This is a genomic window from Parascardovia denticolens DSM 10105 = JCM 12538 (assembly GCF_001042675.1).
Classification (GTDB): Bacteria; Actinomycetota; Actinomycetes; order Actinomycetales; family Bifidobacteriaceae; genus Scardovia; species Scardovia denticolens.
Map to the genome: position 1 here is coordinate 1,554,250 of NZ_AP012333.1, position 57,671 is coordinate 1,611,920.

42 protein-coding genes (1 of these 42 running past the window's edge) are annotated in these 57,671 nt (G+C 58.7%); 7 read left to right on the forward strand and 35 right to left on the reverse strand.

What is annotated here, in order from left to right:
* From PSDT_RS06405 to PSDT_RS06425, 5 genes are all read right to left on the reverse strand, one after another.
* Window positions 1–2,447, reverse strand: partial view of an FtsK/SpoIIIE domain-containing protein gene (locus PSDT_RS06405; RefSeq protein WP_006290150.1) — the beginning only. 2,656 nt of this gene lie to the left of the window's left edge; only the first 2,447 of its 5,103 coding nucleotides appear in the window; its start codon is at window positions 2,445–2,447; the stop codon falls past the left edge of the window.
* Between the two features lie 262 nt (window positions 2,448–2,709).
* Window positions 2,710–3,483 (reverse strand): 5'-methylthioadenosine/S-adenosylhomocysteine nucleosidase, encoded by a 774-nt coding sequence (gene mtnN / locus PSDT_RS06410; protein WP_231859825.1) that lies wholly within the window; start codon window positions 3,481–3,483, stop codon window positions 2,710–2,712.
* 179 nt (window positions 3,484–3,662) lie between these two features.
* The gene (locus PSDT_RS06415; protein ID WP_006288750.1) at window positions 3,663–4,994 is read right to left on the reverse strand and encodes a C1 family peptidase; all 1,332 of its coding nucleotides are present in this window, start codon (window positions 4,992–4,994) and stop codon (window positions 3,663–3,665) included.
* A 249-nt stretch (window positions 4,995–5,243) separates the two neighbouring features.
* Entirely contained in the window at window positions 5,244–6,599 is a 1,356-nt protein-coding gene (locus PSDT_RS06420) for a hypothetical protein (RefSeq protein WP_006288749.1), read from the reverse strand.
* A 226-nt stretch (window positions 6,600–6,825) separates the two neighbouring features.
* Window positions 6,826–8,073: a zinc ribbon domain-containing protein gene (locus PSDT_RS06425; protein WP_006288748.1), complete on the reverse strand. Its 1,248-nt coding sequence runs from the start codon at window positions 8,071–8,073 to the stop codon at window positions 6,826–6,828.
* A gap of 1,064 nt (window positions 8,074–9,137) precedes the next feature.
* Here PSDT_RS06425 and PSDT_RS06430 point away from each other — a divergent pair.
* Both PSDT_RS06430 and PSDT_RS06435 read left to right on the forward strand, forming a co-directional pair.
* Window positions 9,138–9,992, forward strand: coding sequence for a PcfB family protein (locus PSDT_RS06430; protein ID WP_006288747.1), 855 nt, complete (start codon window positions 9,138–9,140; stop codon window positions 9,990–9,992).
* A gap of 130 nt (window positions 9,993–10,122) precedes the next feature.
* The gene (locus PSDT_RS06435; RefSeq protein WP_006288745.1) at window positions 10,123–11,817 is read left to right on the forward strand and encodes a VirD4-like conjugal transfer protein, CD1115 family; all 1,695 of its coding nucleotides are present in this window, start codon (window positions 10,123–10,125) and stop codon (window positions 11,815–11,817) included.
* Between the two features lie 94 nt (window positions 11,818–11,911).
* Here PSDT_RS06435 and PSDT_RS06440 read toward each other — a convergent pair whose 3' ends face one another.
* The 20 genes from PSDT_RS06440 to PSDT_RS06535 all read right to left on the reverse strand — a co-directional run bounded on the left by PSDT_RS06440 (window position 11,912) and on the right by PSDT_RS06535 (window position 29,185).
* Window positions 11,912–12,532: a hypothetical protein gene (locus PSDT_RS06440; RefSeq protein ID WP_006288743.1), complete on the reverse strand. Its 621-nt coding sequence runs from the start codon at window positions 12,530–12,532 to the stop codon at window positions 11,912–11,914.
* A gap of 55 nt (window positions 12,533–12,587) precedes the next feature.
* Window positions 12,588–14,270 carry a CHAP domain-containing protein gene (locus PSDT_RS06445; protein WP_006290142.1) on the reverse strand — a complete coding sequence of 561 codons (1,683 nt, stop codon included), beginning with the start codon at window positions 14,268–14,270 and terminating at the stop codon, window positions 12,588–12,590.
* A gap of 6 nt (window positions 14,271–14,276) precedes the next feature.
* The gene (locus PSDT_RS06450) at window positions 14,277–16,703 is read right to left on the reverse strand and encodes a VirB4-like conjugal transfer ATPase, CD1110 family (protein ID WP_407668721.1); all 2,427 of its coding nucleotides are present in this window, start codon (window positions 16,701–16,703) and stop codon (window positions 14,277–14,279) included.
* A gap of 149 nt (window positions 16,704–16,852) precedes the next feature.
* A complete protein-coding gene (locus tag PSDT_RS06455; RefSeq protein WP_006288738.1) occupies window positions 16,853–17,314 on the reverse strand; it encodes a PrgI family protein in 462 nt (153 codons plus the stop codon).
* 20 nt (window positions 17,315–17,334) lie between these two features.
* Window positions 17,335–18,219, reverse strand: a complete 885-nt coding sequence (locus PSDT_RS06460; protein WP_006288737.1) for a type IV secretion system protein — start codon at window positions 18,217–18,219, stop codon at window positions 17,335–17,337.
* 90 nt (window positions 18,220–18,309) lie between these two features.
* Window positions 18,310–18,888, reverse strand: coding sequence for a hypothetical protein (locus PSDT_RS06465; RefSeq protein WP_006288736.1), 579 nt, complete (start codon window positions 18,886–18,888; stop codon window positions 18,310–18,312).
* Window positions 18,889–18,976: 88 nt separating this feature from the next.
* A complete protein-coding gene (locus tag PSDT_RS06470; RefSeq protein WP_006288735.1) occupies window positions 18,977–19,435 on the reverse strand; it encodes a hypothetical protein in 459 nt (152 codons plus the stop codon).
* A gap of 91 nt (window positions 19,436–19,526) precedes the next feature.
* Window positions 19,527–20,150 (reverse strand): hypothetical protein, encoded by a 624-nt coding sequence (locus tag PSDT_RS06475; protein WP_006288734.1) that lies wholly within the window; start codon window positions 20,148–20,150, stop codon window positions 19,527–19,529.
* Between the two features lie 180 nt (window positions 20,151–20,330).
* Window positions 20,331–20,912 carry a hypothetical protein gene (locus tag PSDT_RS06480; RefSeq protein ID WP_006288733.1) on the reverse strand — a complete coding sequence of 194 codons (582 nt, stop codon included), beginning with the start codon at window positions 20,910–20,912 and terminating at the stop codon, window positions 20,331–20,333.
* A 75-nt stretch (window positions 20,913–20,987) separates the two neighbouring features.
* Window positions 20,988–21,605 (reverse strand): hypothetical protein, encoded by a 618-nt coding sequence (locus tag PSDT_RS06485; protein WP_006288732.1) that lies wholly within the window; start codon window positions 21,603–21,605, stop codon window positions 20,988–20,990.
* A gap of 117 nt (window positions 21,606–21,722) precedes the next feature.
* Complete coding sequence (locus tag PSDT_RS06490) at window positions 21,723–21,974, reverse strand: hypothetical protein (protein WP_006288731.1); 252 nt, start codon at window positions 21,972–21,974, stop codon at window positions 21,723–21,725.
* A 440-nt stretch (window positions 21,975–22,414) separates the two neighbouring features.
* A complete protein-coding gene (locus PSDT_RS06495; RefSeq protein WP_006288730.1) occupies window positions 22,415–23,083 on the reverse strand; it encodes a pyroglutamyl-peptidase I in 669 nt (222 codons plus the stop codon).
* A gap of 9 nt (window positions 23,084–23,092) precedes the next feature.
* Entirely contained in the window at window positions 23,093–24,082 is a 990-nt protein-coding gene (locus PSDT_RS06500; RefSeq protein WP_006288729.1) for a polyphenol oxidase family protein, read from the reverse strand.
* 16 nt (window positions 24,083–24,098) lie between these two features.
* Window positions 24,099–24,968 carry an aldo/keto reductase gene (locus PSDT_RS06505; protein WP_006288728.1) on the reverse strand — a complete coding sequence of 290 codons (870 nt, stop codon included), beginning with the start codon at window positions 24,966–24,968 and terminating at the stop codon, window positions 24,099–24,101.
* Window positions 24,969–25,104: 136 nt separating this feature from the next.
* Window positions 25,105–25,437 (reverse strand): hypothetical protein, encoded by a 333-nt coding sequence (locus PSDT_RS06510; protein WP_006288727.1) that lies wholly within the window; start codon window positions 25,435–25,437, stop codon window positions 25,105–25,107.
* A gap of 142 nt (window positions 25,438–25,579) precedes the next feature.
* Entirely contained in the window at window positions 25,580–25,996 is a 417-nt protein-coding gene (locus tag PSDT_RS06515) for a hypothetical protein (protein ID WP_006288726.1), read from the reverse strand.
* Window positions 25,993–27,213: a hypothetical protein gene (locus tag PSDT_RS06520; protein ID WP_006288725.1), complete on the reverse strand. Its 1,221-nt coding sequence runs from the start codon at window positions 27,211–27,213 to the stop codon at window positions 25,993–25,995. Before PSDT_RS06520 ends, PSDT_RS06515 begins: the two co-directional genes overlap by 4 nt.
* A gap of 142 nt (window positions 27,214–27,355) precedes the next feature.
* On the reverse strand, window positions 27,356–27,865 hold the full coding sequence (locus PSDT_RS06525) for a DUF1310 family protein (protein WP_006288724.1): 510 nt from the start codon (window positions 27,863–27,865) through the stop codon (window positions 27,356–27,358).
* Window positions 27,866–27,895: 30 nt separating this feature from the next.
* The gene (locus PSDT_RS06530; protein ID WP_223293536.1) at window positions 27,896–28,459 is read right to left on the reverse strand and encodes a DUF1310 domain-containing protein; all 564 of its coding nucleotides are present in this window, start codon (window positions 28,457–28,459) and stop codon (window positions 27,896–27,898) included.
* A gap of 33 nt (window positions 28,460–28,492) precedes the next feature.
* Window positions 28,493–29,185 (reverse strand): DUF1310 domain-containing protein, encoded by a 693-nt coding sequence (locus tag PSDT_RS06535; protein WP_223293535.1) that lies wholly within the window; start codon window positions 29,183–29,185, stop codon window positions 28,493–28,495.
* A gap of 225 nt (window positions 29,186–29,410) precedes the next feature.
* Here PSDT_RS06535 and PSDT_RS06540 point away from each other — a divergent pair, with 225 nt between their 5' ends.
* From PSDT_RS06540 to PSDT_RS06555, 4 genes are read left to right on the forward strand one after another with little or no spacing between them, the layout of a single operon-like run.
* Window positions 29,411–30,418 carry a zinc-binding dehydrogenase gene (locus PSDT_RS06540; protein WP_006290135.1) on the forward strand — a complete coding sequence of 336 codons (1,008 nt, stop codon included), beginning with the start codon at window positions 29,411–29,413 and terminating at the stop codon, window positions 30,416–30,418.
* The gene (locus PSDT_RS06545) at window positions 30,418–30,987 is read left to right on the forward strand and encodes a MarR family winged helix-turn-helix transcriptional regulator (protein ID WP_006288720.1); all 570 of its coding nucleotides are present in this window, start codon (window positions 30,418–30,420) and stop codon (window positions 30,985–30,987) included. Before PSDT_RS06540 ends, PSDT_RS06545 begins: the two co-directional genes overlap by 1 nt.
* Window positions 30,984–31,724: an ABC transporter ATP-binding protein gene (locus PSDT_RS06550; RefSeq protein WP_006288719.1), complete on the forward strand. Its 741-nt coding sequence runs from the start codon at window positions 30,984–30,986 to the stop codon at window positions 31,722–31,724. Before PSDT_RS06545 ends, PSDT_RS06550 begins: the two co-directional genes overlap by 4 nt.
* A gap of 22 nt (window positions 31,725–31,746) precedes the next feature.
* Window positions 31,747–33,384, forward strand: coding sequence for an ABC transporter permease/substrate-binding protein (locus PSDT_RS06555; RefSeq protein WP_006288718.1), 1,638 nt, complete (start codon window positions 31,747–31,749; stop codon window positions 33,382–33,384).
* A 156-nt stretch (window positions 33,385–33,540) separates the two neighbouring features.
* Here PSDT_RS06555 and pulA read toward each other — a convergent pair whose 3' ends face one another.
* The gene (pulA, locus tag PSDT_RS06560; RefSeq protein ID WP_223293533.1) at window positions 33,541–39,171 is read right to left on the reverse strand and encodes a type I pullulanase; all 5,631 of its coding nucleotides are present in this window, start codon (window positions 39,169–39,171) and stop codon (window positions 33,541–33,543) included.
* A 641-nt stretch (window positions 39,172–39,812) separates the two neighbouring features.
* Between pulA and PSDT_RS08140 the strand changes: the two genes are divergently transcribed.
* Entirely contained in the window at window positions 39,813–40,619 is an 807-nt protein-coding gene (locus tag PSDT_RS08140) for an endonuclease III domain-containing protein (protein ID WP_223293532.1), read from the forward strand.
* On the opposite strand, the gene PSDT_RS06565 is transcribed toward PSDT_RS08140, so the two are convergent.
* From PSDT_RS06565 to PSDT_RS06605, 9 genes are all read right to left on the reverse strand, one after another.
* Window positions 40,505–42,127, reverse strand: a complete 1,623-nt coding sequence (locus tag PSDT_RS06565) for an RsmB/NOP family class I SAM-dependent RNA methyltransferase (RefSeq protein ID WP_006288715.1) — start codon at window positions 42,125–42,127, stop codon at window positions 40,505–40,507. The two genes, PSDT_RS08140 and PSDT_RS06565, sit on opposite strands and share 115 nt — an antisense overlap.
* A complete protein-coding gene (gene fmt / locus PSDT_RS06570; protein WP_006288714.1) occupies window positions 42,120–43,097 on the reverse strand; it encodes a methionyl-tRNA formyltransferase in 978 nt (325 codons plus the stop codon). The genes PSDT_RS06565 and fmt overlap by 8 nt, the downstream gene beginning before the upstream one ends.
* 45 nt (window positions 43,098–43,142) lie before the next feature.
* Window positions 43,143–45,401, reverse strand: coding sequence for a primosomal protein N' family DNA-binding protein (locus tag PSDT_RS06575; RefSeq protein WP_006288713.1), 2,259 nt, complete (start codon window positions 45,399–45,401; stop codon window positions 43,143–43,145).
* A 95-nt stretch (window positions 45,402–45,496) separates the two neighbouring features.
* Window positions 45,497–46,768: a methionine adenosyltransferase gene (metK, locus tag PSDT_RS06580; protein WP_006290133.1), complete on the reverse strand. Its 1,272-nt coding sequence runs from the start codon at window positions 46,766–46,768 to the stop codon at window positions 45,497–45,499.
* Between the two features lie 157 nt (window positions 46,769–46,925).
* Window positions 46,926–47,216 carry a DNA-directed RNA polymerase subunit omega gene (gene rpoZ, locus PSDT_RS06585; RefSeq protein ID WP_006288711.1) on the reverse strand — a complete coding sequence of 97 codons (291 nt, stop codon included), beginning with the start codon at window positions 47,214–47,216 and terminating at the stop codon, window positions 46,926–46,928.
* A gap of 200 nt (window positions 47,217–47,416) precedes the next feature.
* On the reverse strand, window positions 47,417–48,277 hold the full coding sequence (locus PSDT_RS06590) for an aldo/keto reductase (RefSeq protein ID WP_006288710.1): 861 nt from the start codon (window positions 48,275–48,277) through the stop codon (window positions 47,417–47,419).
* Between the two features lie 704 nt (window positions 48,278–48,981).
* Window positions 48,982–53,124 carry a DNA-directed RNA polymerase subunit beta' gene (locus PSDT_RS06595; RefSeq protein ID WP_006288709.1) on the reverse strand — a complete coding sequence of 1,381 codons (4,143 nt, stop codon included), beginning with the start codon at window positions 53,122–53,124 and terminating at the stop codon, window positions 48,982–48,984.
* Window positions 53,125–53,215: 91 nt separating this feature from the next.
* Complete coding sequence (gene rpoB / locus PSDT_RS06600) at window positions 53,216–56,767, reverse strand: DNA-directed RNA polymerase subunit beta (RefSeq protein ID WP_169309818.1); 3,552 nt, start codon at window positions 56,765–56,767, stop codon at window positions 53,216–53,218.
* Window positions 56,768–57,022: 255 nt separating this feature from the next.
* Window positions 57,023–57,562 (reverse strand): ATP-binding cassette domain-containing protein, encoded by a 540-nt coding sequence (locus PSDT_RS06605; RefSeq protein ID WP_143828278.1) that lies wholly within the window; start codon window positions 57,560–57,562, stop codon window positions 57,023–57,025.
* Between the last annotated feature and the right edge of the window lie 109 nt (window positions 57,563–57,671).

A 57,671-nucleotide genomic window follows, 5' to 3' on the forward strand; every position in this document is an offset into this window, starting at 1 on the left:
CCGCCGACCAGACCGTGCGGGCCGTCTTTGGCGATGTCCACATGGAATTCGCCGTCCACGCTTTCCCCGATCACGCAATCGGTCGAACGTGGGTTCGAGGCCCAGCCGGCCTCGATCTGCTTGGCCGTGGGTGTCAGGTGGAGGACGTCCAGGAGGCGGGAGGAGTTGGGGATTCCGGAAGCGGATTCATCCGGGGTCCCGTCTTTGAGAGGGGCCAGGGCGAAGCAGACGGCGTCCACCCATTCGGGGGTGACCAGGTCGGGCATGATGCCGGTGAGGTCGCCGTGCCCCGTGGAACGGATGGTCAGGCCAGCGGGCCGAGCCAGGATGACGCTCCTGCACTCCTCCGGCAGGAGCCGCTCGTCGGCGCCGACGCAGATGGTGTACACCCCGACGGATGGCCCGTCCTGCAGGATCCGGATGGCCCCGGGCATGGTGCGGATGATATGGGCGTTCTCCATGACGACGACGATGGCGTCCCCGTTCCAGGCTTTCATGGACGAATGCCGCATATCCTCCATGCGGTCGTTGACCAAGGCCGACAGCCAGGCCAGGTGGTTGGCTATGTGCTCCGCGTCCAGGCCGATGTTACGCAGGACACGAGGGTTCTCATTGCTCTTGAAATGCGGTATCCATTGGGCGAAATCCCAGGAGACGTAAGAGGAATCCCGGAAGCCATCCAGGGGGAAGCTTTCCAGGCCGCCACGCAGGGCTTCCTCGAAAGAGGGCGCCGAGTCGGAATTCTTGTCTTTCCGTTTACGTCGGGGGGAAAGCAGGACCATCTTCAGGTCATCGGTGGAATGCAGGGCGGCCATCTGGGTCACCAGCCACTGGCTGACCGGGCTGACGACGTCCATCAGACCGGCGATCCCGATGCAGCCCTGCGTTTTCAAGGACAGGGTGATTGGATGATTATGCAGGACCCAGGATTGGGTCCGTTCGAAATCAAGCTTGGAAGGATCATCCATGCTGATGGAAGAGGTGACGTCCCCGGTTCCCACGCGCAGACGCAGCCAGGAGGCGTCCGTGCTCCTGCGGTTCCACAGGCTGGAATCATGCCGGCTGACGCTGTCCAAAACGGAGGTCGGGTCGGGGAATTCCTGCCTGTCGATGGCCGCCTCCTCCCGGACCAGCTGGTAGGCCTTTCTTTTCAAGGCTTTATAGGTATCCCTGTATTTGATGACCTGGTTCCGGTAGCGGCGTTGAGCGCTCCTGTTGCCTGTCAGATAGGAGGAGATCATCATCACCGGGCTCATGACGCCAAAGGTAAGATAGATCCAATTCCGCAGGATGGCCGCCATCCCGATGGCCATGGCGAGCGGAAGCAGCATGGAGACGAAAGGAACCGGCGCTTTTTCCGGCTTTTCAGGACGGGTCGGCAGCTCGATCTTGCTCTTCTTGATCTCCTTGCTGATTTTGGGCGGCCTGGCGTACATCAGGTGGCCGTCTCCGCTGTCTTCCACCGGTATGGGGACGGCGCTGCTGGCCGTGACTTCGATGATGCTTTCCGGCAGAACGACTTTCGTCCCCAGAGGCAGGAAGATCGGGTCCAGGACTTCGGCCCCTTCGACGAAGATCCGGGAATGGGCCGTCCCCTCCCGCCAGCCTTCCTGGTCGTGGAGTTCATCGGAGTATTCAGGGGTGAGCTCGTACTCGCTCCCCGCGCCGGTCGCGCCGGCCACGGCCTTGGAAGCGTCCAACTTGTAGGCGTCATAGGAGTCGTAGGCGTAGGCATAGGCGCTGGAGAGCTCATCGTACTCCTGCGGATCCTTCGGCTGGTTGGGACCTCCCTTGCGCCTCCGTTTGTCATAGCGACGGCGCTCTTTGCGGTTCTTGCGTTCCAGCTTCGCCCGGGCCCGGGCCGCCTTGCGCTTGCGCTTCACCGTTCCCCGGGGGTCCGGATCCGTCACGGAAGGGATCAGCCTGATGGCGGGGCCCCCTTCCCTATCAGCCCCTTCGGGAATCTCCAAAGTGAAGGTGGCGTCCCGGGAATTCCTCTCCTGGTCAAGCAGGGTGGCGATGGCCAGCGTCCCGCTGGTGAGGTCATAGATGCTTCCGGCGTTGACCCCGCTCACGAACCGCAACTGGACTTGCGTAGCGGAACCATCGTGGGTGAGCCTCTGCCGCCTGTTCGAATCCTGGGTCAAGGGCTGGGGGTTGATCAGACCATCCTGGTGGCAGGAGACGCAAAGCCAGGAGCCTTCCACTAAGCCCGCTTCGCGGACGCTTTGGGATAGGTCGGCCAGATGATCGTCAACGCTGACGTAAACGCGGTCCCCCTTGCTATGGGAGGCGGCCAGCCAGGCCTTCTCGTCCATCGCGCGGCCACGGGTGATGCGGGAGATGAGCGGCAGGGCGTCTCGCAGGGGGAGATCTTGGGCGATATCCACATAGGCCGTGAACCGCTTGTGTTCATCGGCGTCATAGATGGCAATCAGGCCTCTCATATCATTCCTCCCGTATCAGCATCATGAAGGCCTTCCGATTAAGCGGAAGGGCGCCCATGGCTTCCGGCCGTCCCCGCCTCTTGTACGACCGTCCGCGAATCAGCCTGGAATCGATGCCCTTCGCCGCTCTCTCTCACGGATGCCAACAGCAGGATACCACGGACCGCAGATGGGTCGGCCGTCTTTCGGGCCTCTTAAAGGCCTCTCAAAGGCTTCTTAAGGGCCTCTTCCGACCGCCCATCCCTGGCCTTCCGCCTTGCCCTTACAGCTTCCTGACCAGTTCGACCACGATCTGGGCCGCCGTGTCTGCATAGGCGGAGATGTCGAACTCCTTGAAAGTCTCGTACTCCGTATCGGCGTTATCGCTCAAGGCCCGGATGATGAGGGCGGGGATGTCGTTCTTGGCGGCGATGTGGAGCACGGCTGCCCCTTCCATCTCGGCCGCGTTGGCCCCGGTCTGGGACTTCACGTCCTCCACCTTCTGGTCGCCTTCGATGAAACGGTTGCCGGAGGCGATGACGCCTTGGATGTACCTGATCCCCCTGCGGTCCAGGACCTGGGAGGCCAGGTCCAGCAGGCGCGGGTCGGAGTGGAATTCCTCCAAAGCCGGGTAGGACTCGCTGATCAGTTTCATGTCGGAATCCAGATAGCGTACGGTCTTGCCCAGGACGACGTCATTGATGTGCAAGTCCGGGGTCAGGTTTCCGGCTATGCCGGAGAAGATGATGGCTTCGGGACGGCCGTAATCGATCAGGAACTGGGTGGTGGCGGCCGCGTTCACCAGACCCATGCCGGCCACGGTCGCCACGAGACGGATCCGCCCCTGCTCTTCCCCCTGCCCGGCCGTCGGCAGAGGGATGAGGCCGTCGACCACGTCCAGCCCGCTTTGGTGGAAACGCCGCACGTCTTCCAAAGACCGGGCGATCAGGTCGACCTCTTCCGCCAAAGCGCCGATGACGGCCACGATCTTGGTCCTCTGGTCTGCCTGTGTCTGCTGGGATTCGTTCACGGTGTCTCCTTCGTTGTCTATTGTCATGGGCCTTGTAATCGATTTCATGGGTCTTCGTCGACGATCATCGACTGGGCCCTCTCATAGTGACGAAACCATGATAACGGAGCCATAGTAACGCAGTTATAGTAACGAGGGGGCGAGAAAACGAAGAAACCCCCGCCGACGGAGAGCCAAAGCGGGGGCTGAATCAGGAGTCGGGAAAGCTAAGCGAGAGCTCCCATGGGGTCCCAAGCGGGGAGCATGAGGGCCGGCTTGGTCAGGGCGTCCTGATACTCGGCCGGCAGCATGGACTTGGGCACGGCCACTTCGTAGACGTACTCATCGAACCAAGGATCATCCATGGTGAAATAGCCCTTGTCGGCGATGTCGGAGCCCCAGGAGTTCTCCACCCGCCAGCGCCGGGTGTGGCCTTCTTCATCCACATCCACCCCGGTGAAGGCCATGGCGTGGCTCATGGCGGATTCGCCGAAGCGCACCCGCTCTTCTTTGTCCAGGTTGAAGTCATAGTCGTAGACGCGGCCGTATTCGAAGAGGTCCGTGGCCCAAGCGCCATCGGTCCGGTCCATCATAGGATGGCAGTCGGCCCCGAACCAGACAGGGATCCCCTGTTCGACCATGATCTTCCTGGCGCAGTCCTTCATGAAAGCGGTATCCACGTTCAAATAAGCGGTGGGAGTGCCGCCGACCACGTTGCCCAGATGCTCGATGCCGATCATCTGCCCCTTGGGGTGTTCCTTGCGGGGGTCATCCACCAGGCAGACGTAGTCTTCCAGGCCAGCATCCACGTACTTCTTCCAGAACTCCTGAGGTGTCATGGCCCCATCGCGGTGGAAGTTGCCTTCGTCATCGGTCCATTCCCAGTCGAACTCGGTGGGAGGGGTTCCCAGGTGGATGGTCAGGATCCGGTGTCCGGCGGCCAAGGTCTCTTTGACGATCCGCTCGCTCTGGGAGGGATCTTCGAACATGCGGGCGACGGCCTGATGCAGGACGCTGCGCAGCTGGTGGTTCATCTCTCCGGTGTTGGAGGAGGATTCGGTCTCAGGGAAGAGGTCCTTGGGAACGGCTCCGTATTTCTTGTAGACGTTCATGGCCATGGTCCACTGACCGCCGTCTCCCATCACGTCCGCCAGCATGAACTGGATCAGGCGGGAATCATTCGCTTCGCCCGCGGCGACCAAGGCGGCCGCGTCCTGCAGGAAGTAATTGATTCGCTCCAGCTTGTCGAAGTACATGGCGTAATTCTGGGAGAACTCGAACTCCTTGATCCCCAGGTTCTTCTTGGCCACGAAACGGGCCACGTTCAAGGAGCTGAACAGCCAGCAACGGCCGGAACGCTTCTGGTTGGTGACGGTCCCGTTGTCGATGACGGTGGAGAAGCGCCGCTGCAGGAGGCGGGCCCGGTCGTAGTTATGGGCCACCTTGCTGATTCCGGAGGAGGTCACAGCGTTCATGCTCAAGCGGTTCTGGGGCCGCGCGTCGAATTCTTCGCGCAGGGCGCCCAGACGGGAATCATCCAAAGGATTGAAGTCAGTCATGTGTCCCTTTCATTTTTCACGTGCCGTTTCCCATGCCCTTCGGCAAGTTCCATCAATCGGTTCGGCACTTTTCGTTTATCGGCCCTGCCCAGTCTACCTGCACGCTTTCCCCGTCGGATGGCGGTTTCGCTCACATAGTGAATGCCGCCAACCGCCTTCCGGCACGTTGACGGGGAAAATCAGGCCAGTTTCCGGGTTTCAGGCGGAGGCCAGGGCAGGTCAAGCCGCTGGGGCATCGGCGGTTTTGGTTCAGTTGGCGGTCCGGGCATCGGTCTTGGCGCCATTAACGGCCTGGTCCTCCGAGGATTGGCCCTCCATGGCTTGACCCTCATCGGCCTCTTGGCCGGCCTTCCCCGCGAAAGGTCCAACAGCCCCGAAAGCCTGGGAGAAGATGGCCCGTAGCTCATCCACTCGGGAAGTGATGGCCGCCTCGCGTTCTTGCAGGTTGTGGATTTGCGCCTGTAGTCCATCAATCTCTTTCTGGGCCGCGGCCCTGCGCTCCGCGACCAGGCGGGTGGCTTTCTGATCGGCCTCCTGCACGGTCTTGGCCGCGGCCTCATCGGCCTGGGACCGCTTCTGTTCCGCGTAAATGTCCGCATCGGCCCGGGTCTTCTGGGCGTCGTCCAGAATCTTCTTGGACTCGGCCTCCACCTCTTGCCGCCTTTGTTTCAGCTGGTCGAGGAGGCTCTTGACCTGGGCCGAGGCCTCTTCCTGCTGTTTCTGGATGTTCTCTCGGACGGATTGGGCCTCATCCGCGACGGCCTTCTGCGACTTGGCCTTGTCGATGTTGGACTGGTCGGCGATCCTTTGGGCCTGGGCCTGGGCTTCATCCATGATCTCGTCAGCCTTGCGCCGGGCGTCGGAAAGCATCTTGCTCACCTGCGCCCCCGCCTGGGTCAGCTTCTTGTTGGCGCTTTCCAAGGCCTGCTGAATCTGATCGTTCGCCTCGCTCTTCTTGGCGGCGATGCCGTCATCGGCGTCGCGACGGGCTTTGGCTATGTCTTCGCTGGCTGTTTGACGCAGGTCGGCGATCTCTTTCTCCTGCCGGGCCTTCTCGTTCTCCAGCTTTTTCTTGTGCTCATTCTCGCGGTTGGTCAGCTCGATCTCCAAAGCATGCAGGCGGCTCTGGCTCTCCCGCTGCGAAGTGGTCGTCAGCTGGTTCGCCTTCTCCTGGGCGTCCCTCTGCAGGGATCCGGCCTTCTCCTGAGCCTTGCCCAGAATGGACTGGGCTTGGGCCTTGGCGGCCTCCACCGTTTTTTGCGCATCCAACTTTGCGTTGTTGACCAAGGTATCGGCTTGGGATTTGGCGTTGGCCCGGGTCGCGGCCGCATCCTGCTGGGCCCGGCTGATCAGCTCCTTGCTGGTTTGCTCGGCGGAAGCCAGAAGCTGCTGGGCGTTCGCCCCCAAAGAGGCGAAGGAATTGCCCGACTCTTGGGCGGCTTTCTTCTTCTCCTCCTGCAGTTGCGCGTCCAATTGCAGGATGCGCGCGTCATAAGCCTTGATCTGTTCGCGCAAGCGGGAAATGTTTTCATTCTGACGAGCGAAGGCTTCGTCCACCTGGTCCTTATCGTAGCCGCGCAATACGATGGCAAAATTTTCAGGCATGTCTACTCCAATTATCTTTTCAACGCCGTCGCCTGCCTTCGTCCCCGTATGCTCTCAGGAACCGGTGGCGACCAAGCGGTGCATACTCTCATCACCATAGTCGATTCCCCCTGCCGGGGGAAGGAAATGAAAAGTCCTTGGCCGAACTCTCACACACAGGAAAACATCGGCGTGGCGACGTTTGATTTCCGTGCAGACAAGATGGCTTTAATTCTTGTTCCTGCCGTTATTCAAGCTCAACATTGAATGATCCATCCTTTTCCATCGACCACGTGCCTCGGACGAATTTCTTCATTGTGATGGTGCGCTCAATGGTATCTCCTTTTTTCGCGAATTCGTAGGAAGCGGTTGTATTGATGAAGTCCGTGGTGAATTTCCGGGACTCCATATCAATCGCGTAGATTCTTATATCTCCCAGAAGCTTTCGATTCAGCCCGGTCGGTTTCGGATCCAACCCTGAAACATCAGGATTGGCGAAACTACAATTTGGAACAGTCACTTGCTTTTTTGCGATGCATCCGTTGATCCGATCTTTGATGGCTTGAGTCAGTCTTGCAGACAGACTATGCGGTATCAGAGTCTTGCTCACTTCCCAATCCGTCGCATTTCCCCCCGGACCCGTCGCGAATCGAGACGCGGTCGCTTCATACCAATGAGTCGACGCAGCCTTCACGTCATAGACTCCAGGGACAAGCTTGACGTTGAGCGTATAGAGCTTTATCGCATACCCTTTCACCACATCATCCGCTTGAACGAAAGCGGTCTCATGATTCCCCGTCTTCCTGACGGTCTGCTCGCTACCCCCAACGGTTACAAGACCTGCCGGCGCTTGAAGATTTATCGGCTCCTCAAGACCTTTCGAGATTCTCCACGCTGAAAAAACATTCCTCCTTTCCGCTTCGACGGTTTGCCGCATTTTTTTACCGCTTAATTCGTACGTGATAGTTGCGTGGTCACGCGAATCCATCGTGATGTTGACTTTGGCTATTCGCTTGGCTGGCCTTGCGGAAAGCGTACGGTTTCCCACGCTTACATACGAGTTTGCGAGTGTAGCATCTCCGCGGGCGACGGCTTCCACATAACTTCTGATTGTTCCTTCCGCTGAATTTTTGATGAAAAGAAAGAAAAAAGAGGAAGCGAGGATGAAGAAAAGCACGATTGCCGCTGTGGCGATCATAAAGGCGAAACTCCGCTGTGCGGGCTTTTCCCGAGCTGGTTGTCTCCCCCAGGTTTGTGAAATCTTCGGCGAAGAAGCAAACGAATTTGGCGGGTTCAAAGGAGGAAGCTGGCTTGGCATTGGCTGTTGATCCGCTACCTGTTGCCTGGCAGTCGGAACAGGCATACGAAACGGCTCAGCCGTATCAGTGCCAGGCGAAAGGAAAAGCCCGCAATTCGGACAAAACTCCTCATTTTGCGTTATCGGAGCCTTACAGCGTGGGCACAAAGCTCCACCATTCTCTTTCCCATCGTACATTCTGTTAACCTTCCTTACGAATAAACCCTTCAACTTTGCTTAGCAAAAGCCATATTCCCAAGAAGACGATTTAATCATGATGGATTCAACCATTTTGTATACATAAATTTTTGTATACATAAATTGGAGACCTCCTGTTTGAAGTCTCCAATTTACCTATTGTTTTTGCGATTCCACGGTGAGTGACAGGAAATCAAATCACTGCCTGTCTCAACCGCTATTTTACTTTGTAACTACGGCGAATTCGGGATAGAATCGCAGCACCTGCGGCAAACGCCACAGACATAACTATGATCAAGTTGATTGACACACCCGTGTTAGCAAGCTGATTTGATTGCTTATACGCACCGTTGGATCCCGTAGATCCAGCATATGTTTTCTGAGGAGCCTTCGCAGTTCTCCATGACCTCCAAGCAGGAGCGTTATTCGACTTTCGCGGGACAGGAGGAACGAATTTTTGCGGAGCCCAGGGAAGGAAATGTCGCGGTGTCGAGGAGGAAGGATTCCGTGGAGCTTCAGACGAGGGAGCACTCGGCGCAGGTTTCGGCACCTGCGGTTTATCTTCAACGGTCTGCTGCCTGGTACCGCTGTTTCCTGAACTGGCTGAGCCACTTCCAGCTCCATTGCTTCCACCGGATGAAGATCCGCCGGCGTTCCCTGAGGGGTCATCGCCTGGAGTGCCTGGCGTGGGGACATCCGTGCCATGATTCTCCTCGCCTGGATCGCCCCCCGGCTGAGTTTGCGGGTTGTCAGGGACATCCTGCTGCTGCGAGGCGCTGGGGCCGCTTAACTCTTCTGCAGCCCATCCACTGGGGACAGCAATCAATAAGAATGCCAGGCAAAAAATCAGTGCCGTAAAACCAGTAACTACCTTATAGCCTGTTCGTTTGTTCATCATCGCAGCCCTCTCTTCCGCTCTTACCCTTGAGCTTCTGATCGTTAGTAGAGTTAACCTCGCCCCCAAAGGGGCGAATTCCGATATGTCACCGCCCACGTTATCGCAAGGGGTAGAAATCAATAAACATAAAATCAAGACAATCCAATAGTTATTCAATATAGAATATATGATATTATTAGAATGTAATCTCTGGGCCGAGAAAAACAAGACCTATTATCCGATTGATGATCCATCAAGAGAAGAGGAAAACGCTATGACAGATGTCCTTGCATCACAGTTGCAGACGCTCACCCCTCAGGCAATCGCGCTGACCGCTCAAGCTGTCGCCGAACTGCTGGAAGCCCTCGTCCGAAAAGGCGGAGAGACCATTGTGACCAAAAGCGCTGAAGCTATTGAGCACCGAATGAACAGCGGAAAGATGAGCCTGAAAAAGCTCAATCGTAAAACCGGCGGGGATACATACCGGATCGACCTGAGCAAATCAATGGCCAATGATCTCGCGGATAAGCTGAAGAAAGGCGGCATCGATTTCAGCGTCTCTTATGACAAAGCCTCCGGGAAAGGCTTCATCAGTTATCCCGCCTCATCCGCACCGTTCGTCAACCAGTCCGTGAAGGATGTCTATGCGAAGAACGGTCTGAACCCGGACCTTGTGGACAATGCGACTTCCACGCGGGCCTTCGCCGCATCCAAACTCGGCTCGACCACCGTTGAAAACATCAACGTGACCAGCAACATCACCATTATCCAGCAACAACCGGAGGCGAAGGCCCCTGACGTACGACCGCCGGCGTCACGGCCCGACAGCGCTGAGCCCAGACGGGATCCGGCGAATCGCGATGACTCAGCTCATGCGCAAAAGAGCGCCCCTTCCCGGGAAGGAGCAAAACCTTCCAAAAAAGAAGTGATGAACGATCTGAAGGCCAGGGCGAAAGCCAAGACGACAATGAATGCTTCGAAGAAGTCTCATCCGCAGACAAAGATAAGTGCTCCCGCAAAGCCATTAAAAGCTGGGCGTTAAAGCAGCCGTACGGATAATTCGTTGGGGGAGTCTCTCTGCCTGCATACTTGTCCAGTAGTAGAGGGGCTCCATTCATTTTGGCTTCGTTTTATTCAGCATTGAAAACAGTTTTGAAAGAAGGTGCACGGAGATGACCCGCCGAAGGCGCGATTTTGCTTGGACCGGTTGGACTTTCGCCGCCGTGATCGTCGCGTGGATGTCCAATGTCGCCAGCCGCCAGATACGAACCACGTGGGCGGCCACGCATGATATGGCCAGGGCGGGCGAAAGCGTCAGCACGGCCTGGAGGCATCCCGCTCCCAGCTTCAACAGGACGGACCTGCTCGCGGCCGGAGCCGCAATTGTCATCCTTCTGCTCATCTGGGTTTACCAATATGGAGGGCGGAAACAGACCCGGCCGGGAGAGGAGCAGGGATCGGCCACCTGGGCGAAACCTTCGGATATGATCCCCTACTCGAATAAGAATAAGGGGGAAAACCTCCTGATGACGAAAACCGAGGCATTGAATCTGGATACACATGCGACTCGGAGAAACCTGAATGTGCTTGTCACCGGCGCCAGCGGGGCGGGAAAGACCCGCGGCTACGTCCTGCCGAACCTCACCAACCTCGCGCGCCACCACACGCCGATCTCCCTGTGCGTCACCGACCCCAAAGGGGAGATCTTCACGGCGACGGCGGCGCCAATGCGGCAGGCCGGATGGCGGGTGAAAACCTTCAACCTCATCGACATGGCCTCTTCGGATCATTTCAACCCGCTCCGATATGTGAATCCCGACGACCCTGAAGGCAGCATCATCCGTCTTGCGGACAACATCCTGTCGAACACCACGAAGGAAAACAGGAATGGTTCAAATGGGGATTTCTGGGACAAGGCCGCGAAAAGCCTCCTGACCGCTTTGATCGCTTTCACCTGGTTCGTCGAAGAGGAAAAAGACCGGAATCTGAATACGGTCATTCATATGCTGCTCGACATGCAGGCGAGCGAAAACGACGAAAACGCCATGAGCCCCACCGATGTCTTATTCCACGATGCTTCTCAGAAAGTCGAAGATTATCATCTCTTCCCTGACCAATATGATCAGGCGACCGGCGCCGCCCTGGACGGGCTCGCCTTCGCCTGTTCCCAATATCGGACATACGAGCAGGGGGCGGGAGAAACGAAGAAAAGCATCATCACGACCTTGTCGAACAATCTGGCAGGACTGATGACCCACCGCATCCAGGAGATCCTCTCCGACGACACGATGCACCTCGAAGCCGTCGGCGAACAGCCGACGATCATCTACATCATCATCAGCGACACGAACGCGACATTCACCTATTTGGCGGCGCTTTTCTACCAATGCCTTTTTGAAACGACGATTTATCAGGCCGATCATACCCCAGGCGGCGCTTTGGATGTTCCTTTGCACTGCATGCTCGACGAGTTCGCCAACATCGGCAGGATCCCCGGCTTCCCCACCCTCATCAGCACCATGCGCAGCAGAGGCATCAGCGTCTCCATCATCCTGCAGACAATCGCGCAGATAAAATCCCTTTACAAAGACAATTGGGAAACCATCACAGCCAACTGCGACAGCAAACTCTTCCTCGGCGGCAACGATCTGGCGACCACTGAATGGTGGAGCAAGATGCTGGGCAACCAAACGATTTACATAACCAGCACCAGCCAGAATAATGGGTCGAACGGCAACTGGGGCCGGCAACAGAATTCGCAGAAACGGGAGCTTCTCGCTCCCGATGAGCTTGGACGCCTTCCAAACGACCAATGCATCTACCTTCTGCGCGGTCTTCGTCCTTTCCTCTCCCAAAAGCTTCGCTGATCCGTTGATTATCCCTTGCTCCCCTGAGAGGGAAAGCGACACGCTTCCCACACTCAGCTCGTCGCTTTCTCCTCTTCGCCTGTCACCGGAAGCATCAGGCCCCATCCTGGCGGGGATGCGCCACATAGTACTTTCGCGGGTACCGGAATCCCGTCACCACCCACCCGGCTTTTTCGTTTCGCCGTGTTAAAGCCAGAAGCACGAAGGAAGAGTCCGCATCCGTGGCCGCGATTCTCACCTTGCAAATAAGATGATTACTATTTATGATGCCGCTCAGTTCAGATGAAAAGGGAGGAGGCAGCGGATGAAGAAAATGGTCCGTCGTCTCTCCGACGAACCGGAGCCGGGGATCGCGCAAATCGAATCTGCGGAACAGCTGGTCGTAACGGTTGGACCCATACCCGGTAGTCACCCAGTACACCGTCTCCGCGCCGAGTTGGTCGCACGCCCGCTCCGGCCACATTCCTGCGCCAATGCCCTTGCCTGATTCATGAACGTCACGTCCATGCCATAATGTCTTCTTCGCGATATCCTGTGAAGCCTTTGTTGATGCCTTGGCACCCGGGGTACGAATCTCAACGGCTGCCGGAAATCCCCCTGCGCTCATCTTCACGCTCACCACAGTGGCTGCGATGATGCCGACCACCACGATGAGGACAACGGCGAGAATGCCGTAAAGCACGATTTTCCGACTGCCTCTACGCGAATCTTCCACTACCAGTTCCTTTCCTTATATCGTTCATTGGCTTATCCTGCCCATTCCCCGACGGTCAATACCAGTTCGGCGATCGTGACTGCCATTGTCTCCACGCTGCGGATGGCGTTTTATACCTGTCTTTGATGTACTGCAAGCCCCATTCGATCTGCGTTTTGGGGTTGGTCTTCCAATCGGCCCCTTTCGAAGACATCTTATTCCCTGGCAGGGCCTGGGGGATGCCATAAGCATCCGATGTGGGGTTATCGGCATCCCACTTCCAGCCGGACTCGTGGGTCCACAATTGATCCAAAGCATTGAATTCGGACTCCTTCCATCCGTAGGCGGACAGACGACCCTTCGCATAATTCTTTGCGGCGGTGACCTCCTTGCCCACGTTCCCGGCTGGCGGCGCAGGCACATCGCAGTCGTCGGAATTCAAATCGGTTTGAGTGCCCTGAACGGCCAGCCCGTTACCGGATCCGGTTGAATCATAGATAAACGTCAACGTTTTATTCTCTTCCAACTGTCGTTTGCTGATCTTTGAAACCACAGGCCCACCGTATGCCGAGAAGAAGCCGGTCCCCGCCTGGGAGACCCATATATCACCATTGGGGTCGATCTGCTCCACCACGCTCACATGCCCGTACGCGGGGCTGGCCCCCAATACTCCGGATGGATAGCTGATGACCGCGCCCAGGCGAGGACTGGTGCCTGTTTTGTATCCTTTCGTTTTCGCCGAGCTGGCCCATTGATTCCCATTCCCCATCTGCTTATCCACAGGCTGACCAAGCATCTTGCGACGGTACGCGGCCCACCACGTGCATTGCTGATAAGCATATGACCAGGGGTCGTTGTCGTATTTCGAAGCGGGGATGCCCATCTTCATGAAGTCAACGACTTTCGTCCCTCCCGACGAATGATAGATAAGGCCCGTCAAAGCGCCTGACTTTGCATTGAAACCCGCTGAATTTATCGTATACGAGCTGTCGCCGACGCATGCCGCGCTCGCCTGCTGGCTGGTGATCGTCAGAAAATTGACGATGAAAGAGATGACCATCGTCACAGCTATGAATATCGCGATTATCGGCGCCAAGACGGCGATGACGGATGTCACGGTGTTCACGACCATGGTGACGACGGCGGCGATGATAGACCCGATGGCCTTCAGCGCCTGCATGGCGGAAGCCGCGCTATGCATGGCCGCGCGCGCCGCGTCAAGCGACTGTTTGGCCGCCTTGAAACTCTTGCGAGCGGCTTTGAAACTTCGGGAGGCGGCTCGAATGGATCGCTTCGAATGCGCCAATGTTTTCCTGGCGGCTTTGACGGATCCTTTGGCGAGCGTCAAACCCCTGGACGCTTCTTCCACCGCGACTTGCGTGGTTTCGTCGCCATCCGCCGCCTGTAAATCGAAAAAGCGGTTTATCCCCGCGTCAGCCACTTTCGCTGATCCTCGAATGACCCCCTGGGAAACCCCAAGCGCGGTTCTCCCGACTCTTTTACCCGCTTTTTTGCCGAGGCCCAGCAAAATCCTGCCTTTGGTCTTTCCATCCGACTTCGCGAACGCGCGCACGCGCGAAGGGGCGTTCGCGGCGAAAGAGACGATTTTCACCGTTTTCTTCGCAACGGCCACAGGGGCTTCCGCCACTGAGGCGGCGGCTTTCACCGTTTTCACGGTTGTTTTCGCGGCGACCCGGGCGGTGCTGACTTGGATCCTGAGACTGTCCGACGCCTCATGCTCTTGTTCGTGCGCAGGCATGGCTCATCACCACATCCCATGCAGACCGTGACGACCAGCATACGCATCCCCTGCCGAATCCGCCGTAGTCTCTTGAGCTGGCTGCGTAGCGACATGTTCAACATCCTCTTGTTCTTGGGATAAAACTGGCGGCTGATCCCCGAATTTCGTCGAGTACAGGCGGGCCAACAGGTTCCCCTGATCCATCCGATTATCCACTCCCAAGGAAACTCCGTTCGTATTCAAGAGCCCATTACCCGATCGAGCGTTTGTCATCAGCCTCACCTGTTCGTCCGACAGTTCCAGCAGCTCCTGGAGCATGGTCGCGTCCGTCGTCTTCTGGTTCATCAGCAGCAGGAAGTCCGCGTTCGACAGCATGAGCCGCGCCTGATCGTTGCTCAAGAGCTCGTCGATGTTCTGCGTGATACCGGTGACCCCCAGCCCGTATTTGCGGGCCCGCTTGTAGATGTCCAGGAAGCTGCGGATCGAATACTCGTTATGGAAGAAGCGGTGGAACTCGTCCACGTACAGCCAGGTGCGCAACCCGGTGTCCCGGTTGGCGCGTACCAGGCTCCAGATCTGGTCCAGGATGACCATCATGCCGAAGGTCTGCACCTCACCGGCCAGGGCGGACACGTCGAACACGAGGAACTGGCCCGTCAGGTCCACGTTCGTCCGGTGGGCGAAACCCGACGAGGAGCCGGTGGTGAACATCTCCAGTTCGGTGACCAGGTCGGCCGCTTCCGGGGATGGGTTGTCCACCTGCACGTACAGGCGACGAATTTGCTCTTTCAAATCCACGAGAGTCGGCTGGTCATACCGTCCAGTCGCATTGAGCTGAGATCGGGCGATACGGTACACGTTCATGGCCGCCGTGTCGATCATGCTGCGCTTAAGTTGACTGAGACCAGTCGTCCCTCCCATCAGGGATCCCAGTAAATCAAGCACTACCGAAACTTTTGCGCGAACCGGGTCGGTCTCATCCGACCCCATAAGATCAATGTCCAAAGGATTCATATGCTGGGCGGAATCCGCCGAAACGGTGACTACCGTGCCTCCAAGAGCTTGCGCTAATTGCACGTACTCATGCTCCGGGTCGATGATCACCACCCGGTCCGCCGAATCCAGGACGCGCTGCGCGATCTCCGCCTTCGCCGACTGGGACTTGCCCGACCCGGTCGTACCCAGGATGAACCCATTCGAATTCATATGCGCCGCCCGGTTCACGATCACCGGATTGCCGCTCCTCTCATTCACCCCATAGAACAGGCCATGAGGCTCCATGATCTCCTGAGCGGTGAACGGGATGAGAATCGACGCGCTGTCCGTGGTCAACGCACGCCTCATGGGAAGCCTATTATCGCCCAAAGGCAGCATGGCGTTCAACGCCTCCGGCATCATGTACCGGGTCACGCTCATCCGGCAGGAAAGCCGTCGAGCGACTCTTTGAACTTCGGAAATCACCATATCAAGTTCATCTTTGCTTGATGCGCTCACACTCACTAACACCAAAGTATCCAGGATCCGCTGATTACTACTGCGCAGCTGGTCCAGCAGGCTGGTCATCTCATCCACCCGCTCCGTAATCGAATCCGGCACGCTCTCCGCAGTCAGCCCCTGCCGGGCAAGGGATTGCACGCTCCGGTCATACTCGCTCTTCACCCCCGCCTGCTTCGCCTTCACCCTCTCCAGGCCATCAGCCCTATCCCACGGCCGGATATGCACGGTGACCACGATACTGGCGGTGATATCCGCCAAATCCGACACCAGCGTATCCGTCAGCTGCGCCGGCCACGAATCCAGCCAGACATGGGACATCCACACCTCATCCATGCTGGAGAGCTTGATCCGGTCTTTATCCGTGAAATCCATCGCCCATGGCACGATGAAATCTTTTGCCCGCATATCCTTCGGCGCCCGGGCGAAAGCCTCCTCACTGAACGTGAACGGCTCCCCAGGCTGCAGCATGGAATGCAACACCCGCAGCCGGCCCGTCCTATCCAACTGGTCAGCCTGGCAGCCCATCGCGGCAAGCTGAGACCGCAGGGAAGCGACCAGCCGGTTCAAACGGCCCACCGCCCTGTCCTGATCCGCCTCTTGAACGGAAATCGTGACATATTTATCAGTGACCGTGCTCGACGCCAACCCCTTCAACTGGCCAAAGGTAAGATCATTAAAAGCGTCCCGCCACCTGTCAAGGCCATCGCCTCGACAGGACATCCTCACACCGCGCGACAAGGCCTTTCCATCAAGCACCCGGTTGGCGCTGGTGACTTGCACGCGCGTATTCTCGTCAAACATGTTCAGCACACCCATCCATTCGTTAAGGATCTTCTTCTGCGCCTCTATAGATGCGAGAACATAATTAACATCACTAATCTCTACCGTTGCGCTCCACCAGTCATCGCCAACATACGCCACCCCATCAGGGCGCAAACCATCCAGCCACACCATATCGGAAGATTGACGGGCGCGTTTACGCACGGCTTTGGCGTGCTTTTTCGATTCCGCACTGAATTTTTGATTAGCATTATTGTCTTTGGAATTCTTAGCGCCGAACATGATTGCATCCTCTTCGAATCAAATTCTTATCATCCTTATTATTATTCTTCTTCTACCGCTGCTGACAGGCCCATCACAAAACCGTCCGCGTTCCCCTGCATGGCCTGCGAGAAAGCCGGCTCCTGGTCCAGCGGCATCGCGTGCTCATCAACCCGTTTCAACTCTTTCGCCGAGGCAGCCGGACGTGCCGCAGGGATTGCTCCCCCGTAAATCAATGGCCGCGGTTTCAAATCTCGTCTCCACGACACGTATCTTGCCAGCCAGTCCTCCAGCGGCAGCCCTGATTTACGAAACCATCCGACAGCAACCAGAATAGCGATCGGGATAATGATCACTTGGTTAATAACGGATGATACACTCGCCGGAGCTAAGAATTGACAAGCGATTGCGCTTATCGCACAGACTGCAATCCCTCCAACACATCCCAGTTGCCGCAGAGTGAAACCGAACCAGGACTTGGGATCCACCTGGTTGATATCCGTCGGCACATCCATCACTAGCATGTCGCTTCCTCCAATCCTCTTTAGCCTTGGCCGAACAAGGCCTTGGCGGCTTTCTGACTGATGACCACCAGGCCTCCCAGCAGGAAGCTTGTGGCTAATAATCCTCCAAAATTCGACGATATCAATTGGTCGAAGGTCGTCGAGCTATTGATGTTCAAAAGATCCTGCCGCATCGACCCATAAATGCCTATCGCTATCAAGAGGGTAATATTCGAGAAGGCACAGGAGGCATATGTCCGTATATATCCCTCACCCCAGCTTTTCGTCCCTTCATATGACAGGAAGCTAATGGGGAGAGCTCCGAACGCGGTCATGATGATGAGTTCGAAAAAACGAAGAAGAACCAGTATCTTCACGATAATCCCGATTGCGACAGACACCAGGAAGGGGATGAGCAAAACCACATAACCCATTATCTTGCTGAAGGTTCCGGCGGATTGAATCTTCGGTTTCATGAAATCGCCTAGCTGAACCGTCCGACCTTTATTTAGTAACGGCTGGGGAACGAAAGCTTTGTTAGTTGAGACATTGATAATTTTGGTCACTCCGCTACCTATTTGTTGTATCAAATAGGTGATCAGCTGGCATAGCCATTCGGCGTTCATGGCGGCCATGTAGATGATGATGATTTTTATCAAGGCGGATACAATCATCCTCACGCCCCGATCCCCCGTCTCGTCCACATGCTTGGAAACCTTGATGATCTCCAAAGTGAAGACAATCGCGAGAATCGTCATCGCCACCGGCTTCACCGCCTGCGTAGAAATACTCGTCGCCGTCTTATAGGCGTCGGGATACTTGCCCGCCGGCGTTTGGGTAAGCAATCCAATCGTATCCTTGTCCAACTGCGAGCTGATCGCGTTGAGCATGCCCACAAGACCATCGTCAATCCAACTGAAATCCACTTGAATCCTCTTCCTTGGACAAGAGGCATATGAAAGCTAGGGCCAAGAATTCCCGCCGCACTCTCATATCTATGCCAACGATACTTAATCTTAGTCGTCAATATTTTGGTTCGAATCCCCCTTGTAGTATTCCTTCGGCCAATAGAACTGACCTACGGTCCACCCCCCTGATTTCACTTTGCTTAAAGACAATTCAACGAAATCATTTTGGACGATATATACTACACATGATACCTGATCGTCATCGAATTTCTGGTTTGTTTTTCCTCGATACGGTGGCTGCAAGGTATGCGCGAAATCAGAAGGGGAGTCCCCCACATACCGCAAACTAAAATCACTGTCCTTCTCCCCCAAATGGAAGCGTTTGAACAGTTGGCGGTAACGTTCAGGACCGTCCTTGGAGGTGACCCAATACACTGCCTCAGGAGCCACCTTCCGGCACACCTCATCCTGCGACGTGATCTCCGGATGCACCCCAGCCCCCGACTTACGGATATCAAACCCATGCCAGTCATACTCAACAGGGATGCTCGGCGCAGACGAAGCGGAAGACTTTTTGGACGAAGCCGGAGCCGGCTGAGACGACCCACAGCCAGCCAACAAACACACCGACGCGGCCACAGCGACAAAACCACTGACAAAACGACGCACACCATTTTTCACACTCATATTCTAATTCCTTTCAAAAAACAAAAACTCCACAAATCAATCGCACAAAACATGTGCACAAGACCATCATCACATCAACCGAAATCCATCAGCCCACCCCCATTCCGAACATCCAATACCGACCTCCACAATCAAAAACAGACAACCCATACCCCTCCACCGTAAGAAAGGCCCTCATTGGCCGACACCCCGCCCCTGTAGCACCCCTCCGGCCACTAAAAACGCAAAACAGTCCACCCCTGACCATGGCGGCCATGTAGATGATGATGATCTTTATCAAGGCGGATACAATCATCCTCACGCCCCGATCCCCCGTCTCGTCCACATGCTTGGAAACCTTGATAATCTCCAAAGTGAAGACAATCGCGAGAATCGTCATCGCCACCGGCTTCACCGCCTGCGTAGAAATACTCGTCGCCGTCTTATAGGCGTCAGGATACTTACCCGCCGGCGTCTGGCTGAGCAACCCAATCGTATCCTTGTCCAACTGCGAACTGATCGCGTTAAGCATGCCCACAAGACCATTATCAATCCAACTGAAATCCACTTGAATCCCCTTCCTTAGACAAGAGGCACATGAAAGCAGGGGTCAAGAATTCCTGCCACACCTTCATATCTATGCCAATAATACCCAAGTCTTAGAATTCAAAGTTTTGGTTCGAATCCCCCTTGTAGTATTCCTTCGGCCAATAGAACCGATCCACGCTCCACCCCTGCGATTCCGGCTTCGATAACATCAGCGAAACGGGCTCATTCTCATCCTTTGTGATATACACACTGCAGGTCACAGGACTGTTATCGTAATTATCGTTTTTCTGTATTGCTCTTCCTTTATTATCGAATTTCTGTCCCGTCTCTCCCCTATAGGGAGGCTGGAAGATATGCGTGAAATCAGAAGGGGAGTCCCCCACATACCACGGACTGTAATCATCATCCTTCTCCCGCAGATAGAAGCGTTTGAACAACTGACGGTAACGTTCCTTCCCATCTTTGGCAGTGACCCAATACACCGCCTCAGGAGCCACCTTCCGGCACGCCTCATCCTGCGACGTGATCTCCGGATGCACCCCAGCCCCCGACTTACGGATATCAAACCCATGCCAGTCATACTCAACGGGAATAGACGGCACGGACGAAGCGGAAGACTTTTTGGACGAAGCCGGAGCCGGCTGAGACGACCCACAGCCAGCCAACAAACACACCGCCGCGGCCACAGCCACGCAACCACCGACAAAACGACGCATGCTATTTTTCACACTCATAGTCCCATTCCTTTCAAAAAACAAAAACTCTACAAATCAATCGCACAAAACATGTGCACAAGACCATCATCACGTCAACCGAAATCCACTTGAATCCCCTTCCTTAGACAAGAGACGCATGAAAGCAGGAGCTAAGAATTCCCGCCGCACTCTCATATCTATGCCAATAATACCCAAGTCTTAGCCTTCCATATTTTGGTTCGAACCCCCCTTGTAGTATTCCTTCGGCCAATAAAAACGCGAAACAGTCCACCCCCCTGATTTCAATTTGCTTAAAGTCAATTCAACGAAATCATTTTGGACGATATATACTACACATGTTGCATGCTCGTTATCAAATTTCTGGTTTGTTTTTCCTTGATACGGTGGCTGCAAGGTATGCGTGAAATCAGAAGAGGGGCCGCCAACGTACCACGGAGTGCTCCCGGCACTTTTCCCCAGCCTCAGGTAGAAGCGTTTGAACAGTTGGCGGTAACGCTCGGGGCCGTCCTTGGCGGTGATCCAATACACCGCCTCAGGAGCCACCTTCCGGCACGCCTCATCCGGCGACGTAATCTCCGGATGCACCCCCGCCCCCGACTTACGCGCGTCGAACCCATGCCAATCATACTCAGCGGGGATAGCCGGCACGGACGAGACGGAAGACTTTTTGGATGAAGCAGGGGCCGGCTGAGCCGACCCGCAGCCAGCCAACAAACACACCGACGCGGCCACAGCGACAAAACCACCGACAAAACGATGCACACCATTTTTCACACTCATAGTCCCATTCCTTTCAAAAAAACAAACATCGAAACCGAAGCCATTGCGCGTATGCGAACCACCCTTGATGGTCCTTCATCGGCCCTCTTGCTGATCTCCTTCCTCTTGGATGGTGGTATCGATGATAGGGGGCTGAGCGGGAGCTCCACCACCGGTGGTGGCGAAATACATGGTTTGCCCTTGAGACTGCATGGGGGGAGTCTGCTCGCCCATAGCAGCCCCATTGGGCTGAACGTAGTACGCTTTCACAGGGACAATCTGGACTTGAATGGGCTGCTGCCGCGGAGACGGCGCATCGGTCAATGCTTCTCCGCTGTCCGGATCAAGGCCGACTTTGATGCGGGATTCCCGCAGCTGCCGCTCTATCCTCACGGCTTCCCGCGCTTCGAACCTGCGCAGGAGAAACTCGTGAAGAATCTGGCATAAAGCGGCCAGAACACCGGGAATCAGGGCAAGCACCCAGGCGGAATGCGCATGGAACTTCGTAGCGAATTCAGCGACGACAGCCACCAGGAGCATCAGAGCGGTCGCAGCCTTGCAAAGGGTCCGCAAAGCCGCGGAGAGGGTCAGAAGCGGATGGGAAATCAAATCAGAGATGAACGTGGCCCCACCCACGACAAACGCGAAAATCGCCGACAGAACCGTCACGACTCCCGTTCCAATCAACCAAACAGAAAGCGGAATAACAAACATCGTTCATCCTCCTTTTGAATCTTCCGCATCAAAGCAAGTGACTTGACCTCGCGGACCATACGTTCGGTCCCGCGAATCATCAACGGCCAGCCCGCGGGCCAGTCCGAGGGAACCCGCTTACGAAACCAGCCCTTTGAACAGGGCGGCGACGGCGATGATGATTCCGGCCCCGACCAGCTGCCAGACGCCAGACTGAATTTGAGGACCTGCATGGTCTTTGAGGCCACCAGCCAGGGTGACGCCTCCGAAAACTCCCCAAAGGCCCCCGCCGATGATGACCCATGTCGACAAGGTGTTAAGGACGTTCGTCACCACAGTGGATCCATCCGCGAGGACGACACTTCCAGCGGCAATAACTGAATCAAACATGATTATCTACTCTTTCTAATCTTTCCAGAAATATTGACTTACATAGACTTCATTGAAAAATTTCTTCACCATCACGAAGCGGATGCTCCGCTAAGCCTGCTTCATACAGGTACTAGGGAAAAGCGCCCCTTTCTCTTGGGAACGGCTTCGCATGACGCCGCTTCCCCGAATTGGTAAGCGCGCGTAGGACAGCCATTATAGTGGGCTGATGAAGGTGCTGTGGGATTCGTCATTCGTTCTCTCCTTAAACCGAGCCACTTCTATTCTGAATTATGAGGCTATGATACGAGTCACCTCGGACTAAAGTCAAAATCAACCGATAAGATTTATAAATATATTTATAAATATAAGCATTTCCGGACGGTTATCTGCCGCCTATCTATCGCTGATACCCGTCATCAATGTGATACTCACGCCTAAGGCGGCGCACGTGATGTGCCTCAAGCGGCCTTGCGACGGAGGATCTCCGTGGGCATGGGCTTGATCCGGTAATGGACGGCCGTCTTGACCACGTCCCGCACGGCGTCGACCATCCGCCCCAAAGACATCCCCGGCGTATATCCATGCGGCTGATTGACCAGAGGCAGGCTGACGAATCCGGCCAAAGTCCTGGGTCTCTGGTCCGCCCAGTGCAGAAGCTGATAAAAAAGCGAATTGCAGACAAAAGTCCCGGCATGGGAACTGAGGGAAGCGGGGATCTTATCCTCGGCGAAGCGCTGGATGACGGCGTGCAAAGGCAGCCTGGTCCAATATGCCTGTGGTCCATCGGGAATGATCGGCACCCTGCGAGGCTGGGCGTCATCGGCGTCCGGACGATTGGCGTCAATAAGGTTGGTGGCGCATCTCTCCAAAAGGATGGACTGGGCATGGGTCTTCAAACCGGTGGCGATGACGATGTCCGGACCGATCGCGTCCAGGGTCGTCTTCAAAGTCGGCCACGCCTTCTGGAAGCTTAAGGGGATGAGAACCGAAGTGACCTCGATGTTGACCTCCGGCTTGTCAGCAATAATCCCCTCCCTGGCCAAGGTCTGGCAGACCTCAGCCGAAGGGTTGACCTCGACGTCCTTGTACCACTCAAAACCACAGACGACTACCCGTATGGTTTCCATCAGCCCTCCTTAGGACTCGAACCGTTCGAACTCCACGGATTCCACCTCAACGGTCTCCGCGGATTCCACTCTCTCCAACCGCCCGGATCGCCGGGTGACGATGGCCAGCATCCGCCCTTCGCGGCTCTTGCCAGCCTTCGCCGACCTCCGATGGGAGAACCACAGGGGGTTCTCCAAAGTGCATAAGGGATGATCCATCCGGTCCAGGCGGGTGGAAAGGTCCTCTCCTTCGCCGTCGACCCTGCACAGCTCCTGGAATTCGGGATCTGGCTCCAGATAGTAGGTGGCCGCTCGCACGCGGGGCTCGGAGTCGACGATCCGGTCGCCGGAAATCCCCTCATGCGTCAGAATCTGCAAAGCCGCCAAGGCGATGTCAATCCCTCTGCCCCCGAAACGCGTGTCAGTCATGGTCCCGGGGAAGCGACGGTCGAAGTCGGAGGCGATTTCCTCCCCCACTTCGTAGCAATCCCCGCAGATCCGCGGCCCCAGGGTGGCGACGATGCGGGAGCGGCTGGCTCCGGCGGCGACCAGGGCCGAGATGGATTCCTCCAGGACCCCTTTCATCAGTCCCCGGCGGCCGCAATGGACGGCCGCTATCAGGCCAACTTGCGGGTCGGCGAGCAGGACGGGCAGGCAGTCGGCCGTGAAAACGCCCAAAGATCGCCCTTCCTCGGCGGTGAAAAGCGCATCCGCCTCGGTGGCGTAAAGCATGTCCGCCGCGGATTCCTCCGAGTCGGCCTCGAAACCGGACAAAAGGGAATCGACGTCAGCCACGATGGCCGAATGCACCTGGGAGACCAGGCAGGTGCGGGCGCCGACCACATCATCCACGGCGCGGCGGTTGGCGGCGACCAGATGAAGGTCATCCCCGCCTTTGGAACCCAGGTTGCAGAAAGCGAAATCGCCGCGGGAACGGCCCCCCAGACGGGTGGTGTAGTGGACCGTCACCCCCTCGGCCAAAGCGATGGGGATGAGGGCGGGGATGCGAGTCACCGACATGCTCGCCTGCTCCGCCTCAGCCAAGATAATCCAGCTCTTCCTGGGTCAAAACCAGCTGATCGGAGGCCAGGGAGTCCAGGAAAGTCTCTTTGCGATGCGTCCCCGGCAGCACGAACATGTGATCTCCGCGGGCTAATTCCCAGGCCAGAACCACCTGCTGATAGCTGACCCCATGCGCGGCCGCCACCTGGCGGAAGGGGTCGAAAAGGCTTTCGTCATAAGGATGACGGAAGCCGCCGAGGGGGGACCAGCAGACGAAGGCCAGCCCCAGCCTGGCTGTGTAGTCGATGGTGTCCTGGGTCTCGCGGTGGATTGGTGAGAACTGGTTCTGCACGGCGACCAGGGCGTCCCCAAGAATCCCACGGGCCATGTCGATCTGCTCCACGCTGGCGTTGGAAATGCCGATGGTTTTGGCCAGGCCCATCCGATGGATTTCCTTCATGGCCTCGATGGATTCCCCGTAAGGCACTTCCGGATCCGGGCGATGGAAATAGAGCAGGTCGACGGCCTCCACCCCCAAGGCCTGGCAGGATTGTTTCGCATAGCGAATCAGGTGTTCCGGCTTCCCGTCTTTGCCCCAGGTGGGCTTTCCGTCGGTGAAATTGCGGAAGTGACCCGCCTTGGTGGCGACCAGGACTTCTTCACGCGGACCTTTCCAGGTCTCCAGGGCCTGACGGGTGAGCTTCTCCGCCGCTTGCTCCTCCCCGCCGGACTCGTAGTAGGCCCAGGCGGTGTCAATATGGCGGCAACCGGCGTCCAGGGCGGCATGGATGATCTCGATGGAGGCAGCCTGGCTGGGGTGCCCTTCAATGGCCAGCCCCATGGTACCCAAACCGACCGCCGTGGTGTCGAATGGCCCGATCTTCCTGAACAAACGATCCATCATGTCCTCGATTTCTCATTCCGATTTCTGGAGATTTACCGATCCTGAGGATTTATAGATCCTTATGAATCCTTCCTGCGGGATGCTTCCCCCATTTTACCAGAGGCGGGTCGTCGCGAATCGCAGAGCTCCAATCGGTTCAGCGGTTGGCCAGGTCCCGGGTGAAGGGGTGATAGACGTCCGTCTCCTCGCACTCCTGAAGATACCCGGCGTCTTCGCTGTAACGTTTTTTGACGGCCTCGCTGAACTTCCCCGCCATGGCGCCGCCCAGCTGGTTCACGCTGGCCCGGATGCCAGCCGCGCCGTCTTCCAGATAAGGCTTCATCTTCGTTTCCGTTGCGCTCTTCAGCTGTTGCAGGGCGGCGTCAATCACGGCCTCAGCCGTCTTTTCGACCGCTGCCGTCTGGGCCTTTTTCTTGTCGAACCTGCTGCCCGCGTTGCCGTCACCGCCCGTGTGAGCACTCATCGTCATGTTCGCCGCCTGCCTTTCTTCATCATGTCATTCATCATGGCTGATTACGATGATTACTATTGTTGTTCCGTTCATCTATTCATAGACCGTATATTCATAGATTGCATACCGGCCGTATGTCATTTTATACGTTTTTATACGTTTATGCATTTGACGATGCCGCCGAACCCCCGCCTTCGTTTTCGTGACCGTCGTCGATGTGCGTCTCCTGATAGCGTCGCGCGCGGAAAAGGAAGTCTTCGTATTCCGCCTGATGACGCCACAGCCGGTCTTTCAACTCGTATTCCTGATCATCGCAGACCTTCTCCACCTCATGCCTGATCTCATACCCGCTCTGCGGATACATGACGGCGAGTCTCCCCGCGCCGTCACGGAGATCATTGATCGCGCTCATATCGCAGCGGAAAGAGTCTTCTTCCTCATCGGATCGTTGTCGAACAATCCGCCTGATATGGGCCATGTGCTCGTATCGGTCCCTGCAGAAAGGGCAGGAATCCGCATCGAAAACCTCCTGATCCGAAGAATCACGGTAATCAATATTCCAGTAGTCAACATTCATTTTGTCTTCTTTTTCGTGTTTTCGTAGATGGTGGCGTCCCACTCGTTGAAGTCGGCGGCCAGGGAGGCGTCCGCGTCAAGCTGTTTTTGGATGCCGGCCCGGGTGACGACGCCAGTCGCGTAGATGTCCTTGATAACCATGCGCACGGGCAGGAACTGGTCGCGCGCATCGGCCTGGGCCCGCCGGGTGAAGGAAGCGCGCGTCCAGCCGGCGGCACGCAAAGCATCCTCCACCTGGGAGCGGTCCAAATCCCGCGCGATGGTATCCTGCACATCCGACACCACCTGGCCCCACTTCACATCAGCCTCCTGGGCCGCCTGCCGCTCCAAGGTTTCCAACGTCCGCTCCAAATCAGCCATCCCCTTGTCACAGGCCTGCTCCTGGACGAGGGCCAGCTCACTGTCCAGAAAGAGCCTCTGGGACGCCGACAGCTTCCTCCCATCACCCCAGGAAGCCCGCAACCGCGACAGGTTGTTCATATAGTCGTCCGTCGCCAACGGGAAAAACGCGATTTTCAGACTGCCATCAGGATTCCACCGGTAGCCTCCCCACAGATGCTGCTTAACAGGATTGAAAACAAGGACGGAATGCACATGCTGCACCTGCCCGACCACCCGGGAGTCATCCGCATAACCCTGAGCTATGAAATCCCACGGATCCACGTAATTCTTCACCTTGTACCCGTAGGAGCGGGCGCGCCTCTTCTGCTTTTCCGGCAGGGTGGAGTAAATGTTCGGCCCTTCGTACAGCCAGGCGCCCTTGACCCTTTTCGCCTCCGACTCATCCAGACTGGACACGGCGTACTGGCCGTCCATGGACCCCAGGGAATGCCCATACACCTCCACACTGTAGCCGGGATTGTCCCTCAACACCTTCTTCAACAATCTCGACGCGTCCTCCAACTGGCCCGTCACCCCATCCTGGGCGTAATACTCACGCTGTTCATCGAAAATTTCCTCGTTCGGATCAGGGGCAGGATAGCCGGGAGTGTACGGGGTGATATTCGTCGTGCTCAACGTCGTGGAGATATACGTGAGCATGTTGTGCGCCGGATCATGAGTGGCGATCTTCGCCATCATCGGCCAATCGTTCTTCGTCCAATCCTTGCCCGACGTCACATCCCCCTGTGACCCCCGATAGATCACCCGCATCGTCTTCGACGCAGGATCCTTCAACACCACGGCATCCAAACCAGTGCCCGACTCACCCTCATGCACCGTCGCCCCATCAACAAGCCAATAATGCTTTGTACCGTGTGAATCAACGAACTTTGTATAGACTCCTCGACGCCAAGTATCAGAGGTATAAGCATCATATGCTTTATATGTAATGTTCTTCCGATCTAAGTCAGTGAAATTATCAGTTTTCATCGTTGAGCCCTGCTTTTCCTTTCATTTCTTTCTCTTGATCCGTATCAAGAGCGTCACCATAACCTTTGCCATATGCTTTATCCAAATATGGATAAAGCGATTTCTCTCCTTCCTCCCAAGTCAATTGAATAGGTCCATTATCACCTGCCTTAGCAAGCCCATAATGCAAATTCACCTTCCACTCATGCCCGTATACAGTCACGTCAAAGAAAATACCACCCATAGGAGTCGTCAACCCCGAACCTTTCTTCGGTTCAAAACCCTTAATCACTCCTCGGCTAGTAAACGCTAACGGATCTATATGTCTTAAATCTTTCTCAATGAGGTCATGCACCTCATCGGACTCAATGGTCTTCTCCACCTCAACATTCACGCGCCAATCCACCCACTTCCTATACACGAAAACACCAGACGGAACACCGATGAAAACAACCAAAAGAACGACCAGCGACTTCACCCACAAAGACTCACGACGACCTTCCCCCGGCTCCGCCACCATAGCAACCCCTTTCCTGAATCGGAAATACCATTAAAACCATTCATCATTGTTATCAGCGCGCTTCTTTTGCGGTGTGGGGAACTCCTGCGGATGCTCCTTACGATACTTCTCGGCAGCATTATCCGTTTCGCTCCATCCTTTCCCATAGCGCTTTTCCAACGCGTCAGTCAACTCCGTCGAAGGATCAGCGCCATCGCTCTTAATCGGCCCGTAGCCATCATCACCGATGAAATAGCGGTCGACATGGAAGCTGACATCGAATTTCTTCTCATCGTTGACGATAGCATCGAAATCAACACCGCCCATAGGATTTTCCCGGATTGACGAGTCATCAATCCGGTAAGTGTTGATGACCCCCTTCCCATCAAAAGCATGCGGATCCCATTCCTCTAGCCCTTTCTTGATAAGCTCTCCGACCTCCTGGGAATGAACGACTTGCACCATCTCCTGCCGGAATTTTCTATCTCTCCCCTGAATATGGAAATAGACCCCACAGGGAATCCCGACCATCACAAACAGAATGATGACCAGCGATAACGCAAAGTAAGACTTACGACGCCTCTTCCTTGCGGATGCCACACGATCATCCATCATCCTCACCATCCTTTCCCATGCTCCTTTCCTGCGCTAATCAGCGTAGCCATCCTCCGCTGTGCCATCATCCTCATCCAAATCATCCGAATCCAAATGGTCATCCGCACCCCAATAGTCATTCTCATCCTCGTCCTTCTCCTTCCCCCATCGGCCCTTCAACGTCTTCGCATCCCCATATTTCAGGATCCTCACATATTCTTTCCCGTAATGCTTCTCCAAATGCTTATACAGCATGGTCGGTTCCGGCGAAATCATATTCGAGTAAGGGCCGAAATTCAGCTTCTGTTCGAAAACATAGTTCATTTCCTCCTCCCATCCATCGCCTTGCACCACTACGACAACCGAGAAGCCAGGCTCCGAGTAATGCCTGGATGCGGAGAAGAACTTGATATGGTAAGACTTGATCGCCCCGCTATCCGTGAAGGCATTGGGGTCGATCCCCCTGAGGTTCTTCCTGATGAGACGGGTCGTCTCAGGAGAGCGGGCCAGGTCGTTCATGTGCACCTTCTGGGCGAGGTTGATTCCCGCAATCACCAGGATAGCGATGAGGACGATGATGGGGAACCTCCAACCCTTCTTTCTTTCCTCATACATCCTTCTGCGGACCGAAAGCGGAATGTCCCGAGCGGAAGCATCCGGGGTCATTTGAGGCCGAGTCTGGTCGGTGGATGGGTTGTGCGGTTCCGGCATGGTCGTCATTCCTTCCTCCCCTTGATCGTGTTTCACCTTTTTGGGAATATGCCACCTGGCCCGCATTATATCATTTCGTCCGCATGAGCGATTCACGTCATCGACGGCGGACCGTCCTGGGCGTCTGCCAGGAGCATAATGATTGTCAAAATATTTAACTATATAATTTTTTGACTTTATGATGGACGGACAGTCATCCCCTTCCTGGCGAAGAGGAAAGACGACTTACATCGTAAACAACAGCAGGAAACCGGAGCGGCGATGATGACAGACGACACAATGGCGACCACGATGAAAGCCGCGCTGGCGACCCGGCCGGGAGGGCTGGAAGTCCTGACGGTCCGAGACGTCCCCCGCCCGAAAATCAAGCCCGGGTGGTCCGTAGTGAAAGTGATGGGGTTCGGAGTCAATCATTCGGAAATCTTCACGAGACAGGGCCTCTCCCCCAGCGTGCATTTTCCGCGCATCCTCGGCATCGAATGCGTGGGGGTCGTCGAAGAAAGCAGCGACCCCAACCGGCTTCCGACCGGAACCGTCGTCGCTTCCCTGATGGGCGAGATGGGCCGGGCCTTCGACGGTTCTTACGCCCAGTACACCCTTCTGCCCAACGACCAGATATTCCCCATCAAATCAGACCTGCCCTGGCCGGCATTGGCCGCCATCCCCGAAACCTTTTACACCGCGTTCCTGGCCTACCGGTCCTTGAAAATACCGGAGGGCGACCGGATCCTGGTGCGCGGCGGCTCCAGCGGGGTCGGCATAGCCTTCCTCCATCTGGTCAAGGCCCGCTTCCCCCAAATCCCCATCAGCGGCAGCGTGCGCAGCCTGTCAAAGCGGGAGCGTCTGCTGCGAGCCGGCTTCGCCCGCGTCCTGCCCGACCGGAACCGGAAACTGATCCTCCACGATTCAGACACCTTCACCAAAGTATTGGAACTCATCGGCCCGGCGACCATCAAAGACAGCATCAGCCATATGGAAGAAGGCGGGATCGTCTGCTCCGCCGGGCAGCTTGGCGGAATCTGGTATTTGCAGGATTTCGACCCCATCATGGAGCTGCAAAAGACCATCTATCTGACAACCGCATATTCAGGCAGGGTCACAGGCGAGACGATCCAGGAAATGTTCGACTTCATCGACCGATATCAGGTGCCCGTCGAGCCGGAGAAAGTTTTCACCCTGGACGGGATAGCTCAGGCGCACGCTTATCTGGAAGGGAAATCCAGCTTCGGCAAAGTCGTCGTCCTGCCTCAGGATAAGGGGGAATACTGATGGAAGAATCGACCGCCCAGCGATTCGTCCGAATCGTCGATGCCCAGTCCTCCCTCTATGAGGCCTATGCCCGACGGCATGGCCTTCAGGGAAAATCATTGTCCATTCTTTTGTGGCTCTATTACTCCCCCCGCCCCATCACCCAGAAATTCATCGCCGACAAGACCCAGTCCACACGGCAGGTGGTCAATTCCACCATCGGCAAATGGCGGGAGGAAGGCTATATCATCTACACAGACGGGCCTCAAACAGGCGGCCGGGAGCCGGAAGGAGCGGACGAAAGACTTGACCGACGCCGGAAGTTCATCACCCTCTCCCCGCTCGGCCGCGAATGGGCCAGACCGACCATGGAAGACTTACGCCAGGCCGAGCTTGCGGCCATGGATAGTCTTCCGCCAGCCGATCAAAGCGAGCTCGTCCGCCTTTATCAGGCATACTCAGACGCTTTTCACCTGGCGCTCAGGTCGGATTGCAAGACTGGAAAAGACGAGCTGACAAACGCTGGAAATCAGCCACAGGCGACCAACCAACAGCAAAAGACCAACCAACAGAGAAAGAAGATGCCATGATCGAATTCAAAAACGTCAGCAAAACCTTCGGGGACCAGACCGTCATCACCGAGGAAAGCTTCACCATCAACAGCGAGGAATTCTTCGTCCTGGTTGGGCCCAGCGGAGGAGGCAAAACAACGACCCTGAAAATGATCAACCGTCTGGTGGAACCCAGCAGCGGGCGGATCCTCCTGGACGGCAGGGACATCAGCTCCATGCCCTTGCGTCAGCTGAGGCTCACCATCGGCTACGTGCTTCAGCAGATCGCCCTCTTCCCCAACATGACCGTGGGGCAGAACATCGAGCTCATCCCGGAGATGAAGGGCTGGTCCAAAGACAAGCGGACCCAGCGGGCGAAGGAGCTGCTGACCACCGTGGGACTGGACGCGGACTCCTACTACAAGCGGTATCCGCAAGAACTGTCGGGAGGCGAACAGCAAAGGGTGGGGATCCTGCGAGCGCTGGTGGCCAACCCGGAGCTGATCCTTATGGATGAGCCTTTCAGCGCTTTGGATCCCATCACCCGGGCCCAGCTGCAGGACCTGACCCTGGACCTGCATGACAAGTTGAAAACCACCGTGGTGTTTGTGACCCACGACATCGATGAGGCCTGCTATATGGGCGACCGGATCTGCGTGATCAGTGATGGGGAGGTCACCCAGATCGGCTCCCCGAAGGAGATCAAGGGGCATCCGGCCAACCAGTTCGTGGCCGACCTGTTCAGCCACAACCACAAACGCAAAGACCGCGATTAGAACACGGCGAAAGGATTTCATCATGACAGACTTGATCGCCACTTTCCACGAACGCTTCGGCGACTGGACCACCGCCCTCCTGCAGCATTTGCGAATCTCCCTCCTCTCCCTCCTTCTGGCCATCGTCATCGCCATCCCCCTGGCCATCTGGCTGTACAACAAAAAACGGGCGTCCGAAGCGATCCTGCAAGTCACCGGCATCTTCCAGACCATCCCTTCCCTCGCCCTGCTGGGCCTGCTCATCCCTCTCATGGGCATCGGCACGGTTCCAGCCGTCACCGCCCTGGTCATCTACGCCCTCTTCCCCATCGTACAAGGGACCGTCACCGGCCTGAGAGGGATCGACCCCAGTCTGGTGGAGGCCGGCGAAGCCTTCGGCATGACCCAGGGCGAGCGTCTGCGCAAATATGAGATCCCCCTGGCCATGCCGGTCATCATCGCGGGGGTGCGGACGGCGGCCATCATGATCATCGGGACGGCCACCCTGGCTTCCCTGATCGGGGCGGGAGGCCTGGGAGATTTCATCCTTTTGGGAATCGACCGCAACGACAACTCCCTCATCCTCATCGGGGCCATTTCCGCCGCTCTCTTGGCCATTCTTTTCTCCACGCTCATCCACTGGTTGGAGAAGCAATCCCTGAAGAAAATCATGGTGGCCTTCCTGGTCCTGGTCGTCGGCCTCGTCGGTTCCTACACCCCGACCTGGGCCACGGCCATCCAAGCTTCCCGCTCAGGGACCGAAACCCTAGTCATCGCAGGTAAGCTGGGGCCGGAGCCGGAGATCCTCATCAACATGTATAAACAGCTGATCGAGGCCAACAGCTCCCTTAAAGTGACCGTCAAGCCCAACTTCGGCAAGACCACCTTCCTCTACAAGGCGCTGAAACGCGGGGATATCGATATTTATCCCGAATTCAGCGGGACCATCACCGAAAGCCTGCTGAGGTCGAAGCCGGGCGCTTCCTCATCCAAGAAGTCCACCCTCCCCGACCTGGTTTATAAGCAAGCCCGGGACGGGATTTACCAGCAGGATCAGCTGATCCTGCTCAAACCTATGAAGTTCTCCGACACCTACGCTGTGGCGGTCAAGAAGACTTTCGCCAAGGAAAACGGGATCCGCGACATCTCCGACCTGGCTTCCGTGCAGGGGACGGCCACGGCCGGTTTCACGGCCGAATTCAACGACCGGGATGACGGCAACCGGGGCCTGACCTCCCTCTACGGGCTCAACCTGACCGTCAAGACCATGGACCCTTCCTTGCGCTATTCGGCCATCAACGACGGCCAAGTGCAGATTGTGGACGCCTATTCGACCGACGCCGAAATCGCCCAGTACAACCTGGTCACTCTGACCGATTCGAAGCACCTCTTCCCTCCCTACCAGGGAGCTCCTTTGATGAAGGAATCCCTGGTGAGGAAGCACCCGGAGCTGCGGACCATCCTCAACGAACTGGCCGGGAAGATCTCCGACTCCGAGATGAGCCGCATGAACTACCAGGTGAAGTTCGAGGGGAAGCCCGCCTCCACCGTGGCTCATGACTACTTGGTCAAAGAGGGGTTGCTGAAAAAGTACAAGGCAAAAGACAATAGTAAAGGCAAAGCAAAAAGGAAAAGGGGGGAAAGAAGGAAAAGTAAAGTCAAAAGGACTCGAAGCCATTGAGGACACGAAAACTGGGGCGCCTGCGAACAGACGTCCCATTTTTTCTTTGATCCTTCAGGCTAGCTTTCAGACTAGCCTCCAAGATTGCCTTACAGCATCCAGACTAGCCTTTGGGCATCCTTCAGCTAGCTCTTGCTGCCGGTCCTCTTGCCGCTCTTATCGCTCTTGCCACGCAAGGCGGTCAGGGCCAGACCCAAACCGGCGAAGCCGAACATGGCCAGGAGGATGGAGGTGACGGCCACGCCGGTGGTCGCTAGATCCTTCTCCCGGTTCCGGTCGGCCCGAGTCTCCCGCCCGGCCTGGGAGGGCTTCGCGGCCTGGGATGAAGGAGCGGGCTTGGCCGGCTGCGATGGCTGTGCGGTCCCGGACTGCGAGGAAGCGAGAACGGTCAGGGGGGGCGGAGGCCAGGACCTTGTCAGCGGAGACGGAAGCGGCCGTCACCAGGACCTGATGCTTCCCGGGGGCGGTGGTGACGGGGATGGTCACCACCCGGTCCACCTCGCCGGAGGCGTTGGACGTCACCGCGACCAACTTGACCGGAGAGGAATGCAGCCAGAGCACATAGGCGGTGTGCGGGGCCAGACCTTTGACCATCACGCGGACCTTCCAGCCAGCGCGGACCCGTACCAGGCTAAGGGTGATCACGATCTTCCCCTTACCAGGGTGGGACGGCTCGGAAGGCTTGGATGGCTCCGACGGCTTGGAAGCCGCCGCCACCTTCACCACCACCGTCACCGGCTTGCCATAGCCGGCCACGGTCCCGTTCAAGGAGAACTCTCCCCCGTCAGCGGAGGCGATGATGCCTTTCTGCTCGGCGGTCAGGGCGGGCCAGGTCACCTTTTCCATGGTGGTGCGGCCGTCGGTCCACGTGGCCTTGACGGTCTGGGGCAGGGTCAGGTGGCCCTGGGACTTGATCTGGATGGTGTCCGGATCTTCCACTTGGGAGATGGCGGGCTGGGCCAAAAGCTCGCCTTCCTTCAGAACCAAAGCGCTGGTGGCCGGGACCGAATAGGTTCCGTCGGTCACTTGCACCTCCTGGAACTTGGGGGAACCTGCCTTGCGCACATTGGGCGAACCGTTCTTGACGGCGGCCGCGATCTCCTTGACGGCGGCCGAATCCACCGCGCCGTCCGAAGAGACGACCGTGTAGGTGCCCTTCTTCAGGCCGGTCAGATTCATGGCCTTCCCGTTCCCGTTGAAGGCGACCAGGTAGGTGCCGGAAGCGTCCGCCAGCTTGAAGGCCAGGAGGCCATCCTTCTGGGCGATCACGGTGACGTGGGAATTGATCTGGTCGTAGGAGCCCAGACGGAAAGCCGGCAGGGCCTTGCGCAAAGCGATCAGGCCACGGGCGTAATCATCGCTGGTCTTGAACTGATCCAGCCGATCCCAATCGACCGCGTTCTCGCTGTCTGGCTTGTTGTAGCTGTTGTCATCGCCTCCCTTGGTCCTCAGGAAGGTCTGCCCCAGCTGCATCTCCGGCACCCCTTGGGCAAGCAGGACCATGGCCGTGGCCAGCTGGTCCCGTTTGACTAGTTCGTCCTGCTTGACCCCCGGCATGCTGGCGACCAGCTTGTCGTAGAGGGTCAGGTTGTCATGGACCTCCACGTACTGAACCAACTGGTTGGCCGAAGCGTAATGGACGTTGGCGTTCCCGTTGGTGCAGGCCGCGAAGCCCTTCTGGTTCTGACAACCCATGAAGTTGTTGGCCAGCAGGGATTCCTGTCCGAACTGCCCTTGGACGAAGCCCTTGCCGGTCTTGTCGAAGACGCTGCCTTTGATGGCGTCGCGGTAGGAATCGTTGAAGAAGGCGACGGAAGACTTGTCCGTGGCCAATTCATAACCGTTGGGCTGGATGGACATCCGGCTCTTCTCCATGGTGGTGTTCATGTCCCACCCTTCGCCGAGGACCAAGATGGAAGGATCGATCTGATCCAAGGCCGAGCGCACCTCCTTCATGGTCTCCTTGTCGATGAGGCCCATGAGGTCGAAACGGAAGCCGTCCAGGTTGTAGTTCTTGGCCCAGTAGGTGACGGAATCCACGATGTACTTGCGCATCATGGCCCGTTCGGAGGCGGTGTCGTTGCCGCAGCCGGAGTTGGAGACCAGGTTGCCCTTGGCGTCGTAACGGAAGTAGTAACCGGGGACCACCTGGTTGAAGACATGCTTGTTGGCGTCGTAGACGTGGTTGTAGACAACGTCCATGATCACCCGGATCCCGGCCTTGTGCAGGCCTTGGACCATCTTCTTGGCCTCGACCACCCTGGTGGCCGGATTGGCCGGGTCGGACGAGTAGGAGCCTTCGGGCACGTTGTAATTCATCGGGTCGTAGCCCCAGTTGTAGGCCACGTTGTTGCCGATCTCGCCGTTGACGTTGTTGAAGTCGTACATGGGCATGATCTGCACATGGGTGGTTCCCGACTTCTTCAGATAGTCGATACCGGTGGACTCCCCTTTGGAATTCTTGCTGCCTTCTTCCACCACGCCCAGGTACTTGCCCTGGTTCTTGGCGGAGATGCCGGAGGTGGACGACTTGGAGAAGTCGCGCACGGACATCTCGGTGATGACGGCGTCGGCCGGCTTGGTGAAGGCGGGCAGGCGCTTGCCCCATACGGCCGGCTTCATCTCCTGGGGGGTCAGGACGACCGAACGGCCGCCGTTGACGGTGGAGGCGGTCCCATAGGGGTCAGCGGCTTCGTTCACCTTACCGTCGGGGAAGGTCAGGCTGAAATCGTAAGCCAGATCCTTGCAATCGCCAGAAAGGGTGACGGTCCAGACCCCTTTGGCCCCGGCGGTCATCGGATAGGACTTGGCCAAGGCCGCGTCGGCCGCCGTGCTCTTGTAGGAGTTGAGCTTGACGGAGGAAGCCGTGGGGGCCCAGATCTTGAAGGTGGTGGAAGCGGCCGTATAGCTGGCTCCCAGATCCTTGCCCTCGTAGGCGTAAGCCTTGTCGAAGGCGTCGGTGCGGACCACGGACCCGGCCACAGCCGTGGCCTTCCCGAAGCTGCCGGCGTCCACGGTCACCGCGGCGTTGGCGGGGATGGCCTCCTTGGTCGTGATGACGACCGTGGTCCCGTCCTTCACTTCGAAGGACCGCAGGTCGGCGCCCTTCAGGCTCAGCTTGCCTTCCAGATCGGAATGGTTGACGGCGTGGTTCAGCTTGATGGTCACCTGGTTCATCTGGGAGATCTCGGAGGAGACGATCTTGTCCGAAGTGTCGATGTTGGCTGGATTCGTGTAGACGGTGGTATCACCGGAGACGATCCAGACTTCGGCCCTGGCCGTGTCCCTGCCGGTCATGGCGATGGCCGACTGAGGGATCACCCGGTGGCCTTCGGCGTTGTCTTTTCCGGCTTCGCGGCTGGCCCAGTCGTTGGTCCCGTCGCTGTAGCGGATGATGAAGGTGGACCCTTTCACCCCGCTCCCGGAAGACTGGCTGTAGAGGGCGGTCTCCCCGAAGGAGTCGTGGTCGGTGAACTTGGCGGGGATGTTGTCCGCCACCCCATCGGCCCACTGCCAGATGTCCCAACCGGTGTAATTGTTGTCCGCCCGGCGGTAATGGACGGTCACGTCCAGCTTCTTGATGGTCTGCCCGGCCTCGTCCGGCGGGGTGATGTAGGTGGTCTCATCGCCGCCTTTGACCCAGATCTCCCCGGAGCCGCCGGACACATCGACCATGCGGTCGCTTTGCCCGTCCTTGTTCCAATCGGTGGTGGTGACGATGACGCCCAGCTTGTCGAAGGAGCCGTCGAAGTCCATGGTGAAGACCTTGCCGAAGGCGTCCTTGCTCTGGTTGAACTGATAGTTCTTCCCATCCAGGACTCTGCCGTCCTTGCGGGTGCCCCAGACGTAGACCCCGCGCTTGTCCGCCACGGAATCCCCGGCGGCCGGCCGGTAATGGACTGTCAGGCGGGTGGTCGGCTTATAGGCGACGGCGCAAGGGTTGTTCGCCGCGGTCACTTCGGACAGCTTCCCATCAGCCACCAGAAGGTCGGCCTTCTCGCTGATGGAGTAGTTGCCGCTGGACTGGCCATTGGGATGGTCCCAGTTGCCGCCGCCGTCGGTGAAGAGGAACTCCTGCTTATGGTTGGCGTCCAAGATGCCGATCAGGGGCATGCTGGCCGTGTAATAGCCATCGCATGCCTTGGCCATGGCGACCCCGGGGAGGTCCGTCCAACCCGATTCCTTCTGATAATGGAGGTAAGGGGTCTTCCAGCTGGTCTTGTAGTAGACGTTGACGGTCCGGTCGGAATCCACCGGCCCCTGGCGGGGCTCGTCCTTGGCCGGATCCAGGGGGTTGGACCTGGCCCCGGGCTGGTAGACCGACTTGAGGGACCTGGCGTGGATGGCCAAGGCGGAGTGGGCGGGCACGGTGGCCTGGAGCCTGCCATCAGCGCCGACTTTCACCGTGGTGGAGCAGTCGCCGGCCCCGTAGACGTCGCAGTATTCGCCGGCGGGCATGCCGGTAGTGAAGGTCCGGCTGATGTCCTGGTCGGAATTGTTGATGGCCAGGTAACCACTGGTCCCGCGGCCGAAGGCGATGGCCGTCGACCCGTTGGACCACCAGTTTGTCACTTCGCCGCTGACGGCGTTGTGGAAGCCGATCATGCCCCGGATGGCCGTCCAGCGCTGGGTGCAGAGCCAGCCGGAATCGGTGGAGCAGACCGTATCGGGCACGGAGGTATCGGTTGCCCCGGGAGCCCCGGCGTCATGGCCGGCCGCGCTGTCTTCGAACTTGTAGCCGGAATTGATGTAAGGGGTGCCGTAGCCGTAGGCCAGCATGAAAGCGTTGGCCAGGAGGTAGCGGGAACCGTCCTTGTAGTTGAGGGTGCTGGCGTTGCGTTCGGTGTCCCAATTGGACACGAAGACCGAAGCCTCCTGGGAAGGTAGGAGCTTGGACGACAGGTCCTTGAGACCGGACACGTTGCCGTCCCCGCCGTTGAAGGCCGTCTTCAGGCGGTAGGGGAAGTTCATCTCATGGACTTCGCCGGTGGAGACATAGTTGGATGGCTGGATCCGCGGGTCTTCGTTGGCGTTGCCCAAGGTCTCCTGATTCCAGTAGATCTTGTCTTCGGCCATGCCGGACTTCTGGGCCAGTTTGGCCTTGATGGCGCTGACGTCTTTGGGGTCCATGTGTTTGACCGCGTCCACGCGGAAGCCGGCCACGCCGTCGTCCAGCAGATGCTTCATGTAGTCGGCTATCTTGTCCTGGACCTGGGCCTTGCTGGTGTTGAGGTCCTGCAGGCCGGTCAGACGGCAGTTCCAGACCTCGTTCGCATCATTATAATTGCCGATGTTCTTGGCGCAATCGTGGAAGTCGCCCTTGGTGTAACCGATGGCCGGGAAATTACCTTGGGCGTCGAACTTGCTGCCGTCCACGCCCACGTTCGCGGGATGGTCCACCCCGGTCGTGTGGTTGATGACGGCGTCGGCGATGATCCCCACGCCAGCGGCCTTGCAAGTGGCGATCATCTGCTTGAAGTCGGCCTCGGTGCCTTCTTTGGAATCAAGCTTGTAACTTACTGGCTGGTAGGAAGTCCACCACTGGGAACCTTTGATGGACTCGGAAGGAGGAGAGACCTCAACGTAGCCCACGCCTTCGGGACCATAAGTCTCGGTGCATTCCTTGGCGATCGACTTCCAGTTCTGCTGGAAGGCGATGATGGTGACGTTGCGGTTGGTCGTGGAGGCCGCTCCGCTCGCCGTGACCGTGTTGGCCGGCATCGTGGCCTGAGCCTGAGGGACGATACCCACCAGGCCGACCAGAATCATGGCGATCGAGGCGATCATCGCCCACAATACGGCACTAATCCTTATTTTTTTCATTCTGTACCTGTTCGTACCTTTTTATACCTTTGTTCTTCTACGCATTTCCGCCTGACCATCCCCGCCGTCCTCCACGTTCTTCGTGTCCTTCGGCGGCCGGCCTTGTGGGTTCGTGCGTTCCTATCCTGAGTCTTTCCCAGGCTTCAGCGCCCCGGAAAGAACTAGATCGTTCTAAAGTCAACGGTTTTTCCATTGTACGCAGATCCAAGGAGAGAAGGGGAGCAAGACCGGTCCTGACTGGCCGAGGTCAGCCCCTTCCCCAGGGGGATTCAGCTTCCTCCAAGCTCTTTCAGGAAACGCTCAGCGACACGCCGAACGAGCCTCCAGCCAGGCCGCTTTAAATAATAGATGTCAACGATAAGACCTCCCAACCAGTAGGAGGCCCCGATGACACAAGGCGAAGGCCTTGATAACTCAACCCTTATAACTGAACCTTTCTTCTCTCTCCTTCTCTCTAAAGCCCGGTACCCGCCGGGCTTTTTCTTTTGGTGGACGATTGGTAGTCGTTTGGCGGTCGATTGGTAGGTATGCGGCAAGCGTTTAGCTGGCATGCGGCAGGCATGTAGCTCAGCCTCGCGGGATCAGGCATGAGCTAAAGTGAAAACATGACAAGGCGCGGCGATGCACAGACCTTCCTTCCCGGGCGAGCGGTCTTCCAAGCTTTATACCAAGAACTCGGCCCCCAGGGATGGTGGCCGGCGCAAACCGGTTTCGAGATGATCATCGGGTCCGTCCTGGTCCAACATACCGCTTGGCGGAACGTGGAAACCTCCTTGCAAAACCTGGTCCAAGCCCAAGCCCTGACCCCGCGAAGCATCGCGGGCATGAAGCAAGAGGACCTGGTCTCCCTCATCCGGCCCAGCGGCTTCATGCAGGCCAAGGCCGGAACCTGCCAGGCCATCTCCCGTTGGCTGATGGACACGGGCTTGGATGAAAGCGTCATCTGGCCTGAAGACGGATCGCAGGCAGCCGGAGACCCGCAACCTCCTCTGCCTGATTTGCGGGAAAACCTCCTGTCCGTCAAAGGAATCGGACAAGAGACCGCCGATGTGATCCGCCTTTACGCCTTCCATCAGAAATGCTTCATTTGGGACGTCTATTCCCGCCGAATGATCGCCGCCCTTGGCCTGCCCGACTACCCCACCTATCAGGCGGCGAAGGACCATGAGGCCGCCTTCCTCGACATCTCCGAATTCACCCTGCCCGAATTGGGCGAATACCATGGGCTGATCGTGGAAGCGGGCAAGCGGAGCCGCGCCGCCGGCTCCTGGGAGTGGCTAACCCCGGTGAAGGCGGCTCAGACGGCCTTCCGCATCAGAGAGATGAACATCTGGTCAGTCCCGTGGACCTGCTCGAAAAGCTGCACATCGCCCGGGGCCGCAGGCAAAGGCGTCCCCGAGGGGAAAGCCTGACGGGCGTCCAAGCGGATGAGGTCTTGATGCCTGCCCAGGAAGGCGTCGACCACAAGCCGGGTCTCCTCCAAGACCGGCGAACACGTGACGTAGGCGAGGTAACCGCCGGGAGCCAGAGCCTCATAGGCGGAGTCCAAGAGCTGCCCTTGAAGAAGGCTGAGGGAGGCGATCTCCTCGGGCTTTTTGCGCCAGCGGGATTCGGGACGACGACGCAGGGACCCTAGGCCCGAGCAGGGGGCGTCCACCAGGATCCGATCAAAGGCTTGCGGATAAAGGTCTCCCAGCTGGCGGCCATCCTTTTCCTCCACCCCTTCGATGATGGACGGGGCAGCGCTGGAGGCCGGGGCCATGCCCGTGAAAGCGCATAGATTGTCCCTGACCAGATCGGCCCGGTGATGGGTCGGCTCGTTGGCCAAGAGGGTGGTGAGCCGGCCGGAATTCGAACGACTGAGGGCGCAGGCGGCCAGCAGGGCGGTTTTGCCACCGGGGCCCGCGCACATATCCAGCCAGCGTTCGGCTTGGCGAGAGGTCGTCAGATCGGACTGCGAGTCAGCCGGGAGGTCGACTGGAAAATCGGTCGGAAGGTCGGTCGGAAACCCGGCCGCTTTATCCACATCGGCCACGGCTAGGGCGGCCAACTGACTGCCTTCGTCCTCCACCCCGGCCAGCCCCTGCCGGACGGCCGGAATATCATGGGGATTCACCCCTTTGATCCGCAGCCCATAAGGAGAGAAAGAAGTCTCCCCCCAAACGATCCGGCCGGGAACAGCCTGTCCATCCGAACCAGCCCTGCCGGCGGAAATCCCTTCGAGCTGGGCTATCAGCTCCTCCCGTGAAATCAAACCTGGGCGGGCGCATAAGGTGACATCCGCCGGCTCATTATCGGCGGACAGAAGGGCGGCCAACTGGTCATCCGCCCTGTCTTCATAGGCGGCCGCCTCCCACGAACGGCGCAGCTGCCCGACGACCCAATTAGGATGGGAATAGCGGAGGGCCAAACGGGCGTCGGAATCGGCCTTGGGAATCCGAGAAGTGAGGACCGCCTCCCATTCCTGCCGGGACCTGGTCGCCACCTTCCGCAAGAGGGCGTTGACGAACCCAGCCGCCCTGGCATCCGAGCGACCGCCCCGGCGAAGCAGGCCGACCGTTTGGGAAACGGCGGCGTAATCCGGCGAGCCGAGGAAAAGAAGCTGATAAACACCCAGGCGGGCCGCATCCAAAACCGGGATCTCGATCCTTTTCAACGGCCGGAAGGACACGTCGGCGATCACCGCATCGAGGAAGCCCTGCCAGCGCAAAGTCCCGTAGACCATGTCGGTGACGGCGGCCCGGTCCCGCCCGCCCAGCTCGTCCGGGGAGAAGGAACTCAGCTCCTGGGGGACCAGCAGATTGGAGAAGGCCTGGTTCCGGTGGACGCGAATCAACGATTTCCAGGCGATGGAGCGCGGGGAAAGGTCTTTCTTGGCTTTTCCGGTTTTCCCGGCGTTTCCGATCCCGCCCTCAGTCACAGTAAGCCTTCGCGGACAGGCGGGCGCCGCGGGCCCAATCGGCGGCCTTCATCTGCTTTTTGCCTTGCGCCTTCACCTGGTCCAACTCCAAAGGATCCGTCAGGGTCCCCAGCCAGATGTGTTTCTTGGTCACCAGAAGACGGCCGGGTTTCAAAGCGCCGGCGGCAGGCTTGCCTGCAGTCTCGGATTTGTCCACGTGCGCCTGGGCGATGGTCAGTTTGATGGGGGCTGCCTTGTCGGAATCCTCCTGGGTATGCAGCTGGCACCAGGCCCCTGGCTCGGGCGTGCAGGCGCGGATCTGCCGATCCGCGGCGAAAGCGGGCACGGCGAAACGGATACGAGCGTCATCAGGATGAATCTTCGCCGCCATCTCGAAGCTACCGGCCGGCTGGGGGCGGAAGGCCAATCGACCGTCAGCTATCCCCTGCAGGACCGCGCACAAAAGATGGGCCCCGTCCTGCGACAGCCGGTCCAGAAGCTCTCCGGCCGTTTCATGAGGACCGATTTCCACGGTCGACTGGGCCACAATCGGCCCATCATCCAAGCCGGGACCGATCTTGAAAACGGTGACCCCGGTGATGGTCTCCCCCGCCCAAATCGCCCTCTGGACCGGGGCCGCGCCGCGATATTGCGGCAGGAGGGAGAAATGCAGGTTATACCAGCCCAGGGGAAGGGCGTCCAAGGCTTCCGGCTTGAGCAGGTTCCCGTAGGCGACCACGGCGGCCGCGTCCGGATGAAGGTCCTCCAGCGTCCGGAAGAACTCGGGCGAGGTGGGCTTGTCTTCGATGACGGGCAGGCCCGCCTGGATGGCAGCCTGTTTCACCGGGCTGGGAGTCAGCTTCCGGCCGCGGCCTTGCGGGGCGTCCGGCCGGGTGAGGACTCCGACCACTTCCAGCTTGCCGCCGGCCTGAATCAAGGCCTGCAAAGGTCCTACCGCCACTTGGGGGGTTCCTGCGAAAAGAATTCTCATAGCTCCTACTCTAGCGAAGCGAGCGAACGGCGTCTGACGGCGAGATCAGCTCAAGGATTTGGGGTTGATCTGGAAACGCAGCTCCCCTTTCACCCGCGACCGGGCGTGCTTGGCCGCGGCCGCGTGCAGCTGTTGAGCCAGGCGAAGGGTCCGCCCGACCGGGACCCGGACCACGGCTCGTACCCGGTCATTGCTGCCTTCCAGCTGGCGATCGATAATCGTGGCAGGCGGAGGCAGGGGAATCGGCCCCAAAACCGGGGGCTGATCCCCGGGCTGCAGGGGATCGAGGCCCAGCCCGTCCAGGACTTCTTCCACCACTTCGCGCCTTCCCCACACATGAGCGGCAGTCACCGCCGGGGGCATGGCGGTCTCTTGCCTCTCCCCCAGCTCTTGGGCGGCCAGGAAGGCCGGATTCCACGTCATGAGGGACTGGGCGATGGCCGGATCGCACTCCCCCAGCAAAAGCACCTGCCCTCCTTGCGCGTGCGGCAGGCATAGAGCGGCGGACCGCATCCAGGCGGTCAAAGTATCAAGGCGGGCGTCCATGCTGGAGGAATAGAGGCTGGTCCAGGTATCGACGATGGCCATGGCCCTGTAATGCGGGCTCTGCCCCTGTCCTTCCTGTCCCTCTCGCCTTTCTTGCCCTTCCTGCCTTTCCATCCGGGTCACAGGGGTGGAGACGATTTCCGGTTCCGCACCCGGAGTGGCGATGACCACTTGCGGCCGGTCCTCGATCATCGGCACGACCCCCCGGGGCTGGTGAGGGGTGGAAGTGACGATCCTCGTATGGGGGAAGAGGCCGAGGAGTTCTTGGGCGGTCCCCAAGGCCCCGACCCGGATGACCCTCATCCGCTCCCCCTTGCAATGAGGGCAGACCCAGGCGGTGGCCGCCTGGCCGCACCAGAGACACCGGGCGGCCTGACCTGAATCCGCAGGCTGCTTGAGCGGCCCGGAGCAGCGGGGGCAGCGGGCTTGCCGATGGCAGGAGGAACAAATCAAAGTCATGGACTGCCCATCGTAAGGGATGGAGATGAGCACCGGCCCCGATTCCAAGGCGTTGTTCAGGATCCTGACGGCCGTATGGGGAACCCGGGACCCGACGGTCGGGTCGGTCAAGTCCTCCAAGGCAGCCCGATTGAGGACCCTCACCCAGGGGGTCAGCTTTTTGACCACGGAATCAAGCCCATGCACGGCCACCACCGGCCCGCAATCGATGGCGGAAGGCAGACCTTCGACTTCCGCCTGGCTCTGGGGGCTGCGGGCGTGGGAGAGCATGACGGCGATCCCCTTATGGTTCCTGGCCCGGAGCAGCATGACGTCGCGCGCGTTGGGGTAAGGCATGAAGCCATCGGCGTTCTGGTAGGCGATGTCGTCCACGCAGACGAAGACAGCCGGCCCGGTCACCGGGGCGTACATGCTGGTCCGGGCCCCGATCACGCAGGTCACCTCCCCTCGGGCGATGGCCATGTAGGAACGGTACCTTTCCTCCGGGGTCTTCATCCCGGCCAGGACGCAGTAGTCCCCTTGCCAGACCCCCCGGCCGGAACGGACGGAATAAGGGCGCAAACCGGCCTTCTTCAGGCGCTGGTCCACCAAGCGGATATGGGCCGAGTCCGGCAGTTCCGCCACGATGGGGCGGCCGGCCGTCAGACTTTTCCCGATCAGCCAGACCAAGTCGTCCGCCCAAGTGGTGACGCCGGGCAAAGCATCCCAGACCACCTGGCCGGGGGTGGTGGCCTCCCAGAGGCGATTCACCTGGTCGATCGCCTCATAGGATGATTCGACCCGGTCGTTTTCCTGGTTGAAAGCGGCGGCCGCAGAAGAGTCGGCGGACCCGTTCCTCCCCCGGCGGTCTCGCCGACCGGGTCGGGGTTCTTTATCCACACGGGCGACTCGAGGGGGCAGAGCCAGCCGGATGATGTTGGCCCGGGTCCCCCCATAGAATTCCGCGATTTTCTCGATGTCCGACCGCATCTGCTCCGGCAGGGCGATCTGGTCCCCCAAGACCCGTTCCAGATAACGCAAGGAAGAGGCCGGGGTCTCGCTTTTCTCCGACCGGCCCCAGATGATCCCATTGACCAGCCGGCCGGCGAACCTCACCCTCACCTGGGCTCCGGGCAAGGCCCGGGCGGACTGCCTCTCCTCCACCAGATAATCGAAGGTCTGCCCCAGTTGGATGGCTTGGACGTCAATGACCACGTGGGCGACGGGAAGCCTCTCGGCCGGCTCTTTCACCCTGGCCGGGCTTTTCCGCTTGCGCGGGGCCAGCCCGTCAAGGGCCAGCTGCTCCCCTAAAATGACCATGGTCCCATCTTACCCAATCGCCCTCGAGAAGGCGGCGGCACGGGTATGAAGGCGAAGAAAGCCGCCGCGGCCGCCCTAGGAGGGGCAAGCGCATATCATCCGGCGATCAAGTCATGGACGGCGGAGCGCAGCTCCTCCACCCGGTTTGTCTCCTCCCAGGTGAAGTTCTGATCGCTGCGGCCGAAATGCCCATAAGCGGCCGTCTTGCTGTAAATGGGCCGCAAAAGGTCCAGCTGGTCGATGATGGCAGCCGGGCGCAGGTCGAAGACGGCTTCCACGGCCTGGGCCAGGGCGGCGTCCGTGACTCCGGCCTGGCGGGCGGCGAAGGCGAGGGTGCCGAAGGTGTCCACATTGATGGAGACGGGCTCGGCCACCCCGATGGCATAGGCGATCTGGACTTCCACCTTATGGGCGAAGCCGGCGGCCACCAGGTTCTTGGCCACCCAGCGGGCGGCGTAGGCGGCGGACCGGTCCACCTTGGAAGGGTCTTTGCCGGAGAAGGCGCCGCCCCCGTGATGGCCGAGGCCGCCATAGGTGTCGACGATGATCTTGCGCCCGGTCAAACCGGCGTCCGCGGCCGGCCCTCCAAGAACGAAGGACCCGGTGGGATTGACCAGGAAACGGTAGGAATCATGGTCCACCATATCCAGACGGGTTTCCGGGCTGTCCCCTCCCTCCTGGCCCAGGACCTGGGCGAGGACGGGATCGACCACGTTCTCGCGCAGCTGGTCGCGGAGCAGGGATTGGGAAATGCCAGGGTCGTGCTGGGTGGAGATGAGGATGGTGTCGATGCGGATCGGCCGGCCGTCGTCCCCGTATTCCACCGTCACCTGGGTCTTACCATCGGGCCGCAGATGAGGGACTACCCCGTTCTTACGCACCCAAGCCAAGCGCTCGGCCAGCCGATGGGCCAGCTCGATGGGCAAAGGCATGAAGACCTTGGTCTCGTCGCAGGCATACCCGAACATGATTCCTTGGTCGCCAGCCCCTTGGGAGGCGTAATGCTCCTCCTTGGTCGTGGCCGCGCGGCTGACCCCCGCGTTGATCTCCGGGCTCTGCTCGTCGATGGAGACCATGACCCCGGTGGAATCCGCATCCAGTCCCACTTCCGACGACGTATAGCCGATCCTCTTGAGGGTGTCGCGCACCACCTTGTTGATGTTCACATAGCCTTCCGAGGTCACTTCGCCGAAAACGAAGAACTGGCCGGTGGTGGCGCAGGTCTCCACAGCCACGTGCGAGGCCGGGTCCTGTTTGAGCAACTCGTCAAGGATGGCGTCGGAGATTTGGTCGCACACCTTGTCGGGATGCCCCTCGGTCACTGACTCTGACGTGATCAGTCTCGTGTTTTTCTTCGTCATGCTCATCCATCCTTATTCCTGTTGGCATCTTTCCGCCCGGGTCCCTGCTGGCACCTTGGCATCCGGCGATCTTGAAGACAGAAGGGCCCCGCACCCGGCAGGTACGGGGCCCTCGATGATGGGCCAAAGCCAGGCCCCGGCCGGTCGCGGTCTTGTTGACGACTTAGTTGAGCACGCCTTCGGTCAGGTCGTCCTCTCCCAAGGTCTCTTCCAGAAGGCCTTCGTTAATCTCGCGGAAGGCGATGGTCAAAGGCTTCTCCTGGTTCTTGTACTCGACCAGAGGGCCCACGTTCTGCAGAAGTCCCTCATTCAGCTGGGTGAAGTACGAGTTGATCTGGCGGGCGCGCTTGGCCGCGAACATGGCCAAAGCGTAACGGGACTGGGCATGCTTGTCCAGCTCATCGATAGGAGGATTCGCCAAACCTTCAGGCTGTGGAACTGTTCCTAATGCCATTTTTCTCCAATGCTGCTTGCGCTTATCTTTCATCGTGCTAAACGAGAATCCGAATCACCATCGGTCTGGCTACCACTCTAGTACTTACCAGACGATATTTCCAGCATTCACCGTCCCGGATCCGCCGGATGATGCAAACCTCCAGTATGATACCAGCCCGGCCGAATATTCCGAGTCCTTACGGGGAAGACGGCCGCCTTTCAGTCCTTCTTCTTCGCGGTGAAAAGGCCCAGCCTTTGGATGTTGGAGAACATCTTGGCATAGCCGAAGAGGGATTTGCCCGTGTCCAGGCTGGAAATCCGGTCCATGTCGTCCTCGGACAGGGCGAAATCCCAGATGTCCAGGTTCTGCTCCATCCGGTCGCGGTGGGTGGATTTCGGGATGACCACCAGCCCCCGCTGCGCCAGGAAACGCAAGGCCACCTGGGCGGCCGACTTGTCATAGGCCGTCCCGATCTCGGTTAAGAGAGGATGGGTGAACAAGTCGTTCTTCCCCTCGGCGAAAGGCCCCCAGGCCTCCCCCTGGATCCCATGATCCTTCATGACGGCCAGGAGGTCGTTCTGCTGGAAGAAGACGTGGTTTTCAATCTGGTTGACGGCCGGGACCACATTCGCCCTCGTGGCCAAGTCAATCAGCCGGTCGGCCTCCATGTTGGAGACGCCGATGGCCTTGACCAAGCCGTCCTTGTACAAATCCTCGAGCGCCCGGTAAGCCCAGAGGTAATTGCCCACCGCCTGGTGGATGAGAACCAGATCCAGGTAATCGGTCCGTAAAAGGCGTAAGGACCTTTTGACGCTTTCAATGGTCTTGTCGTACCCGAAATTGTTGATCCAGACCTTGGTGGTCAGGAAAATCTCCCGCCTGGGCAGGCCGGATTCCTCCAAGGCTTCCCCCACGGCCCGCTCGTTTCGGTAGAACTGGGCGGTGTCGATCAGACGGTAGCCGACCTCCAAGGCGTCGGTCACGGCTTGCTTGCATTCATCATGCCGGGGAATTTGAAACACGCCGAAGCCTTCCTGAGGCATGGAAATTCCGTTGTTAAGGGTGACCGAAGGAACCATGACCGTCCGCCTTTCTGCCTGTGCCCGCGCCCTTGCATGGACGGGCTTTTGTTTCCGGTATTTCCAGCCTAGTCGTTTCCCCTCCCTTTTTCACTTTGGGCTGGAATGGCCTTGGATGGGATGACTTTGGGATGGCCTTGGCATGAATTTAGGATGGGATGGTCGGAGGTCTTACCCCATCCCCAAAAATCATGAGGGCGTATACGAAACGAGGTTACAGAAAACAGGCCGCCATTTCCAACCTCGATTTTTTGTAACCTCGTTTCGTATACGCCTAGGGGAGGTAAGGCCTGGATTTGAGGTGTGAAATGGGGTGGGATGAGGGATGAGGTGATGAAATTGGGTGATGAAATGAGAAAGGGAGGGATTATGGATTGTGAGAGGAAATAAAGGGGATGGAAAATGATGAAATGAAAATATGGGAAATCAGGGAGGAAATATAGAGGGAAGAAAAATGGGAACACCCGCAAAACCATCAATCCCCTAAACCCATAAATAGGGGGGAAGCCAGCGCCCCTGAAGGCGCTGGCTTCCCTTAATTTTTTCCTCGGCCTGATCCAGACAAAAGCCTTGATCAAGCCGGCAACCTCACCAATCAGGCTGAGTAATCAGGCTAAGCAATCAGACTGGCCACTCAGGTTGAGCGGCCCAATCGGCGAGGTGATTAACCGGCTAACCGACTGGCCGACTAGGCGGCTGATTGGCTAGGCGGCCTGATTATCCTGACCGTCCTGACCGGCATCACCCTGCCCAGACTTGTCAGCATCGTCCTGCTGGCCGGAAGCGGAGGCGGACTGGTCGGAGTCGAAATCAGACAAGTCGCCGAAATCAGGCAACTCCGTATTGTTCGGAGTCCCGTCGATTCCACCCAAGTCATTGAGGAAGTCATCAGGGTTGAAGTCATCCTCGATGTGCAGCTGGTTGAAATCAAGCTGGTTGAAGTCGATATCGCCATCGGCCGCCTCGTCGGAGACTTCCAGCTCCTTAGGCTCCTCGCCCAAGCCGAAGCTGGGGTAAATGGTGTCGCGGATGGTCTTGTCGGGCTCGACCTTGGCGTTGCGATACCGGGCCAAGCCGGTGCCGGCGGGGATGAACTTACCGATGATGACGTTCTCCTTGAGGCCCTTGAGGTCATCCACCTTCTGCTGGATGGCGGCTTCGGTGAGCACGCGGGTGGTCTCCTGGAAGGAGGCCGCGGACAGCCAGGATTCAGTCGCCAAAGAGGCCTTGGTGATGCCCATCAGCTCGGGACGGCCATCGGCCGGCTGCCCGCCTTCAGCGGCGATCCTCTTGTTGGTCTCGCGCAGGATCTGACGATCCACCAGCTCGCCTTCCAGATACTTGCTGTCTCCAGGAGAGGTGATCACGGCGCGGCGCAGCATCTGGTGGACGATCACCTCGATGTGCTTGTCATGGATATCCACGCCCTGGGAACGGTAGACATCGTGAACGCCGTCCACGATGGACACCTGGGCGGCGCGGGGGCCCAGCACTTCCAGGATGCGCTTGGGATCCACGGAGCCTTCGATCAGGGCGGTCCCGGCGGCGATGTGCTCCCCGTCCTTGACCAGGAGGGGCACGCGGCGGGTCACCTTGTACTCGTAGCTTTCGTCGCTGTCATCGGAGGAAACGGTGATGGTACGGCCGCGGTCGCTGTCTTCGATATGAACGGTACCGTCGATATCGCTGATGGGAGCCTCGCCCTTGGGGGTGCGGGCTTCGAAAAGCTCGGCCACACGGGGAAGACCCTGGGTGATATCGGAAGCCGAAGCCACGCCGCCGGAGTGGAAGGACCGCAGGGTCAGCTGGGTGCCAGGCTCACCGATGGACTGGGCGGCCACGATGCCGACGGCCTCGCCCACGTCCACCAGACGGTTGGTGGCCAGGGACCAGCCATAGCACTTGGCGCACACTCCCCGCTTGGATTCGCAGGTGAGGACGGAACGGGCGCGCACGGAGGTGACCCCATGGGCCACCAGGTCGCGCAGCACATCCATGTCCAGGGCCTGATCGCGGCGGTAAAGGACGGTCTTGCCGTCGGCCGGATCGACCACGTCGGCGGCCAGCAGACGGGAGTAAGGGCCGCCGTCGGCGTTCTTGACCAGCCGCAGGTCGCCGTTCTCGTCGGGCTCGGCCACCACGACCTTGAGGCCGTGCTTGGTGCCGCAGTCCTCTTCTCGGACGATCACGTCCTGGGAGACGTCCACCAGACGTCGGGTCAGGTAACCGGACTCTGCGGTACGCAGAGCGGTATCGGCCAGACCTTTGCGGGCCCCGTGCTGGGAGATGAAGTACTCAAGCACGGACAGGCCGTCGCGGTAGTTGGACTTGACCGGTCGAGGAATGATCTCGCCTCGGGGGTTGGCCACCAGGCCTCGCATACCGGCGATCTGACGGATCTGCATCCAGTTTCCACGGGCTCCGGACTGAACCATGATGTTCACGTTGTTGTCCTCGTAGAAGTTCCCCTGCATGGCGTCAGCCACCTTGTCGGTGCATTCGGTCCAGAGGTTGATCAGCTCCTGGCGGCGCTCCTCTTCGGTCAGCAGACCCATGGCGTACTGGTCGTTCACCTTGTCGGCCTGCTTCTCGTAGTCGGCCACGATCTGCTTGTGCTCGGCCGGGGCCACGATGTCGGAGAAGGCGATGGTCACGCCGGCCCAGGGGGCGCGGGTGAAGCCCAGATCCTTCAAGGCGTCCAGGGTGGCGGCCACCTGCTCGGTCGGATAGCGGGAGGCGATGTCATCGACGATGCCGGACAGCTTGCCCTTGGGGACCTGTTCGTTGATGAAGGGGTAATCCACGGGCAGGGTCTCGTTGAAGAGCATGCGGCCGAAAGTGGTGGAGAAGAGGATGCTGCCGTCGGCCAGACGCTCCTCCTTGACCACTGGGTCTTCGCCTGGACGAGGGTCCAGGACTTCCACTTCGCCCGGTTCCCAATCCTTGGGCAGGACGAAGTCGGAAGGCATACGCAGGAGAATCCGGGTCTGCATGTCGATCTCGTGCAGGTCCAAAGCCATGCGGGCCTCTTCCATGGAGTTGAAGATCCGGCCCTGGCCCTTGGCCCCCTTCTTCTCAGTGCTCAAATAATAGAGACCGAGGATCATGTCCTGCGAAGGCATGGTCACGGCATGGCCGTCGGCGGGCTTGAGGATGTTGTCGGACCCCAGCATGAGGGTGCGGGCTTCGGCCTGGGCCTCGGCTCCCAAAGGCAGATGGACCGCCATCTGATCGCCATCGAAGTCGGCGTTGAAAGCGGCGCAGGCCAGAGGAGGCAAATGGATGGCCTTGCCTTCGACCAGGATGGGCTCGAAGGCCTGGATGCCCAGACGATGGAGGGTGGGGGCTCGGTTGAGCAGGACGGGGTGGTTGGCGATGACCTCTTCCAGGACATCCCAGACCACGGAGTCCCCCCTATCGACCAGACGCTTAGCGGACTTCATGTTCTGCGCGTACTGCTGCTCGACCAGACGCTTGATGACGAAGGGCTTGAAAAGCTCCAAAGCCATGGACTTGGGCAGACCGCACTGGTGCATGCGCAGGCTGGGGCCGACCACGATGACGGAACGGCCGGAGTAATCCACGCGCTTACCCAGCAGATTCTGGCGGAAGCGGCCCTGCTTGCCCTTGAGCATGTCGGACAGGCTCTTCAGGGGGCGGTTGGAGGCCCCGGTGACGGCCCGGCCACGACGGCCGTTGTCGAAGAGGGAGTCCACGGCTTCCTGGAGCATGCGCTTCTCGTTGTTGAGCATGATCTCCGGGGCGTGCAGCTCGATCAGGCGCTTGAGGCGGTTGTTGCGGTTGATCACGCGGCGGTAAAGGTCGTTCAGGTCGGAGGTGGCGAAACGGCCACCGTCCAGCTGGACCATGGGGCGCAGGTCGGGCGGGATCACGGGGATCACATCCAGGACCATGTTGGCCGGGGACTTGCCGGTGTTGATGAAGGCCATGATGACCTTGAGGCGCTTGAGGGCCCGGGCCTTGCGTTGGCCGTTGCCCTTTTCCACGTCCTCGCGCAGCTGCTCGGCGGCGGCCTGCAGATCGAAGTCCTGGAGGCGCTTCTTGATGGCCTCGGCTCCCATGCTTCCTTCGAAGTAGTCGCCGTAGCTGTCCTTCATCTCGCGCCAGAGGTCGACGTCGCCTTCCATGTCGCCGGGCTTCAGGCTCTGGAAACGGTCCCAGACCGCTTGGGAACGGGCGATTTCGTTGTCGTAACGCAGGCGGATGGCCTTGAGATCGCGCTCGGCCGAAGCGCGCAGCTTGGCCTTGGCCTTGGGATCGGCCTCGTCGGCCTCCAAAGCGGCCAGGTCCTCCTCGATCTTCTTGGCCCGGGCCTCAAGCTCGTTGTCACGACGGTTGGTCAGACGCTCGATCTTGGAATCCAGCTCGGCCTGCAGGTCGGGCAGGTCCTCCTGGCGCTGCTTCTCATCCACGGAAGTGACCATGTAAGCGGCGAAGTAGATGACCTTCTCCAGGTCCTTGGGGGAGATGTCCAGCAGGTATCCCAGGCGGGAAGGGGTCCCCTTGAAGAACCAGATATGGGTGACGGGGGCGGCCAGCTCGATGTGGCCCATACGTTCGCGGCGCACGCGGGAACGGGTGACTTCCACCCCGCAGCGTTCGCAGACGATGCCCTTGAAGCGCACGCGCTTGTACTTGCCGCAGGCGCATTCCCAGTCGCGGGTGGGTCCGAAGATCTGCTCGCCGAAAAGTCCGTCTTTCTCGGGCTTCAAGGTTCGGTAATTGATGGTCTCTGGCTTCTTGACTTCCCCGTGGCTCCAGCTGCGGATGTCGTCAGCGCTCGCGAGACCGATACGTACAGTATCAAATGCATTAACGTCCAGCACTCTATGTCCTGTCTGTTGAAGTTTCTTTCTTACGATTTCTTATGGTCATGATGGCTTGATGCCATGCAGGCTTGATGGATCGGTCGGGGCCTTAAAAACTCGCGTTTTCAGAGGTGTCGATCGGTTCCACCGTGTCGTTGGCGGCCATGGAGGCGTCGGGGCGGGCCCCGATGTTGAAGCCGAGCTCATCGGTCTGGGATTGGGGATCGTCATCCTCTTCCTTCATATCGATGGCCTGGCCTTCAGCGTTGAGCACTTCCACGTTCAGGGCCAGAGACTGCATTTCCTTCAAAAGCACCTTGAATGACTCAGGGATGCCGGCCGGAGGAAGGTTATCGCCTTTGACGATGGCTCCATAGGCGCGCACGCGACCGTCCACGTCGTCGGACTTGATGGTCATCATCTCGTGGAGGGTGTAGGCGGCGCCGTAAGCTTCCAGGGCCCACACCTCCATCTCGCCGAATCGCTGACCACCGAACTGGGCTTTACCGCCCAAAGGCTGCTGGGTGATCATGGAGTAAGGACCGGTGGAGCGGGCGTGGATCTTGTCGTCCACCAGGTGATGGAGCTTGAGCATATACATGTAGCCCACGGAAATCGGCTTGGGGAAGGGTTCTCCGGTACGGCCGTCGAAAAGCTGTGCCTTGCCGTCGTCGCCGACCAGGTAGTTGCCGTCGCGATCAGGCAGGGTGGTGTGCAGGAGGCCATGCATGGCGTCGGTCCGCACGCCGTCGAAGACCGGGGTGGCTACATGGCTGCCCGCCTCGCCCTTTTCGGCTCCGGCGGGGATGTGCTTCTTCCACTCGGCTTCCAGATCGGGGTCGATGCTGATGTCCCAACCGGAATGAGCGATCCAGCCCAAATGAAGCTCCAGGACCTGGCCCAGGTTCATACGGGAAGGCACTCCCAAGGGGTTGAGCATGATGTCGATCGGAGTGCCGTCGGCCAGGAAGGGCATGTCTTCTTCCGGCAGGATCCGGGAGATGACGCCCTTGTTACCGTGGCGGCCGGAGAGCTTGTCGCCCTGGGTGATCTTACGATGCTGGGCGATGTAGACGCGGATCACCTGGTTGACGCCGGTGGGCAGCTCATCGCCTTCGTCCTCGGCCTGTTCCTTGGTCATGGACTTGATGGAGATGACGGTGCCACGCTCGCCATGAGGCACGCGCAGGGAGGTGTCGCGCACTTCGCGACTCTTGGCCCCGAAGATGGCGCGCAGCAGACGCTCTTCCGGAGTCAGCTCGGTCTCGCCCTTCGGAGTGACCTTGCCGACCAGGATGTCACCGGCTTCCACTTCCGCGCCGACGCGGATGATGCCGTTTTCGTCCAAGTTGGCCACGGCGTCATCGGAGACGTTGGGCAGGTCGCGGGTGATTTCCTCCGCGCCCAGCTTGGTCTCGCGGGCGTCGATCTCGAACTCCTCAATATGGATGGAGCTCAGGGTGTCATCGCGGACAAGGCGCTGGGAGATGATGACGGCGTCTTCGTAGTTGTAGCCGTTCCAAGGCATGAAGGCGACCAAGAGGTTCTTGCCCAAGGCCATCTCGCCCTCCTCGGTGGCGGGGCCATCGGCCAGGACGGAACCGGTTTCCACCCGTTCGCCCTTCTTGACGACCGGCACCTGGTTGTAGCAGGTCATCTGGTTGGAACGCTGGAACTTAGTCAGCTTGTAGGAGTTGCTGCTGCCGTCGTCGTTCATGGTGCGAATCAGGTCGGCGGAGACGTAGGTGACCACGCCATCCTTCTCAGCCAGGACCACGTCGCCGGAATCGACGGCCGCGGCCCATTCGCCGCCGGTCCCCACCAAGGGGCGCTCGGAACGGATCAGGGGGACGGCCTGACGCTGCATGTTGGCGCCCATCAGGGCTCGGTGGCCTTCGTCATGCTCCAGGAAGGGGATGAGGGAGGAACCGATGGAGACCATCTGGCGGGGAGAGACATCCATGTAATCCACGTCGGCCACGGGTACATCCTCCGCTTCCGCCTCGTCATCCCTGACCAAGGCGGACTTGGTGAGGAAGTGGCCTTCGGCGTCCAGCTCCTGGTTGGCCTGGGCGATCACGTGACCGTGTTCCTGATCGGCGGTCATGTAGACCACGTCGTTGGTCACCTGGTCCTCGACCACCTTGCGGTAAGGGGTCTCGATGAAACCGAAGGGGTTGATGCGGGCGAAGGTTGACAGGCAGCCGATCAGACCGATGTTGGGACCTTCAGGGGATTCGATCGGGCACATACGTCCGAAGTGGGAGGGGTGCACGTCTCGCACTTCCATGGAAGCGCGGTCGCGGGAAAGGCCGCCTGGGCCCAGGGCGGACAGACGACGCTTGTTGGTCACGGAGGCCAGCGGGTTGTTCTGATCCAGGAACTGCGAGAGCTGGGAGGTTCCGAAGAACTCCTTGATGGTGGCCGCCACCGGGCGGATATTCAGCAGGGACTGAGGGGTGATGGCCTCGGGATCCTGGGTGGTCATGCGTTCACGGGCCACACGTTCCATCCGGGACAGACCGGTGCGCAGCTGGGTCTGGATGAGCTCGCCCACCTGACGGATGCGCCGGTTGCCGAAGTTGTCGATATCGTCGGTATCGACGGGCAGGTCCACTTCCTGGCCGTCGCGCTGGCCCTTGAAGCTGGTCTTGCCATCGTGCAGGGTGACCAGGTACTTCATGGTGGACAGGATGTCCTCCCGAGTCAGGCTGCGGTTCTGGTAGTCGGTGTCCAGGCCAAGCTTGCGGTTGATCTTGTAACGGCCGACGCGGGCCAGATCGTAACGCTTGGTGTTGAAGTAGAAGGACTCAAGCAGGTTGCGGCCGGCCTCGGGGGTGGCGGTGTCGCCAGGGCGGATCCGGCGGTAGAGCTCGATCAAGGCCTGATCCTGGCTGATTTCAGGCTCCTTGTTCAGGGCCTCCATGACCAGGGGATAGTCTTTGAATTCGTTGGCGATCTCCTCGCGGGACATGCCGATGGCTTGCAGGAAGACGATGGCGGACTGCTTGCGCTTGCGGTCGATGCGGACGCCCAAGACGTCACGCTTGTCGATTTCCAGCTCCAGCCAGGCTCCGCGGGAGGGGATAATCTTGGCGTCGTAGACGTCCTTATCGGACGTCCGGTCGGAGGTGCGGCCGAAATAGACGCCGGGGGAACGCACCAACTGGGAGACGATCACACGCTCGGTGCCGCCGATGATGAAGGTGCCATGTTTGGTCATCAGGGGGAAGTCCCCCATGAAGACGGTCTGGGACTTGATCTCGCCCGTGTCATAATTGGTGAACTCGGCGTTCACGTACAGAGGGGCGGAGTAAGTCTGGTCCTTATCGCGGCACTCCTGCACGGTATGGCGGGACTCCTCGAAATAAGGGTCGGAGAAGGTCAGGGACATGGTCTGGGCGAAGTTCTCGATGGGGGAGATCTCATCGAAGACCTCCTGCAGACCGGAGGTGTGATCCACGGTATAGGCGCCGTTCTTCTCATCCTCCGCCACGCGCTGGGCCCAGCGGTCATTGCCGATCAACCAATCGAAGCTGTTCGTCTGCACGCCCAAAAGATCGGGCACGGAGATAGGCTCACGAATGGATCCGAAATTGATGCGGTCACTTGCTTTACGAAGCTCAATGTCATGCTCGTCAGCGCGGGCGTAAGGAGCCATTGTGCTTTCTTGTTCTTTCGCAGCCAAAGATATTCCTATCGTTTACTGTATGGTTCTTGAAACTACTTGCAAACGCAGGCGATGTGCCGCTATATACATCATCGCGGGCGTCAGGGAGAGTGCCCGCTATATGACACTACTCAAAACTCCAACAGTCTAACGCCTGGCAGAGACATCCCAAGCCTGCAGCAAAACCGAAGAGGAACGTGGCATGGGTCGGCGGCCATGGCCATCGGCATTCGCGTATCTCCCAACTCACACAGACGGCAAGCCCTTCATTCCCGCTTCATCACTGCATGCGTCAGCATCGTCGGGGCCACGCCCGGCTTTGATCTGCAACTCGAACAGATCCTGGAAAACCTTGCTATGCTCGCACAGGCTTTCGTAGGTGCCTTGATCGACTATCCGGCCGGCCTCGAACACATAAATCAAATCTGCGCTTTTCAAGGTCCAGGCCCGATGGGTCACCAAAATCGTTATGCGCCCTTGCTTGTGCCTCACCAGATTGCGTAAGATCTCCTCTTCGGACTGGGAGTCCACATTGCTGGTCGGTTCATCAAGAATCAGGACCGGAGCTTGAGCCGCCAACGCCCGGGCAAGGGTCAACCGTCGCCATTGCCCGCCGGAAACGTCCACGCCGCCCCACTGCGAGCCCAGCTGGGTATCGATCCCCTGCGGGAGCCCCTCCACGACCTCCTTCTGCCCGACCTGGTCCAAAGCATCCCACAGGACCCGGCTGTCCTCGATTTCGGAGACCTCCCCCTCCAGCGAAGCGAGATTCCGAACCTTCCCCAAAGCCACGTTTGTCTGACGGTGAGTTCGAACCGGTTATAGTCTTGCACCATGACGCTCATATACGGTCGGCGAGAGAAGAAATCCATGCTCCCTAAATCCAAATTCCTCC

Excerpts from the sequence above, each read along its gene's own strand:
- PSDT_RS06495 (WP_006288730.1), bottom strand. The coding sequence starts at position 23,083 with ATGGAAACCATACGGGTAGTCGTCTGTGGTTTTGAGTGGTACAAGGAC.
- PSDT_RS06475 (WP_006288734.1), bottom strand. The coding sequence starts at position 20,150 with ATGAGTGTGAAAAATAGCATGCGTCGTTTTGTCGGTGGTTGCGTGGCT.
- pulA (WP_223293533.1), bottom strand. The coding sequence starts at position 39,171 with ATGATCGCCTCGATCGCCATGATTCTGGTCGGCCTGGTGGGTATCGTC.
- PSDT_RS06505 (WP_006288728.1), bottom strand. The coding sequence starts at position 24,968 with ATGATGGATCGTTTGTTCAGGAAGATCGGGCCATTCGACACCACGGCG.
- PSDT_RS06590 (WP_006288710.1), bottom strand. The coding sequence starts at position 48,277 with ATGGTTCCTTCGGTCACCCTTAACAACGGAATTTCCATGCCTCAGGAA.
- PSDT_RS06415 (WP_006288750.1), bottom strand. The coding sequence starts at position 4,994 with ATGACTGACTTCAATCCTTTGGATGATTCCCGTCTGGGCGCCCTGCGC.
- PSDT_RS06515 (WP_006288726.1), bottom strand. The coding sequence starts at position 25,996 with ATGAATGTTGACTACTGGAATATTGATTACCGTGATTCTTCGGATCAG.
- PSDT_RS06465 (WP_006288736.1), bottom strand. The coding sequence starts at position 18,888 with ATGAGTGTGAAAAATGGTGTGCGTCGTTTTGTCAGTGGTTTTGTCGCT.
- PSDT_RS06480 (WP_006288733.1), bottom strand. The coding sequence starts at position 20,912 with ATGAGTGTGAAAAATGGTGTGCATCGTTTTGTCGGTGGTTTTGTCGCT.
- PSDT_RS06435 (WP_006288745.1), top strand. The coding sequence starts at position 10,123 with ATGACCCGCCGAAGGCGCGATTTTGCTTGGACCGGTTGGACTTTCGCC.
- fmt (WP_006288714.1), bottom strand. The coding sequence starts at position 43,097 with ATGAGAATTCTTTTCGCAGGAACCCCCCAAGTGGCGGTAGGACCTTTG.
- PSDT_RS06485 (WP_006288732.1), bottom strand. The coding sequence starts at position 21,605 with ATGTTTGTTATTCCGCTTTCTGTTTGGTTGATTGGAACGGGAGTCGTG.
- PSDT_RS06455 (WP_006288738.1), bottom strand. The coding sequence starts at position 17,314 with ATGCTAGTGATGGATGTGCCGACGGATATCAACCAGGTGGATCCCAAG.
- rpoB (WP_169309818.1), bottom strand. The coding sequence starts at position 56,767 with ATGGCTCCTTACGCCCGCGCTGACGAGCATGACATTGAGCTTCGTAAA.
- PSDT_RS06540 (WP_006290135.1), top strand. The coding sequence starts at position 29,411 with ATGATGACAGACGACACAATGGCGACCACGATGAAAGCCGCGCTGGCG.
- rpoZ (WP_006288711.1), bottom strand. The coding sequence starts at position 47,216 with ATGGCATTAGGAACAGTTCCACAGCCTGAAGGTTTGGCGAATCCTCCT.
- PSDT_RS06450 (WP_407668721.1), bottom strand. The coding sequence starts at position 16,703 with ATGGTGTGGCTGGATGGTTTGCGCCCTGATGGGGTGGCGTATGTTGGC.
- PSDT_RS06545 (WP_006288720.1), top strand. The coding sequence starts at position 30,418 with ATGGAAGAATCGACCGCCCAGCGATTCGTCCGAATCGTCGATGCCCAG.
- metK (WP_006290133.1), bottom strand. The coding sequence starts at position 46,768 with ATGAGCATGACGAAGAAAAACACGAGACTGATCACGTCAGAGTCAGTG.
- PSDT_RS06525 (WP_006288724.1), bottom strand. The coding sequence starts at position 27,865 with ATGGTGGCGGAGCCGGGGGAAGGTCGTCGTGAGTCTTTGTGGGTGAAG.
- PSDT_RS06490 (WP_006288731.1), bottom strand. The coding sequence starts at position 21,974 with ATGTTTGATTCAGTTATTGCCGCTGGAAGTGTCGTCCTCGCGGATGGA.
- PSDT_RS06555 (WP_006288718.1), top strand. The coding sequence starts at position 31,747 with ATGACAGACTTGATCGCCACTTTCCACGAACGCTTCGGCGACTGGACC.
- PSDT_RS06530 (WP_223293536.1), bottom strand. The coding sequence starts at position 28,459 with ATGATGGATGATCGTGTGGCATCCGCAAGGAAGAGGCGTCGTAAGTCT.
- PSDT_RS06425 (WP_006288748.1), bottom strand. The coding sequence starts at position 8,073 with ATGTACGATGGGAAAGAGAATGGTGGAGCTTTGTGCCCACGCTGTAAG.
- PSDT_RS08140 (WP_223293532.1), top strand. The coding sequence starts at position 39,813 with ATGACAAGGCGCGGCGATGCACAGACCTTCCTTCCCGGGCGAGCGGTC.
- PSDT_RS06550 (WP_006288719.1), top strand. The coding sequence starts at position 30,984 with ATGATCGAATTCAAAAACGTCAGCAAAACCTTCGGGGACCAGACCGTC.
- mtnN (WP_231859825.1), bottom strand. The coding sequence starts at position 3,483 with ATGACAATAGACAACGAAGGAGACACCGTGAACGAATCCCAGCAGACA.
- PSDT_RS06430 (WP_006288747.1), top strand. The coding sequence starts at position 9,138 with ATGATATTATTAGAATGTAATCTCTGGGCCGAGAAAAACAAGACCTAT.
- PSDT_RS06445 (WP_006290142.1), bottom strand. The coding sequence starts at position 14,270 with ATGCCTGCGCACGAACAAGAGCATGAGGCGTCGGACAGTCTCAGGATC.
- PSDT_RS06510 (WP_006288727.1), bottom strand. The coding sequence starts at position 25,437 with ATGACGATGAGTGCTCACACGGGCGGTGACGGCAACGCGGGCAGCAGG.
- PSDT_RS06500 (WP_006288729.1), bottom strand. The coding sequence starts at position 24,082 with ATGTCGGTGACTCGCATCCCCGCCCTCATCCCCATCGCTTTGGCCGAG.
- PSDT_RS06420 (WP_006288749.1), bottom strand. The coding sequence starts at position 6,599 with ATGCCTGAAAATTTTGCCATCGTATTGCGCGGCTACGATAAGGACCAG.
- PSDT_RS06575 (WP_006288713.1), bottom strand. The coding sequence starts at position 45,401 with ATGGTCATTTTAGGGGAGCAGCTGGCCCTTGACGGGCTGGCCCCGCGC.